General features: G+C 66.5%; 58 protein-coding genes, 4 tRNA genes, 1 pseudogene and 1 riboswitch (2 of these 64 cut by a window edge). Of the genes and pseudogenes, 39 read left to right on the top strand and 24 right to left on the bottom strand.

Features of this window, described 5'->3' with window-relative positions:
- Together LK459_RS22670 and ppgK are read right to left on the bottom strand one after the other, a co-directional pair.
- Window positions 1-1,163: the 5' portion of an RNA polymerase sigma factor gene (locus LK459_RS22670; RefSeq protein WP_322590799.1), read on the bottom strand. Its footprint begins 298 nt before the window's first position; the window shows 1,163 of its 1,461 coding nt (coding positions 1-1,163); the start codon lies at window positions 1,161-1,163; its stop codon lies beyond the left edge, outside the window.
- Window positions 1,164-1,395: 232 nt separating this feature from the next.
- Window positions 1,396-2,181, bottom strand: a complete 786-nt coding sequence (gene ppgK, locus LK459_RS22665) for a polyphosphate--glucose phosphotransferase (RefSeq protein WP_007240440.1) — start codon at window positions 2,179-2,181, stop codon at window positions 1,396-1,398.
- Window positions 2,182-2,363: 182 nt separating this feature from the next.
- Here ppgK and LK459_RS22660 point away from each other — a divergent pair, with 182 nt between their 5' ends.
- Window positions 2,364-3,299, top strand: coding sequence for an inositol monophosphatase family protein (locus tag LK459_RS22660; protein WP_227920920.1), 936 nt, complete (start codon window positions 2,364-2,366; stop codon window positions 3,297-3,299).
- Between the two features lie 22 nt (window positions 3,300-3,321).
- Here the strand turns inward: LK459_RS22660 and cei are convergent, their stop codons facing one another.
- On the bottom strand, window positions 3,322-4,035 hold the full coding sequence (cei, locus tag LK459_RS22655) for an envelope integrity protein Cei (protein ID WP_227920919.1): 714 nt from the start codon (window positions 4,033-4,035) through the stop codon (window positions 3,322-3,324).
- A 404-nt stretch (window positions 4,036-4,439) separates the two neighbouring features.
- Here cei and LK459_RS22650 point away from each other — a divergent pair, with 404 nt between their 5' ends.
- Window positions 4,440-4,739 (top strand): DUF4193 domain-containing protein, encoded by a 300-nt coding sequence (locus tag LK459_RS22650; protein WP_005173015.1) that lies wholly within the window; start codon window positions 4,440-4,442, stop codon window positions 4,737-4,739.
- 95 nt (window positions 4,740-4,834) lie between these two features.
- Here LK459_RS22650 and LK459_RS22645 read toward each other — a convergent pair whose 3' ends face one another.
- Window positions 4,835-5,398, bottom strand: a complete 564-nt coding sequence (locus LK459_RS22645; RefSeq protein ID WP_039994438.1) for a DUF3093 domain-containing protein — start codon at window positions 5,396-5,398, stop codon at window positions 4,835-4,837.
- 23 nt (window positions 5,399-5,421) lie between these two features.
- Here LK459_RS22645 and dut point away from each other — a divergent pair, with 23 nt between their 5' ends.
- Window positions 5,422-5,976 (top strand): dUTP diphosphatase, encoded by a 555-nt coding sequence (dut, locus tag LK459_RS22640; protein ID WP_007240436.1) that lies wholly within the window; start codon window positions 5,422-5,424, stop codon window positions 5,974-5,976.
- Complete coding sequence (locus LK459_RS22635) at window positions 5,976-6,812, top strand: DUF3710 domain-containing protein (RefSeq protein WP_227920917.1); 837 nt, start codon at window positions 5,976-5,978, stop codon at window positions 6,810-6,812. Before dut ends, LK459_RS22635 begins: the two co-directional genes overlap by 1 nt.
- A gap of 45 nt (window positions 6,813-6,857) precedes the next feature.
- Here LK459_RS22635 and LK459_RS22630 read toward each other — a convergent pair whose 3' ends face one another.
- The gene (locus tag LK459_RS22630; RefSeq protein WP_227920915.1) at window positions 6,858-7,610 is read right to left on the bottom strand and encodes an alpha/beta hydrolase; all 753 of its coding nucleotides are present in this window, start codon (window positions 7,608-7,610) and stop codon (window positions 6,858-6,860) included.
- A gap of 106 nt (window positions 7,611-7,716) precedes the next feature.
- On the opposite strand from LK459_RS22630, the gene LK459_RS22625 reads away from it, so the two are divergent.
- Complete coding sequence (locus LK459_RS22625) at window positions 7,717-8,094, top strand: OB-fold nucleic acid binding domain-containing protein (RefSeq protein ID WP_227920913.1); 378 nt, start codon at window positions 7,717-7,719, stop codon at window positions 8,092-8,094.
- A complete protein-coding gene (locus LK459_RS22620) occupies window positions 8,075-8,758 on the top strand; it encodes a DUF3159 domain-containing protein (RefSeq protein WP_227920911.1) in 684 nt (227 codons plus the stop codon). Before LK459_RS22625 ends, LK459_RS22620 begins: the two co-directional genes overlap by 20 nt.
- Before the next feature lie 19 nt (window positions 8,759-8,777).
- Here LK459_RS22620 and LK459_RS22615 read toward each other — a convergent pair whose 3' ends face one another.
- Together LK459_RS22615 and LK459_RS22610 are read right to left on the bottom strand one after the other, a co-directional pair.
- Window positions 8,778-9,437, bottom strand: a complete 660-nt coding sequence (locus LK459_RS22615; protein WP_227920908.1) for a potassium channel family protein — start codon at window positions 9,435-9,437, stop codon at window positions 8,778-8,780.
- A 60-nt stretch (window positions 9,438-9,497) separates the two neighbouring features.
- The gene (locus LK459_RS22610; RefSeq protein ID WP_007240430.1) at window positions 9,498-10,163 is read right to left on the bottom strand and encodes a potassium channel family protein; all 666 of its coding nucleotides are present in this window, start codon (window positions 10,161-10,163) and stop codon (window positions 9,498-9,500) included.
- Window positions 10,164-10,389: 226 nt separating this feature from the next.
- On the opposite strand from LK459_RS22610, the gene LK459_RS22605 reads away from it, so the two are divergent.
- The 3 genes from LK459_RS22605 to dxs all read left to right on the top strand — a co-directional run bounded on the left by LK459_RS22605 (window position 10,390) and on the right by dxs (window position 15,857).
- Window positions 10,390-12,393, top strand: coding sequence for an APC family permease (locus tag LK459_RS22605; RefSeq protein ID WP_174299162.1), 2,004 nt, complete (start codon window positions 10,390-10,392; stop codon window positions 12,391-12,393).
- Window positions 12,394-12,419: 26 nt separating this feature from the next.
- Window positions 12,420-13,742 (top strand): class I SAM-dependent RNA methyltransferase, encoded by a 1,323-nt coding sequence (locus LK459_RS22600; protein ID WP_227923976.1) that lies wholly within the window; start codon window positions 12,420-12,422, stop codon window positions 13,740-13,742.
- Between the two features lie 105 nt (window positions 13,743-13,847).
- On the top strand, window positions 13,848-15,857 hold the full coding sequence (dxs, locus tag LK459_RS22595; RefSeq protein WP_227920907.1) for a 1-deoxy-D-xylulose-5-phosphate synthase: 2,010 nt from the start codon (window positions 13,848-13,850) through the stop codon (window positions 15,855-15,857).
- A 7-nt stretch (window positions 15,858-15,864) separates the two neighbouring features.
- On the opposite strand, the gene LK459_RS22590 is transcribed toward dxs, so the two are convergent.
- Together LK459_RS22590 and LK459_RS22585 are read right to left on the bottom strand one after the other, a co-directional pair.
- On the bottom strand, window positions 15,865-17,175 hold the full coding sequence (locus LK459_RS22590; RefSeq protein ID WP_227920905.1) for a ribonuclease D: 1,311 nt from the start codon (window positions 17,173-17,175) through the stop codon (window positions 15,865-15,867).
- Complete coding sequence (locus tag LK459_RS22585; protein WP_007240425.1) at window positions 17,172-17,810, bottom strand: DUF3000 domain-containing protein; 639 nt, start codon at window positions 17,808-17,810, stop codon at window positions 17,172-17,174. The genes LK459_RS22590 and LK459_RS22585 overlap by 4 nt, the downstream gene beginning before the upstream one ends.
- Before the next feature lie 142 nt (window positions 17,811-17,952).
- Here LK459_RS22585 and hemE point away from each other — a divergent pair, with 142 nt between their 5' ends.
- The 4 genes from hemE to LK459_RS22565 all read left to right on the top strand — a co-directional run bounded on the left by hemE (window position 17,953) and on the right by LK459_RS22565 (window position 21,920).
- The gene (gene hemE / locus LK459_RS22580) at window positions 17,953-18,978 is read left to right on the top strand and encodes a uroporphyrinogen decarboxylase (protein ID WP_227923975.1); all 1,026 of its coding nucleotides are present in this window, start codon (window positions 17,953-17,955) and stop codon (window positions 18,976-18,978) included.
- 19 nt (window positions 18,979-18,997) lie between these two features.
- The gene (gene hemG, locus LK459_RS22575; RefSeq protein WP_227920903.1) at window positions 18,998-20,413 is read left to right on the top strand and encodes a protoporphyrinogen oxidase; all 1,416 of its coding nucleotides are present in this window, start codon (window positions 18,998-19,000) and stop codon (window positions 20,411-20,413) included.
- 76 nt (window positions 20,414-20,489) lie between these two features.
- Entirely contained in the window at window positions 20,490-21,185 is a 696-nt protein-coding gene (gene hemQ, locus LK459_RS22570; protein WP_007240422.1) for a hydrogen peroxide-dependent heme synthase, read from the top strand.
- Window positions 21,186-21,233: 48 nt separating this feature from the next.
- Window positions 21,234-21,920, top strand: a complete 687-nt coding sequence (locus LK459_RS22565) for a haloacid dehalogenase type II (protein WP_227920901.1) — start codon at window positions 21,234-21,236, stop codon at window positions 21,918-21,920.
- Between the two features lie 13 nt (window positions 21,921-21,933).
- Here LK459_RS22565 and msrB read toward each other — a convergent pair whose 3' ends face one another.
- The 4 genes from msrB to LK459_RS22545 form a co-directional block, all read right to left on the bottom strand.
- Window positions 21,934-22,389, bottom strand: a complete 456-nt coding sequence (gene msrB / locus LK459_RS22560; RefSeq protein ID WP_007240420.1) for a peptide-methionine (R)-S-oxide reductase MsrB — start codon at window positions 22,387-22,389, stop codon at window positions 21,934-21,936.
- A 51-nt stretch (window positions 22,390-22,440) separates the two neighbouring features.
- Window positions 22,441-23,694: a glycosyltransferase family 87 protein gene (locus tag LK459_RS22555; RefSeq protein WP_227920899.1), complete on the bottom strand. Its 1,254-nt coding sequence runs from the start codon at window positions 23,692-23,694 to the stop codon at window positions 22,441-22,443.
- A 91-nt stretch (window positions 23,695-23,785) separates the two neighbouring features.
- Window positions 23,786-25,399 carry an alpha/beta hydrolase gene (locus LK459_RS22550; protein ID WP_227920898.1) on the bottom strand — a complete coding sequence of 538 codons (1,614 nt, stop codon included), beginning with the start codon at window positions 25,397-25,399 and terminating at the stop codon, window positions 23,786-23,788.
- 14 nt (window positions 25,400-25,413) lie between these two features.
- Window positions 25,414-26,166 carry a pyrimidine reductase family protein gene (locus LK459_RS22545; protein ID WP_227920896.1) on the bottom strand — a complete coding sequence of 251 codons (753 nt, stop codon included), beginning with the start codon at window positions 26,164-26,166 and terminating at the stop codon, window positions 25,414-25,416.
- Window positions 26,167-26,201: 35 nt separating this feature from the next.
- Between LK459_RS22545 and zapE the strand changes: the two genes are divergently transcribed.
- Window positions 26,202-27,218 carry a cell division protein ZapE gene (gene zapE / locus LK459_RS22540; protein ID WP_007240416.1) on the top strand — a complete coding sequence of 339 codons (1,017 nt, stop codon included), beginning with the start codon at window positions 26,202-26,204 and terminating at the stop codon, window positions 27,216-27,218.
- A 127-nt stretch (window positions 27,219-27,345) separates the two neighbouring features.
- Window positions 27,346-27,441 (top strand): annotated as a pseudogene (locus LK459_RS22535) (alpha/beta hydrolase); the annotation flags it as partial.
- Window positions 27,442-27,496: 55 nt separating this feature from the next.
- On the opposite strand, the gene LK459_RS22530 reads toward LK459_RS22535, so the two are convergent.
- The 3 genes from LK459_RS22530 to LK459_RS22520 form a co-directional block, all read right to left on the bottom strand.
- Window positions 27,497-28,039, bottom strand: coding sequence for a GNAT family N-acetyltransferase (locus LK459_RS22530; RefSeq protein WP_227923973.1), 543 nt, complete (start codon window positions 28,037-28,039; stop codon window positions 27,497-27,499).
- A gap of 249 nt (window positions 28,040-28,288) precedes the next feature.
- On the bottom strand, window positions 28,289-28,501 hold the full coding sequence (locus tag LK459_RS22525) for a hypothetical protein (RefSeq protein ID WP_007240413.1): 213 nt from the start codon (window positions 28,499-28,501) through the stop codon (window positions 28,289-28,291).
- 23 nt (window positions 28,502-28,524) lie between these two features.
- A complete protein-coding gene (locus tag LK459_RS22520; protein WP_227920894.1) occupies window positions 28,525-29,298 on the bottom strand; it encodes a 3-oxoacyl-ACP reductase in 774 nt (257 codons plus the stop codon).
- Window positions 29,292-29,388, bottom strand: a riboswitch (TPP riboswitch). It overlaps the preceding gene by 7 nt.
- Before the next feature lie 71 nt (window positions 29,389-29,459).
- On the opposite strand from LK459_RS22520, the gene LK459_RS22515 reads away from it, so the two are divergent.
- Window positions 29,460-30,326, top strand: a complete 867-nt coding sequence (locus LK459_RS22515) for a Gfo/Idh/MocA family oxidoreductase (RefSeq protein ID WP_227920893.1) — start codon at window positions 29,460-29,462, stop codon at window positions 30,324-30,326.
- Window positions 30,327-30,433: 107 nt separating this feature from the next.
- Here the strand turns inward: LK459_RS22515 and LK459_RS22510 are convergent.
- The 3 genes from LK459_RS22510 to LK459_RS22500 all read right to left on the bottom strand — a co-directional run bounded on the left by LK459_RS22510 (window position 30,434) and on the right by LK459_RS22500 (window position 30,696).
- Window positions 30,434-30,508 (bottom strand) — tRNA-Val (locus LK459_RS22510).
- A gap of 19 nt (window positions 30,509-30,527) precedes the next feature.
- Window positions 30,528-30,601: transfer RNA gene (locus LK459_RS22505), tRNA-Cys, on the bottom strand.
- Between the two features lie 22 nt (window positions 30,602-30,623).
- Window positions 30,624-30,696 (bottom strand) — tRNA-Gly (locus LK459_RS22500).
- Between the two features lie 233 nt (window positions 30,697-30,929).
- On the opposite strand from LK459_RS22500, the gene LK459_RS22495 reads away from it, so the two are divergent.
- Window positions 30,930-31,001 (top strand) — tRNA-Val (locus LK459_RS22495).
- An 11-nt stretch (window positions 31,002-31,012) separates the two neighbouring features.
- Here LK459_RS22495 and LK459_RS22490 read toward each other — a convergent pair.
- The 4 genes from LK459_RS22490 to LK459_RS22475 all read right to left on the bottom strand — a co-directional run bounded on the left by LK459_RS22490 (window position 31,013) and on the right by LK459_RS22475 (window position 33,487).
- Window positions 31,013-31,606 (bottom strand): mycothiol transferase, encoded by a 594-nt coding sequence (locus LK459_RS22490; RefSeq protein WP_227920889.1) that lies wholly within the window; start codon window positions 31,604-31,606, stop codon window positions 31,013-31,015.
- 405 nt (window positions 31,607-32,011) lie between these two features.
- Window positions 32,012-32,575 carry an NADPH-dependent FMN reductase gene (locus LK459_RS22485; protein WP_227920887.1) on the bottom strand — a complete coding sequence of 188 codons (564 nt, stop codon included), beginning with the start codon at window positions 32,573-32,575 and terminating at the stop codon, window positions 32,012-32,014.
- A gap of 55 nt (window positions 32,576-32,630) precedes the next feature.
- Complete coding sequence (locus LK459_RS22480; protein WP_007236900.1) at window positions 32,631-32,885, bottom strand: hypothetical protein; 255 nt, start codon at window positions 32,883-32,885, stop codon at window positions 32,631-32,633.
- The gene (locus LK459_RS22475; RefSeq protein WP_227920886.1) at window positions 32,882-33,487 is read right to left on the bottom strand and encodes a recombinase family protein; all 606 of its coding nucleotides are present in this window, start codon (window positions 33,485-33,487) and stop codon (window positions 32,882-32,884) included. Before LK459_RS22475 ends, LK459_RS22480 begins: the two co-directional genes overlap by 4 nt.
- A 302-nt stretch (window positions 33,488-33,789) precedes the next feature.
- On the opposite strand from LK459_RS22475, the gene LK459_RS22470 reads away from it, so the two are divergent.
- The 16 genes from LK459_RS22470 (at window position 33,790) to LK459_RS22395 (ending at window position 49,355) form a co-directional block, all read left to right on the top strand.
- Window positions 33,790-35,214: a carboxylesterase/lipase family protein gene (locus tag LK459_RS22470; protein WP_227920884.1), complete on the top strand. Its 1,425-nt coding sequence runs from the start codon at window positions 33,790-33,792 to the stop codon at window positions 35,212-35,214.
- Between the two features lie 94 nt (window positions 35,215-35,308).
- Window positions 35,309-36,871: a glycosyltransferase 87 family protein gene (locus LK459_RS22465; protein WP_227920882.1), complete on the top strand. Its 1,563-nt coding sequence runs from the start codon at window positions 35,309-35,311 to the stop codon at window positions 36,869-36,871.
- Window positions 36,810-37,223 (top strand): TIGR02611 family protein, encoded by a 414-nt coding sequence (locus tag LK459_RS22460; RefSeq protein ID WP_039993162.1) that lies wholly within the window; start codon window positions 36,810-36,812, stop codon window positions 37,221-37,223. The genes LK459_RS22465 and LK459_RS22460 overlap by 62 nt, the downstream gene beginning before the upstream one ends.
- Window positions 37,224-37,349: 126 nt before the next feature.
- On the top strand, window positions 37,350-39,407 hold the full coding sequence (gene thrS / locus LK459_RS22455) for a threonine--tRNA ligase (protein WP_227920880.1): 2,058 nt from the start codon (window positions 37,350-37,352) through the stop codon (window positions 39,405-39,407).
- A complete protein-coding gene (locus tag LK459_RS22450; RefSeq protein ID WP_039994127.1) occupies window positions 39,400-39,987 on the top strand; it encodes an HIT family protein in 588 nt (195 codons plus the stop codon). The genes thrS and LK459_RS22450 overlap by 8 nt, the downstream gene beginning before the upstream one ends.
- Window positions 39,988-40,069: 82 nt before the next feature.
- Window positions 40,070-40,756, top strand: coding sequence for a phosphatidylinositol phosphate synthase (pgsA, locus tag LK459_RS22445; protein WP_007239277.1), 687 nt, complete (start codon window positions 40,070-40,072; stop codon window positions 40,754-40,756).
- Window positions 40,753-41,673, top strand: a complete 921-nt coding sequence (locus tag LK459_RS22440) for a phosphatidylinositol mannoside acyltransferase (RefSeq protein WP_407648670.1) — start codon at window positions 40,753-40,755, stop codon at window positions 41,671-41,673. The genes pgsA and LK459_RS22440 overlap by 4 nt, the downstream gene beginning before the upstream one ends.
- On the top strand, window positions 41,670-42,794 hold the full coding sequence (locus LK459_RS22435) for a glycosyltransferase family 4 protein (protein ID WP_227920878.1): 1,125 nt from the start codon (window positions 41,670-41,672) through the stop codon (window positions 42,792-42,794). The genes LK459_RS22440 and LK459_RS22435 overlap by 4 nt, the downstream gene beginning before the upstream one ends.
- Window positions 42,795-42,892: 98 nt before the next feature.
- A complete protein-coding gene (locus LK459_RS22430; RefSeq protein ID WP_039994129.1) occupies window positions 42,893-43,411 on the top strand; it encodes a LemA family protein in 519 nt (172 codons plus the stop codon).
- Between the two features lie 184 nt (window positions 43,412-43,595).
- The gene (pdxS, locus tag LK459_RS22425) at window positions 43,596-44,558 is read left to right on the top strand and encodes a pyridoxal 5'-phosphate synthase lyase subunit PdxS (RefSeq protein ID WP_007239281.1); all 963 of its coding nucleotides are present in this window, start codon (window positions 43,596-43,598) and stop codon (window positions 44,556-44,558) included.
- Between the two features lie 85 nt (window positions 44,559-44,643).
- Window positions 44,644-45,549: a PP2C family protein-serine/threonine phosphatase gene (locus tag LK459_RS22420; RefSeq protein ID WP_007239282.1), complete on the top strand. Its 906-nt coding sequence runs from the start codon at window positions 44,644-44,646 to the stop codon at window positions 45,547-45,549.
- A 22-nt stretch (window positions 45,550-45,571) separates the two neighbouring features.
- A complete protein-coding gene (locus tag LK459_RS22415; protein ID WP_007239283.1) occupies window positions 45,572-46,309 on the top strand; it encodes a hypothetical protein in 738 nt (245 codons plus the stop codon).
- A 190-nt stretch (window positions 46,310-46,499) separates the two neighbouring features.
- Window positions 46,500-47,021, top strand: a complete 522-nt coding sequence (locus tag LK459_RS22410) for a helix-turn-helix transcriptional regulator (protein ID WP_227920876.1) — start codon at window positions 46,500-46,502, stop codon at window positions 47,019-47,021.
- A 48-nt stretch (window positions 47,022-47,069) separates the two neighbouring features.
- Window positions 47,070-47,924, top strand: coding sequence for an acyl-CoA thioesterase (locus LK459_RS22405; RefSeq protein ID WP_007239285.1), 855 nt, complete (start codon window positions 47,070-47,072; stop codon window positions 47,922-47,924).
- Window positions 47,921-48,544: a pyridoxal 5'-phosphate synthase glutaminase subunit PdxT gene (gene pdxT, locus LK459_RS22400; protein WP_227920875.1), complete on the top strand. Its 624-nt coding sequence runs from the start codon at window positions 47,921-47,923 to the stop codon at window positions 48,542-48,544. The genes LK459_RS22405 and pdxT overlap by 4 nt, the downstream gene beginning before the upstream one ends.
- Window positions 48,545-48,602: 58 nt before the next feature.
- Window positions 48,603-49,355, top strand: coding sequence for a YebC/PmpR family DNA-binding transcriptional regulator (locus tag LK459_RS22395; RefSeq protein ID WP_005173114.1), 753 nt, complete (start codon window positions 48,603-48,605; stop codon window positions 49,353-49,355).
- Between the two features lie 67 nt (window positions 49,356-49,422).
- On the opposite strand, the gene LK459_RS22390 is transcribed toward LK459_RS22395, so the two are convergent.
- Window positions 49,423-50,031: a nucleoside/nucleotide kinase family protein gene (locus tag LK459_RS22390; RefSeq protein ID WP_227920873.1), complete on the bottom strand. Its 609-nt coding sequence runs from the start codon at window positions 50,029-50,031 to the stop codon at window positions 49,423-49,425.
- Window positions 50,032-50,158: 127 nt separating this feature from the next.
- Here LK459_RS22390 and ruvC point away from each other — a divergent pair, with 127 nt between their 5' ends.
- The 6 genes from ruvC to secF form a co-directional block, all read left to right on the top strand.
- Window positions 50,159-50,776, top strand: coding sequence for a crossover junction endodeoxyribonuclease RuvC (gene ruvC / locus LK459_RS22385; protein ID WP_227923970.1), 618 nt, complete (start codon window positions 50,159-50,161; stop codon window positions 50,774-50,776).
- On the top strand, window positions 50,773-51,366 hold the full coding sequence (gene ruvA / locus LK459_RS22380; protein WP_007239355.1) for a Holliday junction branch migration protein RuvA: 594 nt from the start codon (window positions 50,773-50,775) through the stop codon (window positions 51,364-51,366). The genes ruvC and ruvA overlap by 4 nt, the downstream gene beginning before the upstream one ends.
- On the top strand, window positions 51,366-52,448 hold the full coding sequence (gene ruvB, locus LK459_RS22375; protein WP_007239356.1) for a Holliday junction branch migration DNA helicase RuvB: 1,083 nt from the start codon (window positions 51,366-51,368) through the stop codon (window positions 52,446-52,448). The genes ruvA and ruvB overlap by 1 nt, the downstream gene beginning before the upstream one ends.
- 170 nt (window positions 52,449-52,618) lie before the next feature.
- Window positions 52,619-53,056, top strand: coding sequence for a preprotein translocase subunit YajC (yajC, locus tag LK459_RS22370; protein ID WP_007239357.1), 438 nt, complete (start codon window positions 52,619-52,621; stop codon window positions 53,054-53,056).
- Between the two features lie 263 nt (window positions 53,057-53,319).
- Window positions 53,320-55,044 carry a protein translocase subunit SecD gene (secD, locus tag LK459_RS22365; RefSeq protein WP_007239358.1) on the top strand — a complete coding sequence of 575 codons (1,725 nt, stop codon included), beginning with the start codon at window positions 53,320-53,322 and terminating at the stop codon, window positions 55,042-55,044.
- Window positions 55,041-55,787, top strand: partial view of a protein translocase subunit SecF gene (secF, locus tag LK459_RS22360; protein ID WP_227920871.1) — the 5' portion only. It continues 444 nt past the right edge of the window; only the first 747 of its 1,191 coding nucleotides appear in the window; it begins with the start codon at window positions 55,041-55,043; its stop codon lies beyond the right edge, outside the window. The genes secD and secF overlap by 4 nt, the downstream gene beginning before the upstream one ends.

Here is a 55,787-nt window from a genome sequence, read left to right as displayed (position 1 = left end):
TCGTCACCGATCGTCTGGTCGAGGGAAATGGGCTCACGCGCGTACTGCTGGATCTCCAACACCTTCTCGGGTGTGATGTCCATTTCCTTCGCGAGCTCTTCAGGGGTCGGCTCGCGGCCGAGATCCTGCAGCAGCTCACGCTGGATGCGTCCGAGCTTGTTGATGACCTCCACCATGTGCACGGGGATGCGGATGGTGCGGGCCTGGTCGGCCATGGCGCGCGTGATCGCCTGTCGAATCCACCAGGTGGCGTACGTCGAGAATTTGTAGCCCTTGGTGTAGTCGAACTTCTCGACGGCGCGGATGAGACCGAGGTTGCCCTCCTGGATGAGGTCCAGGAAGGCCATGCCACGGCCGGTGTAGCGCTTGGCCAGCGAGACGACGAGGCGGAGGTTCGCCTCGAGTAGATGGTTCTTGGCGCGGTTTCCGTCGCGCGAGATCCAGTTCAGGTCACGCTTCTGCGCCGTCGAGAGCTTCTCACCGGATTCCATGATCCGGCGGAGACGCTCCGTGGCGTACAGGCCTGCCTCGATGCGCTTGGCGAGTTCGACCTCCTCCTCGGCATTGAGGAGGGCGACCTTGCCGATCTGCTTGAGATAGGCGCGAACCGAGTCCGCGGAGGCGGTGAGCTCGGCATCCTTGCGTGCCTGGCGGAGAGCCTCGGATTCTTCCTCGTCCCAGACGAAGTCGCCTGCGGTCTTCGCGTCGGCGTCCTTCGTGGACTTGTCGGCGGGAGGTGCCACGGGAGGTGTTGCACCGGCGGTGGTCTTCGCCGGAGTCTCGGTCTCCTCGGCGGTGTCCTCGTCGTCTTCGGCGGAATCCTCGACATCGTCGTCGTCGACGTCGAGATCCTCGTCGTCGATCTCGACGTCGTCGAGTTCGGCGTCAGGGCCGTCGATGTCGTCGATCGAGCCGCCGTCGTCGAGATCCTCTGCGCCGTCGGCCTCGTCGACGCCGTCGGCGGGACCTGTCGCCTTCTTGGCCGCCTTCTTCGCGGGGGCGGCCTTCTTCGCGGCCTTCTTGGCGGGAGCCTTACGAGCAGTGGCCTTCTTGGCCGCCTTCTTGGCGGTCTTTCTCGGCGTTGCCTTCTCTGCAGCCGGGGCCGACGTCGCCGTCGAATCCTCGGCTTCGGCGTCGCTCTGGCGGGTCTGGGTGGCTGCCACGTACAACCTTTCCGAACAAAATCTGACACGCTGATTCACAGCGGGGAACCGCTGCGGATCGGGCTGGTTTCTCGGTGCATCGTCACCGGTGGAAACCATTGTAACGACAACATCACTCCGAATGTGACAAATGCCAGGTCAGGCAGGCTGTCGCCCGCACGCGAAAGCGGTCATCGCGGGCGTGTCGGGTATCGGCGTCAGCCCCACGGGAGAGGGACTGACGCCGGTCGGGTCAGGGCCTGAGACCCTGATCGACCGCCATCGCCGCGCCGACGATCCCGGCGGTGTTCTGCAGGGCCGCCGGGACCACCTTGGTGTCGTTGGTCAGCAGGGGAATCCACTTGTCGGCCTTACGGCTGATCCCACCGCCCGCGATGAACAACGTCGGCCAGAACAGTGCTTCGTATTCCTCGAGAACCCTGCTGACCTTCTTCGACCACTTCTTGTACGACCAGCCCTTCTCGTCCTTGATGCGAGACGACGCCTGGTGCTCGGCCTCCTTCTTGCCGACGACGAGGTGTCCGAGCTCGGTGTTCGGCACGAGCGTGCCATTCACCAGGATCGCCGAGCCGATGCCCGTGCCGAACGTCAACAGCATGACCACGCCGTCGACGCCGCTTCCGGCTCCGTGTGCGTCTTCGGCCATGCCTGCGGCGTCGGCGTCATTGACGACGGAGAGCGGCCGCCCGCCGAGATCCTTGCTGAACAGGTCGTAGGTGTTGGTGCCGATCCAGCCCTTGTCGATGTTCGCCGCGGTGCGCATGGTCCCGTCGGTAATGACTCCGGGCAGCGTGATCCCCACAGGCCCTTCCCAGTTGAAGTGGCCGACCACCTCGGCAACACCTTTCGAGACAGCCTCGGGCGTCGCGGGTTGGGGGGTGAGAACCTTGTATCGTTCGCCGACCAGCTGGCCCGTCGTGAGATCGACGATCCCGCCCTTGATCCCCGACCCTCCTACATCGACTCCGAATGCACGGGGTCCGGCGGAGTCCTTCGCGGAGGTGGATGAGTCGGTCATGACGGCTTCCTCTCTCGGGGGATCGCGGTGTCCGCAATCGTGCGCTATTCAGGCTATCCACGCGTGAGGTCAAGCGGGCGGACCTTGCCGGAAATCGTGTCGCATGGTGACGAGTGCGTGACCGCCGAGTGGCCGGCGGGCGCCGACCCGGTCCGGCGACAGGCGGCTGACATGATGGTCTGGTGAACATCCCACGCGAGAAAGTCGAGACGATTCCGACCATCGCCGGTGTCGACGTGGCACAGCTCGGCGCAGTGGCACTCGAGGTCGCCACCGATGCGGCTCGCCACGTACGGCGTCGTCGCCCGGAGTTGTTCGGTCGCACCGGAACTTCGACGGTGACCGGCGACGACTCGAATACGGCGGTGTCCACGAAATCGACGCCCACGGATCCCGTGACGCTTGCCGACACCGAATCCGAGGAACTCATCCGCTCGCGCCTGCACCGACTGCGCCCGGACGACGCCGTCCTCGGGGAGGAGGAGGGCGGCACTGTCGAGGTGCCGTCAGGTGTGCGATGGGTGATCGATCCCATCGACGGCACGGTCAATTTTCTCTACGGTATTCCCGCGTACGCGGTGTCCGTCGCAGCGCAGATCGACGGCAGATCGGTGGCCGGTGCTGTCGTCGATGTCGCGCGCGACGTCGTCTACACGGCCACATCGGGAGGCGGCGCGTACGAGCTACGCGACGGTGAACGTGTCCGGCTCCGGGCCAATCCCATCTCGCGCGCCGACCTGGCGCTCGTCGCGACAGGATTCGGCTACGACGTCGACCGTCGGCGTGTGCAGGGCCAACTCATGGCACGGCTTCTGCCGCGCGTGCGTGATCTCCGACGCGTCGGCGCAGCGGCCCTCGATCTGTGCATGGTCGCGTCCGGGGCTGTGGACGCACATATCGAGCACGGTCTGAGTCCGTGGGACTGGGCCGCCGGAGCGCTCGTCGCCGCCGAGGCGGGCGCGATGGTGCGCACGCCTCCGCCGGAGTCCCGATCGGCCGACGGCGATGCCACCGTGGCGGTCGCGCCGGGAATTGCCGACGAATTCTTCGGACTCCTCGATGAGATCGGTGCGCTGGCACCCCTCACGGCGTCGACCCCAGGCCGACCCCGCACCTGACTGAGCTGAATCTCCCCTCAGATCAACAGGATTGGGCGTGAACTGCCCGCACGACGCCCGGGTCGGCGCCTGTCTTGGGGTTCTGGGGATCGGCCGACCGAAGCGCTTCGAGGGCGGCCTGTGTGTCCTGTGACTGCTCGCGTGCCTTGTAGTACTGGCCGAGTGCGACGTCGACGGAGGTGCCCGTGCGGCCGTCGTCGACGAGTTCGGCACACGGGATCGCAATCCAGACCGACGCCGCGGCCGCCTTGCCCGCGGGACCGAATCGGATCTGCGCCACACAGTCGAGGTCGTGGTTGGGGTAGAGGGCGTCGTCGGCGTACGCGCCGTCGGGAACGGGGTTGAAACCCTGCGCTGTCAGATCGTCGGAGACCGTCTGGGCTTCACCCCGCTCCGTCGACGCGTTCAATACGCGCACCTGGAAGGTCGACAGCGCCGCAGGAGCGACCTCGAGCATGTCGTCACGACTGACGACGGTCAGTTTCGGTGTCTTCGCCGACGGTGCAGCGGGACCGTTCGCCGCGGGCGGTGCTGCGACGGACGAGCTGGCGGGGGTCGGTTGATTGCAACTGGTGGGGGTGGCATCTGCCGTCGACTTCGACAGCGCGACAGCCCACGCGATCACGCCGACGACGAGCAGGAGGACCGCGACGATGACGGCGGGTCTCGCGTGCCGACGTCGATAAGGCCGTCCCTTGTCGTCGGTGGGGTAACCAACCGTAATCCTCGAGACCACCGGTGACCTGCTCCTTCTCTCGTCGACGCACGCCCGCGCTCAGAGCGCGGCGAGCGGCATGAGCTTCACTGTAGAGCGTCGACACGTGCGTGTGGGCAAGGTGCCGCCTGCGCGAGTCGAGCGTTTCATCGAAGTCGGGGAATGAATCGGCGTACACGTGATGTTGACCGCGGACAAGCGATGCACTACAGTTCGGGCGCCCCGTCCTCGACAGAGGTCGGACAAGCCACGGCTTATGTGACGCACATCACATAAATCTGTTCGGTCGCGGGTAACGAATTGCAGGCGCCACGAGTTGTTGTGACGTCGGCGAAAACAGTCCCCCGGCAAGGCATCGTGCTCATTGGTCGACCGGCCACAAGCCAGTCCACCTCGGCTCCCACTCCAACCAAGTAAGGCACACAATGGCTACTGATTACGACGCGCCACGGCGTACGGAGACCGAAGATCTGAACGAGGACTCGCTCGAAGAGCTGAAGGCTCGCCGCAGTGAGGCCCAGTCGTCCGCGGTGGATGTCGACGAAACCGACACCGCGGAATCGTTCGAGCTCCCGGGTGCCGACCTCTCCGGTGAGGAGCTGTCGGTCCGTGTGATCCCCAAGCAGGCCGACGAGTTCACCTGCAGCAGCTGCTTCCTCGTGTACCACCGCAGTCGTCTCGCCCGCGAGAACGGCAGTTCGCTCATCTGCGTCGACTGCGCCTGAGGGCTCTACGTCGTGCCGGACACCGGCACGTGCACTGAGCGGTACCCGGAGAGACCTCGTCTGAGGTCTCTCCGTGCAGCTCGGACGTTCCAGGCTCAGCCCTGTTCGTGGTCCGAGCGCTGTGGGTTCACGGCGTCGGTCGCGCTGGCATCAGGGATGCCGAGTGCGGCCAGAACCTGCTCGGGATGACGCGTCGACACGAGCCAGTACGGCGTGGGATCGTCGGGATCGTCCAACACCAGTAACACCATCGTCTTGATCCACGCGTGGTGGACCAGATACGCCGCCGGGTCGAGCTGGCGGCCGAGAGCCGCGCTCTTCGCCGATGCGGGGATACTCGCGCCGCGCGCGATCACCGAGTTGGGCAGTTGTGCCTTTCCGGCGTGCAGCACGCCGTCGGCGCTCACCCTGACCTGGGTCCGGCCCATCGACCACAGCAGTAATGCGCACAGCAGGCCCACGGCGATATAGCCGACGAAACTCCACGACGAGCGATGCGCCGAGAGTTGGATCTCGTATCCGGCCACGGCGGTCACCACAGCGGCGGCCGGCCACCACCACAGGGGCACCCACAGACGTTCGCTGTAGCGATCTGCTGCCGGATCGGCCGGTCCTGAAGAAAGGTTCCCGGTGTCCTCGGGTGGTTCGGATGAGCTCACACCGGTCAGCGTAGTCTGCGTGCGTGACCGCAGAATCCACCCCTGGCGCTGCAGCGATCGGTCCCATCCCGGTGAAGCGACTCGATCCCGACATTCCGCTGCCCACACGCGCACACGCCGGTGACGCGGGCGTCGACCTGTGTTCGACGATAGATCTCGAACTACCCCCCGGACGCCGACAGCTCGTCGGTACGGGCATAGCCGTTGCCCTGCCGTTCGGGATGGTCGGGCTGATCCACCCCAGGTCCGGACTCGCCGCACGTGCGGGTTTGTCCATCGTCAACACACCGGGGACCATCGACGCCGGGTACCGCGGCGAGATCAAGGTGTGTCTGATCAACCTCGACCCGTCGGAGACGATCAGCATCGCGCGCGGCGATCGGATCGCACAGCTGCTGATCCAACGGGTCGAGCTCGCCGACTTCGCGGAGGTCGACGCACTCGACGAGACGGCACGCGGCGATGGTGGCTACGGATCGAGCGGTGGACACGCCATACTGACGAGCGGGGGACCCGTCGACCCGGGCGCTGGCTCGGAGTCCGCAGATGACAACGCGAGCGAGGAGAACCCGACGTGATGGCACGAGATCCCGAATCGAAGTCGGCATCGGACGCATCCGATGAGCCGCTGCTCATCGGTCAGGCGCGAGGTCCGTACGACATCACCGAACTCGACACGCCTGCCGACGATCTCGAGAAGTCCCACCTCGATCTCGGCGCCGTCCTCGTGCCTGTCGTAGAGGGCGGGCAGGTAACGGTCGAGATGAGTGCCGACCATCAGCCGGAGGCCGTGTATCTCGTGACCCCGTACGGTCGCATCACCGTCGCGGCGTTCGCGGCGCCCAAATCGCCCGGTCTGTGGCGTGAGGTGGTCGGCGAGCTCGTCGATTCACTGAAGAACGACGGCGCGACCACGAGCATCGAAGACGGTCACTGGGGCCGCGAAATCGTCGCGGAGGTTCCCGGCGGGAGTCATCGCTTCATCGGTGTCGACGGTCCCCGCTGGATGGTCCGACTGGTCGCGAGTGGTCCAGACGAGACCGCGGGCGAATTGGCCCAACTCTCGCGTGCCGTTCTCGCCGAATCCGTTGTCCGGCGTGGCACCGATCCTGCACCACCGCGGGAGATGTTGCCGCTGGTACTTCCGCCGGTTCTCGCCGAGCAGGTCGCGGCTGCACAGCAGCAGATGTTCGAGGGCGCTCAGGGCGGCGAGAGCCCGGCTCAGGTCGGTAAGTCCGACAGCGCGCAGGCGGTCGCGGGCGACGATCAGCAGCACCCCGGTGGTGTCCCCGATCCCGTCGCGGACGCGCCCGCCGTCGAGTCGACACACACCGCCGACGAGGACGGTTCGTTCCCGGACGAAGAGCCGCGTTCGGCCGGATCGGCCATGCAGCGCTTCCGTCGGCGTCGCTGAATCGACGGCCGGCTGGCATGACGCCCGGCTGGCACGGCGGCCGGCTCACTCGGCCGTCTCGCTGTGACGCAATCGCAGCCAGGTGCGTGCGCATGACGTGCCGAGCACAGCGGGGTCGGTGCCCCAACGGGACAGTTCAACGCCGACGACCGCTGCGCAACCCGCAGCGGAAGCCCACTGCTGTGCCACTTCCCAGGGATGAAGTGGATCGTCGATGGAGGCGGTGATCGCCAGGGGCACAGCCAATTTCGAGATTTCTGCAGCCGTCGGCGCGACGCAGTCCGCCGCCGCGCGCAGTTGTTCGACCAGATGGTCGGCCTGCGCGCGCCAGGAGCGGCTCAATTCGACGCCGAGCCAATCGGGACTCGTCGACACCATTGCGGCGATCGTCGTATCGAGACCGTCGCGGTCGACAGCATCAGCGGTCAGGCGAGCGCTCGCGGCGGCCACGGCCCCTGTCGGCTCGCCGCTCCACGGCGGCAGTGCCGCGAGAACACCCGAGCACGTTCCGGGGGAACGATGCGCGGACTGCTGCTGCAGCGCCCATCGCAGCGCTGCTACCGCGCCGATCGACACACCTCCGACCAGGATCGCGCCGTGCTCACGCACCGCGGCGTCCATGTCGCGCAGATACCCGTCGATCAGGTCGGCAGATGGCGCCGGCGTGATCAGTTCGACGCCGAGGAGCTCCGCGGCGACGCCGAATGCCCGCCGCGCGTAGTCGTCGTCCGAGCCGGTTCCCGGCATCACGACCAGCCCCGTCGGTGCTGGTGGGGACGCGGCGTCGGCTGAGGGCATGAACTGATGATGCCGTGCGTTGTCCAGAAGGAACGCAGGGGTCTACGCTGGCCGGAAGTGGCTCGGTTGGCCGGGCCCGCAAGACAACGTCTACCTGGAGGTTGTGATGCCCACAGCCGGTTACCTCAAGCGGCTGACGAAGCGGCTCACCGAAGACCTCGGCGAGGCCGATGCGGAGAAGATCGCCGCAGAATCCGCCGCCACCGGCGCCCAGCGCGCGGTGGAGTGTTCCCGCGGCGACGAGGTCACGATGCACGGCGAGTTGCGCGCAGTCGAGACCTGTTCGCGAACCGCCAAGAGCGGGGTCAAGGCCGAGTTCTTCGACGGCAGCGACGTGGTGTTCCTCAAGTGGCTCGGCCGCAACCGAATCCCCGGCATCGAGCCCGGCCGCAAGATCACGGTGAGCGGACGTGTCGGAGAGCACAACGGGACCAAGGTGATCTACAACCCCGACTACGAGCTGCATGGCGACGGAGAAGACTGACAGCTCCGACGCTCCGCCGCACACCGGCGCAGCCGCGCCGGGCGATCATCCGGCGCCGACGGTCCTCGACCAACTCGGCGGCGTGTCCGGCCTCATCTCGTCGACCATTCCGGTCGTGGTGTTCGTTCCCGCCAATGCGCTGTCGGGTCTGACGGCGGCGACGATCGCCGCTCTCGTCGCGGCGGCGGTGATCACTGGTGTCCGTCTGCTCCGACACGAGGGGCTCGCCCCCGCCCTCTCCGGTTTCCTCGGCGTGGCGATCTGCGTCTTCATCGCCCACCGCGTGGGTGACGCCAAGGGCTATTTTCTCTTCGGTATCTGGACCTCGCTCGCGTATGCGGGCGTCCTGCTCGCCTCGATTCTGGTGCGCTGGCCGCTGATCGGCGTGGTGTGGAACTACGCCACCGGCGCGGGTGTCGCGTGGCGGCGCAACCGCAGGACGCTGATCGCCTACGACGTGGCGACGGCGTTCTGGACGCTGGTGTTCGCGGGTCGGTACCTCGCACAGTCGTCGCTCTACGACAGCGGCGACACCGGCTGGCTTGCTCTGGCCCGGATCGCGATGGGCTGGCCTTTGACTGTGCTCGCGGTCGTCGTGACGGTCCTGCTCGTCCGACGGGCTGCACGCGAATCCGTCGAGCGCGTCACGCGCACGGCGGAGTAGGAGACGCCGCGCGCGACGCTCAGCTGACGTGGATCGCCGCGTGGAGGTCGGGTTCGACCTCGACGGCGGCAACGAAGACGAGTTCGTCGCCGCCCTCGAGTGGGTCGTCGCGTTCGGGCACGATCACTCGGCCTCCTCGCAGGATGGCCACCAGGGCGGCGTCGCGGGGCAGGTCGATCTTGCGTACGGGTTTGCCCGCGAGCGGGGTATCGGGCGGGAGTGTGAGCTCGACGAGGTTGGCCTGCCCCTGGCGGAACGTCATGAGCCGAACGAGGTCACCGACCGATACGGCTTCCTCGACGAGCGAGGCCAGCAGGCGGGGGGTGGACACGGCGACGTCGACGCCCCAGTCCTCGCCGAACAACCACTCGTTGCGCGGATCGTTCACCCGGGCGACGACCCTGCTGACGGCGAATTCGGTCTTCGCGAGCAGACTGACGACGAGGTTCGCCTTGTCGTCACCGGTGGCGGCGATCATCACGTCGAACGACTGCAGGTTGGCCCGTTCGAGGTTGGCCAGTTCGCAGGCGTCGGCCAACAGCCATGTGGCTCCGCGCACGGCGTCGACGTCGATGTGACTCGCGAGCCGTTCGAACAGGGTCACCTCGTGACCGGCTGCGATGAGTTCACGGGCGATCGAACGGCCGACGGCGCCCGCACCGGCGATGGCGACTTTCATGTCTCTCCTCTGATCGGCATGGGCTGTGGGCCCGCTGGTCGACGTCGACGCTCAGGGCCGCTAATCGGCATGTGCCAGCGGGGCGGCGACGAGTGCTCGTACCGCAGCGAGATCGTCGAGGCGGACCGACGCGAAGACGATGTCGTCCTGCTGCAGAACCGTTTTCGCTTCGGGCAGGATCGGTTTGCCGTGTCGGTTGAGGAATGCCAGGCGAGCCCCGCTGAGCTCCTGGAATTTCCCCGAGCTGATACCGATCCACGATTCGTGCACGTCGAGTTGGGCGATCGCGATGGTCCCCGACGGATCGCGCCACTCGGTCGTCGTCGACGTCTCGCCGAGTGCCGAGACGAAACGCTCGGTCGTCCATGGCACCGTCGCCACGGTCGGGATACCCAATCGCTCGTAGACCTGTGCCCGCTTGGCGTCGTAGATCCTGGCGACGACGCGGGGAACGTCGAAGGTCTCGCGGGCCACCCGTGCGGCGATGATGTTGGAGTTGTCGCCGGACGAGACCGCGGCGAACGCATCCGCCTCCTCGATTCCCGCCCGTCCGAGGACGTCACGATCGAACCCGACACCGACGATCTGCTCGCCGGCGAAGTCGTCGGGAAGTCGCGTGAAGGCAGTCGGATCGCGATCGATGATGGCCACCTGATGGCCACGCTTCTGCATGGCCATCGCCAGGGACGACCCGACGCGTCCGCACCCCATGATGACTACGCGCACATCGATCCTTTCGTGGGGACACCGGCTCCGGACGCGCGGAGGACGTCGAAACCGGCAGCTGTGGCCGATCCTCCGCGCGACTTGAACCTACCCGCCCGATCACCTCGGCGACATCCGGCCGCTCGAACTCGTCCGAGACGCGCGGAGACGAGCCCGCCGTGGCGCGAAACAGGGGACCTCGGGACCGTAGTGGCCGCAGACCAGCGCGAGGTCTTAGTGTTGCGTGGTGTCCACCGTGTCAAAGGCGTCTGTCGCGACGAAACGGCTGCTTCTCGGCAGACCCTTCCGAAGCGACACATTGGGCCACACGCTGCTGCCCAAGCGGATCGCGCTACCCGTCTTCGCTTCTGACGCCATGTCGTCGGTCGCCTACGCGCCCCAGGAGATCTTCCTGGTGCTCTCGGTCGCGGGCCTGTCAGCCATGACGCTTGCCCCGTGGATCGCTCTCGCGGTCGCGGTCGTGATGGCCGTCGTTGTCGCCAGCTATCGACAGAACGTGCACGCATATCCGTCCGGGGGCGGTGATTACGAGGTCGCGACGGTCAATCTCGGCTCCAACGCCGGGCTGGTCGTCGGCAGCGCACTGTTGGTCGACTACGTGCTCACCGTCGCCGTGTCGATCTCCTCCGCCGCGGAGAACATCGGGTCGGCGCTGCCGTTCGTGCACGAACACCGGGTGTGGTTCTGCGTCGCCGCGATCGTCGTGCTCGCCGCGGTCAATCTGCGCGGCATCAAGGAATCCGGTTCGGTGCTGGCGATCCCGACCTACGCGTTCATCTTCGGCGTGATCGCAATGCTGTTGTGGGGGGTCATCGAGATCTTCGTTCTCGGCGAGGACGTGCGTGCCGAGACCGCCGATTTCGAAATCCGCGCCGAGAACACACATCTCGCCGGCATCGCATTCATCTTCCTGGTCGCGCGGGCCTTCTCGTCCGGTTCCGCGGCGCTGACCGGTGTCGAGGCCATCAGCAACGGCGTACCGGCGTTCCGGAAACCCAAGTCTCGCAACGCGGCGACGACGCTGCTCATGCTCGGGACCATCGCGATCATCCTGCTGCTGGGCATCGTGATGCTCGCCGAGCGGGTGGGCGCGAAGTACGTGTCCGATCCCGCGCGGGATCTGATCGGGGCACCGCCGGGATATCAGCAGGAAGCGCTCATCGCGCAATTGGCGCAGGCGGTGTTCGAGAGTTTCCCGTTCGGGTTCTATTTCGTGGCGGTGGCCACGGCGCTCATCCTGATGCTGGCCGCGAACACGGCGTTCAACGGGTTCCCCGTCCTGGGCTCCGTCCTTGCCCAGGACCGGTTTCTGCCCCGTCAGCTGCACACCCGCGGTGACCGGCTCGCCTTCAGTAACGGGATCATCTTCCTCGCCGTCGCCGCCATCGCGTTCGTGGTGGCTTTCGGCGGTGAGGTGACAGCGCTCATCCAGCTCTACATCGTCGGTGTGTTCGTGTCGTTCACGCTCAGCCAGGCGGGGATGGTGCGACATTGGACGCGCCTGCTGCGCACCGAGACCGACCCGCGTGCGCGGCGTCGGATGAAGCAGTCCCGGATCATCAACTCGGTCGGCCTCGTGATGACGGCGACCGTGCTCGTGGTGGTCCTCATCACCAAGTTCACCGCGGGCGCCTGGATCGCGATCCTGGCAATGGTCATCCTCTTCGTGCTGATGAAGCTGATCCACCATCATTACGCGTCGGTGCAGCGTGAACTCGAGCGAGTCGAAGCCGAGGACGAGCAGGTACTGCCGAGTCGCACGCACTCGATCGTCTTGGTGTCGACGCTGCACATGGCCACCAAGCGTGCGCTGCTCTACGCCCGCGCGACACGACCGGACGTGCTCGAGGCCATCACGGTCAACGTCGACGACCGCGACACACGCATCCTCGTGTCGCAGTGGGAGGAAAGCGACATCAAGGTGCCGCTGAAAGTGATCGCATCGCCCTACCGAGAGATCACCCGACCTGTCATCGAATACGTCCGCCGCGTCCGGCGCGAGCATCCGCGGGACGTGATCACGGTCTTCATCCCCGAGTACGTGGTCGGACACTGGTGGGAGCAGATCCTGCACAATCAGTCGGCGCTGCGGCTCAAGACCCGGCTGCTGTTCGAGCCCGGCGTCATGGTCACCTCCGTGCCCTGGCAGCTCACCTCGTCGGATCGTCGACGCGACGATCTCGAATACAACGCACCGGGAGACACCCGACGTGCTCTCGGCGGCCAGTGAGTTCCCCGTCGCAGCGGCCCGGGTCGATGCCCGTGGTCACCGTGCGGGTCGACCGTCCGGCCAACGGGGGGGACGCGGTCGGACGGCTCGAGGACGGCCGCGTGGTCTTCGTCCGCGGCGCCATCCCCGGCGAGCTGGTCGAGGCGCGGGTGGTCGACACCCGCTCCGACTCCTTCTGGCGAGCGGAGGCGATCGACATCCTCGACCCGTCGCCGCACCGCGTCGACGTCATCTGCCCGGCAGCGGCGCACGGTGCGGGGTGTTGTGATCTGGCGTTCATCGAGCCGGGTCACGCACGCACGCTGAAGGCGCAGGCACTCGAGGACGTGCTCGTGCGCGTGGGACACTTCGCCGCCGACCGCGTGCACGACTGGTGCGCGGCCGATGCCGATCCGGACGCGCCGCCGGCCATCGGCATTCGTTCGCTGTCCGACGACGCCACGGGCTGGCGCGTGCGCACCCGACTGGCGGTCGACGACGCGGGTCGCTGCGGGCAGCATCGCTTCCACAGCGGCGAACTCGTCGTCGGCGTCGACTGTGTGCAACCCGTGACCGGGCTGCTCGACGGACTCGACGAGCGACGTTTCACCCCCGGTGGTGAGTTGGCGATCGTCGCCGACGACGAAGGTCGCAGGCACATCACCGAACTCGCGCCCGTCGAGCCGACCCGCCGCGGCGCACGCCGTGACCGCGGCAGGAGTGCAGCGCAACGACGACGTCGACGTGTCGAATCACGCAGGGCGACAACAGTCCTCGAGGGAGACGAGGCTGCACGTCAGCGCGTGGGTCACCGCGAGTGGACGATCCCCGTGACGGGATTCTGGCAGGCGCACAGCGCTGCTCCGACCGTCTATGCCGCCACGGTGGCCGAGTTCGTGAGCTCGACGTCGACCACGCGGTCGGCGACGTGCTGGGATCTCTACGGCGGCGCCGGGATCTTCGCGGGCGCGCTCCTCGACACCATCGCCCCTCGCGCGGTGCACATCGTCGACTCCGACGCGGCGGCCCTGCACGCGGCCGACGAGGTGTTCGCCGCGGAGGGTTCGCCCGTCACCACACATCGCGCCGAGGTCGCCGAGGTCATCGAGGCGTTGCCGTCCCCGGACGTGGTGGTCCTCGACCCGCCGCGAACCGGTGCTGGCACCCGGGTCGTCGACCGGATCGTCGCCGCATCGCCGGGGGCCGTCGTCTACGTCGGGTGCGACGCGGCACGGTTCGCGCGCGATCTGGCACTGTTCGGCGAGCGCGGCTACGCGGTGACCAGGATGCGCGCATTCGACGCGTTCCCGCTCACGCACCACGTCGAGGCGATCGCACTGCTCGTGCCCATCGCGTCGGCCGATGTGTGAGGAACTCCCCGTTGTGGTGACACAGGGCACTGCCCCGAGATCCGTAGACTGTGCGACACGACCGCGACAAGCCCGCGCGGCCGGTGCGCGTAGTAGGAGGACTCGATGAGTGTGCTCGAGCGGATCTCGTCTCCGGCCGACCTGAAGGCGTTGTCGCCCGAGGAGGTCGTTGTTCTCGCCGAGGAGATCCGTGAGTTCCTCGTCGAGAAGGTGTCGGCGACCGGTGGTCACCTCGGCCCGAACCTCGGCGTGGTCGAACTCACGCTCGCGCTGCACCGCGTCTTCGATTCGCCCGTCGACCCGGTGATCTTCGACACCGGTCACCAGTCGTACGTGCACAAGATCGTCACCGGCCGGGCGGCGGGCTTCGACGTGTTGCGCCAACGCGATGGGCTCACCGGGTATCAGGATCGCGCCGAGAGCGAACACGACTGGATCGAGTCGTCGCACGCGTCCGCCGCGCTCAGTTACGCCGACGGGCTGGCGAAGTCGTTCGCGCTGACCGGTCAGGACCGCACCGTGGTCGCCGTCGTCGGCGACGGAGCGCTCACCGGCGGCATGTGCTGGGAGGCGATCAACAACATCGCCGACTCCGACCGTCCCGTCGTGATCGTCGTCAACGACAACGGCCGCTCCTATGCACCGACCATCGGCGGCGTCGCCAAGCACCTGTCGGGTCTGCGGCTGCAGCCCGGATACGAGCGATTGCTCGACGAGGGTCGGCGCGTGATGCAGATGCTGCCCGTCGTGGGAGGCCCCGCGTACGCGGTTCTGCACGGTATGAAGAGCGGTATCAAAGATCTCCTCGCGCCGCAGCAGATGTTCACCGATCTCGGACTCAAGTACGTCGGCCCGGTCGACGGACACGACGTCGAAGCGCTCGAGGCCGCATTCACCCACGCGCGGTCGTTCGGGGGTCCGGTGATCGTGCACACCGTCACGCGCAAGGGCAACGGCTATGTGCACGCGGAGAATCACGTGGCGGATCAGATGCACTCGACCGGTGTGATCGACCCCAAGACGGGCCGCGCGAAGTCGGTGTCGGCGCAGGACTGGACATCGGTGTTCTCCGCAGCTTTGCTCGAAGCCGGCGCGACCCGTCCGGACGTGGTCGCCATCACCGCCGCGATGCCCGGCCCCACGGGCCTCGCACCGTTCGGCGAGAAGTTCCCCGACCGGATGTTCGACGTCGGGATCGCCGAACAACATGCGTTGACCTCCGCGGCAGGACTCGCACTCGGTGGCATGCACCCCGTCGTCGCGATCTACTCGACGTTCCTCAACCGCGCCTTCGACCAACTCCTGATGGACGTTGCTCTGTTACGGCAACCGGTGACGCTCGTGCTCGACCGCGCGGGAATCACCGGGCCCGACGGCCCCAGCCACCACGGTATGTGGGATCTCTCGCTCATGGCCATGGTCCCCGGCCTGCGGGTGGCCACTCCGCGCGACGCCGTGCGACTGCGCGAGGAATTCGACGAGGCACTCGCCGTCGACGACGGTCCGACCGCGCTGCGCTTCTCGAAAGGCGCTGTGCCCGAAGACATCCGAGCCGTCGAGCGACTCGACGACGGGGTGGACGTGCTCCGACGTTCGTCCCCGGGAGTAGGCGCGGCCACCGGTGACGTCCTCATCGTCGCGGTCGGCGCGTTCTGCGGCCTCGCCGTCGACGCCGCCGACCGGTTGGCCAAGCAGGGCATCGAGGCAACGGTCGTCGATCCGCGGTGGGTGCTGCCCGTGCCGTCGTCGATCATCGATCTCGCCCGCAGGCACCGGCTGGTGGTGACTCTCGAGGACGGCGGTGTCAGCGGTGGTGTCGGTGCCGCGGTGAGCGCACTGCTCGCCGACGCCGACGTCCATGTGCCGGTCCAGGTCCGCGGGGTCCCGCAGCGGTTCGTCGCCCATTCGTCACGCGGCGAGATCCTCACCGATCTCGGGCTCACCGCCCAGGACGTCGCCCGTTCGATCACGGCGACGGTGTCGGGCATGGAGACGGTGCCCGAACTCGAGCACGCCGACGAGCCCGTCAGTGCTCGCGACTCGGGGCGCGAGATCCTCGACGACAGCGATGCGCCGAAACAAGAGGTCGAGACCACCGAGGGCGACCGCAGCTGACTGCGATCTAGCTCGTCGAATCGCGCTGTGGCGCCGCGGGTGCCTCTGCGGTGTTGAGTGCGTCCGCCAGCGCCTCGTCGACGAGTTCGCGCTGCCAGGGCCTGGCACCGCCGGTGGCGAGATGGGCATCGACGATGTCCGGGGTCGCGGGCAGCTCGACTCCGTCCCACGCCAGTTGACGCATCAGGTCGGGTGCGAGCAGGTTCTCGACGGGCACCGCGTTGGCCTCCGCGATGTCCTTGACTGTCGGCCGTACCCGTGCGATGCGTCTGGCCGCCTCAGGGTTGCGCTGTTCCCACCTGCTGATCGGCGGAAGTCCGGTGGTCTGGCCGCGTTTCGATGGCAACTGCGACTCCGGCAGCGCTCGCGCCCGTTCGATCGCACCGAACCAGACGTGCGCTTGACGCCGCTGGCGGGGCCCGCCGAACACCGGCAGTCGGGTCAGGTCGGCGATCGATGTCGGCATGGCGTTGGCGGCCGTGACGATGGCCGAGTCGGGGAGGACCCGGCCGGGTGCGACATCCCTTCGCTGTGCGAGTTCCTCACGCGCGGTCCACAGTTCGCGAACCGCGGCCAACGAACGAGGGCTTTTCACAGTGTGCACATTGGCCGTCCGTCGCCACCGGTCGGTACGCGGTGCAGGTGCCGGGCGATCCAGGACATAGCGGAATTCCTCTCGCGCCCACTCGTCCTTACCCGCCTCCAGCAGTGCCTGCTGCACGGCATCACGCAGTTCGACGAGAACCTCGACGTCGAGCGCGGCATAGTTGAGCCAGTCGTCGGGAAGGGGGCGTCGCGACCAGTCGGCGGCGCCGTGGCCCTTCTGAAGGCCAAGGCCGAGGAAAGTCGACACCATCGCCGCCAGATTGACTTTGGGAACGCCGAGTAGCCGTCCCGCGAGTTCTGTGTCGAACACCGTCTCGCATCGGAAGCCCAGTTCGCGCAGACAGGGGAGGTCCTGGTCGGCGGCATGCAGAACCCATTCCGGTCCGTCGAGGGCCTCGATCACCGGGGCCAGCGCGTCGGGTTCGCTGATCGGATCGAGCAGAAAGCTTCCCGATCCGGCGCGACGTAGTTGCACCAGGTAGGCCCGCTGTGAGTATCGGTAACCCGACGCGCGTTCGGTGTCGACGGCGATCGGTCCGGTTCCGGCGGCCAGGCGTTCGGCGACCTCGGCGAATTCCGTTGCGTGCGACAACACCGGCGGCACTCCGTCCACCGGTGTGAGCAGTGGCTCGACAACGGCCTCGGCCTCGGTCTCAACCGCCGAGGGTTGCTCCGCGTCGATCTGTTCGCGGGGGTCGTCCGGCGCGCTCATACCGAGCCGAGCTCGGTGACCCCGACCGGTGGCAGGCCCGCCGCTGAGGAGAGCACGTCGCAAAACGCCTCGAGATGACCGCCGAGGCCATCGGAGGTCGGCGCGGTCCAGGACGCGCGCAGTTCGAGTTGGTGAGCGCGCGGCGGGCCCGCGATGTCGCCGTAGCGCACCGACGTCGTCGACGTGACGGTACCGCCGAGCGCGGTGACGACGATCAGTTCGCCGGTACGCGAGGTCTGGGTGCCGTCGGTCGACGTCGCGCCCACCTCGACGCCGAGCGCGTCGGCCAACCAACTCCACGCCACCTCGGGGAGCAGTGGATCCATGGCGAGTGCCGCCTCGACCTCCGCCTGGATGTACGCCACGAGCCTCATCGTGCCGTTCCACGCGTCCTGTCCGTCCGGGTCGTACAGCAGGACCAATCGACCGAATGCGCTTCCCGACGAGTCGACCGGCACGTCGTCGTCGACGTCGGGGACGCGAACTTCGGCACCGACCGCGTAGCTGTAGGGGGCAAGGCGCTGCGGCGGACGGATCGGGCCGACCTCGATATCGCGCCGGATCTGGGCGGTGTGCAGCGACTCGACCGCGGTGCGGAAGTCAGCAGGCTCCGTCGGAGCTCCAGAGGAGGTCACACCTCGACGGTAAGGGCAGGTCGGCGACACCGACAGGAGGCGCGCCGGGCAAGGTCGACCTCATCGGCCTGCGGCTTCGTCCTGCATGGCAGAGTGAGCGGTGATGTCACACACCGCCCGCACCCGACGCAGTCATGCCACGATGCCGCTGATCACCGCAGCGACCGGTGGCCGGCCCACCCGCCGCCCGGTGTGGTTCATGCGGCAGGCGGGGCGCTCACTGCCGGAGTACCGGGCGATCCGCGCCGACCACGGCATGCTCGAGTCGTGTTTCGACCCCGCGATGGTCTGTGAGATCACGATGCAACCGGTACGCCGGCACGACGTCGACGCGGCCATCCTGTTCTCCGACATCGTCGTGCCACTCAAGGCCGCGGGTGTCGATCTCGACATCGTCGCAGGCACCGGCCCGGTCATCGCGCACCCGGTACGCACCGCCGACGACGTCGCGAACGTTCCGGCTCTCGACCCGCAGTCGGTGGGCGCGATCGCACATGCGGTGGAGCTGATCCTCGGCGAACTCGACGACGAGACCGCGCTCATCGGATTCGCAGGCGCGCCCTTCACCCTTGCCTCCTATCTCATCGAGGGTGGGCCGAGCCGCAACTACACGATCACCAAGGCGATGATGTACTCCGCCCCGGAGCTCTGGCACGCGCTGATGGGACGCCTCGCCGACATCACGATCACCTTCCTGCGCACGCAACTCGACGCCGGAGTCGACGCCATCCAGCTCTTCGACTCGTGGGCGGGAGCACTGTCGGATGCCGACTATCGGACGTTCGTCGCGCCGCACAGCGCCCGCGTGCTCGCCGAGGTCTCCGACTTCGGGGTCCCGTGCATCCACTTCGGCGTCGGAACCGGGGAACTGCTCTCCTCGATGACCAAGGTCGGGGCCGACGTCATCGGCGTCGATTGGCGGTTGCCGCTCGACGAGGCCGCGCGTCGGGTGGGTGGGGGAGTCGCCGTCCAGGGAAACCTCGATCCCACAGTGCTTTTCGCGGGCGATGCCGCTGTCGACGAGCATGTGCGACGCATCGTCGCCGAGGGTGAGCGCGCGATCGTGCACGGCGCGACAGGACACATCTTCAACCTCGGACACGGTGTGCTCCCGGGAACCGATCCCGACGTGATCACGCGGACCGTCGAACTGGTCCACTCGATCTGAACGCTCGGGAGGCGAGGACATGACCATCGACGTCGCCGTTGTCGGTGCGGGCATTTCGGGCCTCACCGCGGCATATCGGTTGCGGCAGCGACTCGGTCCCGATTCGCGCATCGACGTCTACGAGGCGGGCGAGCGGATGGGTGGGATCCTCAAGACCGTCGACGCCGTTGGTGCGGGCGTGGATTCGGTGGGCGTCGACGTCGGGGCGGAGGCGTTCATCGTGCGACGCCCGGAGGCGCTGGGTCTGGTGACCGAACTCGGTCTGGCCGACCGGATGGTGTCGCCGACTGGACGCCGTCCCGCGCTCTGGGTTCGCGGCGGCCTGCACGACATGCCGCGCCCGGCGCTGATGGGAATCCCCGCCACCCCCGACGCGGTCGCTGACCTGGTCGATCCGGCCGATCTCGCGCGGATGGCGGCCGAACCCGAGCGCCCGTTCGACTGGGTGCCGGGCACAGACGTCTCGGTGGGAGACCTCGTCGCCGATCGGTTCGGACCGACGGTCGTGTCGCGCAGTGTCGATCCGATGCTCGGTGGTGTGTACTCGAGCCTCGCCGCCGACATCGGGCTGCGCGAGGCGCTTCCCGCGCTGGCGGCACGGCTCGACGCGGGGGCACCGAGCCTGACCGCAGCCGTGCGCGCACTCCTCGACAACCCGACTGCGTCGGGACCGGTGTTCGGCACTCTCGTCGGCGGCTACCGTGTGCTCGTCGATGCACTGTCCGACGCCGCACGCCCCGATGTGCGCTTCTCCACCGCAGTCACCGACATCCGACGCGACGGCGGGCGGTGGGCTCTGTTCACCGGTGATCGACCGGCAGCCGCCGACGCGACCTACGACGGTGTCGTTCTCGCCGCGCCCGCCTGGGCCACGGGACACATGTTGCGGCATGCGGCGTCGACGGTCGCCCCGACGCTGCTTGCCGTCGAGCAGGCGAAGTCGGTGGTCGTGTCCATCACGCTCGCACCGCACACCGCGCTCCCCGACAACTCCGGCGTGCTCGTCGCGACGGGAGAAGATCTGCGCGCCAAGGCATTCACTCTCAGCTCACGCAAATGGGCGCACCTCGGCGAGCCCGGCGCGCCGGTGTCGGTTCGTGCCTCGTTCGGGCGGTACGGGCAACCGATTCCCGACGAGGATCGGCAGCCCGGCATCAACGGGCGGCTGCGCGAGTGGGCGATGGCCGATCTCGACCGCGTGTGCGTGGCCGCGGGCATCGAGCCGGTGGCAGGACACGTCGTCGACTCGGTGGTGCAACGGTGGACGCTCCCGCGGTACGCACCGGGCCATCTCGCCGCGATGGCCGAGGCCGAAGAGGCACTCCCCGCCGGGCTGGTCCTCGCGGGCAACGCGGTGCGGGGCGTCGGAGTGCCCGCGTGCATCGGTCAGGCGGGCCGCTCCGTCGAACGTCTCGTCGCCGAACTCGGAACGTAGAGGCCCCACTGGTCGAGCTCGTCGAGACCGCCACCTGACTGTCGCCGATCAGCACCGCGGTGGCACGATTGACCGTATGAGCCGCCTCGATTACTCCGCACTGAACTCGACGATTCGTTACCTGATGTTCTCGGTCTTCGCTGTGCGCCCCGGTGAGCTCGGCGACGACCGCGACCAGGCGAAGTCCGACGCCACCGACTTCTTCAAGTCGCTGGAGGACGAGGGGGTGGTGGTGCGCGGCGTGTACGACGTGTCCGGACTGCGTGCCGATGCCGACTTCATGATCTGGTGGCACGCCGAGACCATCGAACAGTTGCAGGCCGCTTACAGCCGATTCCGCCGCGAGACCCTGCTCGGTCAGGCATGTGACCCGGTGTGGAGTGCCGCCGCTCTGCACCGTCCCGCCGAATTCAACAAGAGCCACGTCCCCGCGTTCCTGGCGGGCGAGGAGGCTGGCAAGTACATCTGCGTCTACCCCTTCGTGCGGTCGTACGACTGGTACCTGCTGCCCGACGACGAGCGGCGCACGATCCTCGCCGAGCACGGCATGGCCGCGCGCGGCTACAAGGACGTGCGCGCCAACACCGTCGCGTCGTTCGCGCTCGGCGACTACGAGTGGCTGCTCGCCTTCGAGGCGCCCGAACTCCACCGCATCGTCGACCTCATGCGTGACCTGCGTGCCACCGAGGCGCGCCGTCACGTGCGCGAGGAGGTCCCGTTCTTCACGGGGCCACGCACCGAGGTCACCGACCTCGTCGACGCACTGCCCTAGGCCAAAGACCCTCAGCTCAAGAACTCCTCAGGTCAAGAAGGAGGGCACGTGGTCACGGTCCTGGCCGTCGACACCTTCGGTACCGTCACCGATTGGCATTCCGGTGTGAGCGCCGTTCTGGCCGAACAGTTTCCGACTGTCGACAGCGCGCAGCTCGCACGCGACTGGCGAGGCACCTACGCGCCGGCGCTGGGGGAGGTGGAATCAGGTGCCAGACAGTGGACACTGCTCGACGATCTGCACCGCGAATCACTGGACGAATTGCTGCGGGACTCATACGGCATCACGGCGACTCCGAAGCAGTTGAACACCGCCGTCCACGCCTGGCACGTCATCCCGGGGTGGCCCGACTCGGCAGACGGAATTCGCAGACTGACGTCGAAGTTCGTCGTCTCCGCGTTGAGCAACGGCAACGTGGCACTGCTCTCCGAGATGGCCAAGCACAACGGATTCGACTGGGATTTTCTCGGTGGGGCTGACCTGTGGCGGCACTACAAACCGTCGCCGGCGGTATATCTCGGGATCGCGCGCCTCATGCAGGTGGAGCCGTCAGATGTCCTGATGGTCGCCACGCACGCGTCGGACCTCGACGCGGCTCGAGCGTGCGGGCTGCGCACCGCCTACATCGAACGCCCCCGGGAGTGGGGAGCGGTACACAAGGATGAAACCCCGAATCCTCTCGACGACTTCCGCGCCACGGGCTTTGACGACCTGGCCGATCAACTCCGCTGCTGATCGGCCGGGCTGCTCAGTCCTCGTCCGGCTCCAAGGTCAGGCTGATCGAGTTGATGCAGTAGCGCAGATCGGTGGGCGTGTCGTATCCCTCGCCGGCGAACACGTGGCCGAGGTGGCTTCCGCAGTTCGCGCACAGCACCTCGGTGCGTGTCATTCCCAACGAATCATCGGTGCGTTCGATGATCGCGTCACCAGCCAACGGTGAGAAGAACGACGGCCAGCCGCAGTGCGAGTCGAACTTCTGATCGCTGCGGAACAGTTCGGCGCCGCATGCCCGGCAGCGATAGACGCCGGTGGTCTTGGTGTCGGTGTACTCGCCGACGAACGGGGCTTCTGTACCCGCCTGCCGCAGGACGCGGTACTCCTGTGGGGAGAGGCGTTCGCGCCATTGTTCATCGGTGAGGTCGGACAGCTGGTCGGGCGTCTGCGGATCCGACGTCGACGGGTTTCCGGAAAGCTCAGAGGTCATACCCCAACGGTACGAGTGGAGGGGTGGCTCCGCCACCACCGGCAAGCCGAGTCACGGTGTGGCCGCGGCCGACTCCTTCGGCGTTGACGTGGCTGCGGACACCTCGGGCCTGCGCTGCACCACTGAGTGGCCCTGGCCGCGGATGTCGAGGTAGCGGAACAACAGTGAACAGAACACGGCGATCATCAACAACGACCAGCCGTAGGTGACCTTGTTGTACTCGAGCATCCAGCCGAAGGCCGTCCACTTCTGCGAATAGAAGGAGTCGAACGTCATGCATCCGTACACGCCGAGCCAGGCTGGCCAGTTCCGCATCGTCGACCCGGGGATCAGGACGGTCATCAGTAGCGGGAACAGCAGCATCGAGTAGTAGCCCTGGCCGAGAGCCCCCACCAGGAACGTCGTCGTCAGTAGCACCCCGGACGACGTCGTCAGCCACAGCAGTTCGTTGGTGGTCCGGTAGTACCGATACAGGAACCAGAGGGCGAACACTGCCATCAGGACGAACGCGACGCGCAGGACGAGCACGAGCCACGGTGCGACGCCGAAGTAGGCGCCGTTGCCCGCGATCGAGCTGTTGTAGTAGTCGCGGGCCTCACCGAGGTATGGAAGTGTTCTGTGGATGAAGGCGTCCGGATCGGCCGACAACGGCCATGCGATGATCGTCAGGATCAGCGGCACACCGATTCCGGTGACGAGAATGCGCCACTGACGATTGAGCAGCGGAAGTAGTAGCAGCGGCGCAAGGACCGGCTTGACCGCGATGGTCAGGCCGATCGGCACCCCGGCCCAGAGGTCCTGGCGCTTCATCATCAGCAGCATGAATGCCGACATGCCGAGCAGCACAAAGGCATTGAAGTTTGTGAAGATCAGAGTGTGTGCCGTCGACTCCGTCATGAAGAAGAAGAAGAGGATGGTCGGCAACACCCACGACTTGATCGAGTAGCCGAACAGCTTGGTCAGCAGAATCGCCGAAATCACCAGCGCCAGCACGCTGACCCCGATGAAGACCCAGCGTGACGTCTGCGGGTCGATCACGGAGATGGGCGCCATCAACAGCGTCCCCGACGGCGGATACAGATAGTGGGGATCGACGGTGTTGAGGTTCTCGTTGTAGACCGGTTGGTTGTTCATGAACCGCAGCGCCGCCTGATAGACGGGCGTGAAGTCGTCGGTGCGGTCGCCGTTGACGGCGAGGATCACCGACCGGTGGATCGCCGTCATGATCGTGAGCGGCCACAGCACCAGTGGGATGATCCGCTGGACGTTCATCTGTGGGTAGAGAATCCGGTCGAGAGAGGCCACCCGCGAACCGTACTACGAGTGGCCCCCGACACCGAGGCGGCCCCGCCGAGTGATCACCGTGCAATTCGCCCGTCTGCGCAGCGGAGGGCGGTCACGCCGGACAGCCGCGCTCCGACGGTCCGCTCAGCGGCGCCTGCCTGACGTAGTCGGCCACCGCGTCGGCCGCGCAGTCGCTGCGGGCGAGCACCGAGTAGCCGAGGCCGTCCCACGTCACGCTGACCGACTCTGCGCCGGCCTTGGTCAGCACAGTGGTGACGGTCGCGATGCCGTCGCCACCGTTGATCGGGTCGCCGGAGCCGTTGAGCAGCAGCGGTGGAACGGGGTAGGAGTTCGGTGGATTGACCGTGGGCGTCGACGCCCAGCCGAGACACCGACCGAGTGACAGAGCCGTGTTGGTTCCGGTGAGCGGGTTCTGCTTGCTCCACGTCGTGGCGAGTCCGGGTATCTCGTTCTGGCCGATCGGACCGGAGACGTCGTTGCACGCGGCCACGATCTGTCCGTCGGAGGTGCGCAACGAGGTCGCGTCTGCGGCGAACCCGGCGAGTGCGCGGGTATCGCCGTTGTCAGCGGATTCGATGGCTGAGGCCACCGAATCGATGCCGTCCGCGTCGTTGGGGGCCAGGGCCAGGGCGGTGGTGATCGCGGCGAGCGCGTCGGTGTCCGACAGCGCCCCCAATCTGCCGTCGCGACCCTTGTCGAGCACGCTCTGCATGGTTTGGGTTCCGTTCGCGCCGAAAGCACACGACGGCAGCGAGGCGCAGCGCTGTGCAAAGGTCCGCAGTGCCGCTTGGACCCCGGTCGCCTTGCTGGCGCCCGTGTCGCGAGCATTCGCGCCGAACGGCGTCGGAGTGTCGAGGATCATGCGCCCGGTGCGCCCCCCGTACTGGGCGGCATAGGCGATCACCACGTCGGAGCCTTCGCCCACGCCGATCAGCCCGAGCCTGTCGACGCCCCATCGCTTACGCAACGATTCGAGATCGGATGCGGCGTAGGAGATGCCGAAGTGGAGTTGGTTGGGTGTCAGTGTCTCGGTGCAGCCGTCCGAAGCGGTCGACGCCGCTGCCGACAGCCGCGTCAGCCGCGCAGGCGTCTCCGGCGAGCCGCTGGTCAGCCCGTTGTTCTGGATCGTCTGGCGTTCGTCGCGCGTCAGGCAGTCAAGGGCGCCGCTCTGTTGGATTCCGCGCCTGTCGACCGCCACCATTGGGTTGCTTGCGAGCAGTTTCTTGCCCGCGCCGCCCGCGAGAAGCAGGAGGGTGCGCGACGACGGGAGGTCGGAACCCGACGTCAGCACCAGGGGAGGGGCGTCGGCGGGGGTGGATGAGATCCGCGCGCGCGTGAGGGCGACGTCGATGGTGTCTCCCGGACGGTCGGGGTCGATCGGTGAGGGCAGACTCGCGCACTCGATCGTGACCCCACCGGGCGCCGACGTCGCGTAGTCGGCGGCGACGCGAGTGCCGCAGTCCTTCCAGTCGAGGTCGTTGCGCGGTGTCTGCAGCGCCGGGATCTGCGGTGCGGCACTCGACGGTGGCGCCGACTGTCCGCCGCCACCCTCGCCGGCAGGCACCAGCCCGGGCCCGGTGTCGGGTCCGACCGCACACGACGACGTCACGAGACCGATGATGACTGCGCAGATGCCGACGGCAGCGGACGTCCACGGGTGGCGGAATCGTCCGGACCGTCGGTGTCCGCCTCGCGCAGATCGCATGGGGGCGAGCGTAGTCAACGGCTCCACCGGCTGAAGACATAGCCGTCGGTGTCGGTGAGGAGATGCACGGGGCGCAGACGGTGCAGTGCCGCGTCGTCGTTGTCGCTGTGGGCGATACGCGGCGCGTCGCCGGACACCAGGTTCGGGCTGATCGTGAGGCAGAGTTCGTCGACCAGATCGGCGTCGACGAACGAGCCGAGCAGGCTCGGGCCTCCCTCGCACAGGATTCGCGGGGACCCGCTGGCGGCCAGGTAGTTCGTGACGACGTGGGGATCGAGCGAGTCGTCGCCGCAATCGACGAGCGTGGCGCCGGCGTCGACGAGGCGTGCCCGACGCTCGGGGTCGGCTCCGGCGGTGGTGATGACGACTGTGCCGGGATCGCGCAGTGGCGCGAAGTCGGGGTCGATCGTCAGCGACCGCGTTGTCAGGGCCAGGCGGGGTGCGGGTCGCTGACCCGCCGCCGACCTCCGTTCGGTGAAGGCGGTGTCGGGTTCAGGCTGACCGTATCCCTCGGCGGTCGCGGTGCGCGCGCCGACGAGTACGACGTCGCACAGACCGCGGAGAACCCGGAAGATCGCCTTGTCTCCCGCACGCCCGAGGCCGCCCGACTTGTTCTGGAACGCCGACGCGCCGTCGAGCGTCGACACCATGTTGACCCGCAACCACGAGCCATCCAGATCGGATGGATAGGCGTACAGATCAGCCAGACCGTCGAGGTCGTTGTCCGGCGAGAATGTGACCTGGGTCGCTTTCTGCAGGTAGAGCATCCCGTCCTTCCGACAGCTATCGCTAGGCTCCGGTTATGGTGGCCAGTCTTGTCGACCGCAATCCGGTCGTGTCTCCCGACGCTCTCATCGATGAGATGGTGCCGCCGCCGACCTTTGACGAGGTCAGCTTCGACTCCTACATCCCTGACCCGAACGAGCCTACGCAGTCGGAGGCGGTCGCCGCGGCACGTGACTTCGTGACGCGCGCACGCAAGGTCCGCAGCGGCAAACGCGGGCTGTTCTCCCGCAACAAACAGCAGCAGGGCATCGGCCTCTACCTCGACGGCGGGTTCGGCGTCGGCAAGACGCACCTGTTGGCGTCGATCTACCACGCGATGCCCGAGCCGAAGTCGTTCGCGACGTTCGTCGAGGTGACCCATCTCGTTGGCGCGCTCGGATTCATGCAGGCCGTGGAGCGGCTCTCCGATCACTCGGTGTTGTGTATCGACGAATTCGAACTCGACGATCCCGGCGACACCATGCTCATCTCGCGGTTGCTCGCCGAACTCACCGCACAGGGCGTCTCGATCGCGGCGACGTCGAACACGCTCCCCGGACAACTCGGTGAGGGCCGTTTCGCGGCGCAGGACTTCCTGCGCGAGATCCGCAAACTCGCGTCAGTGTTCGAAACCGTCCGTGTCGACGGTCCCGACTACCGGCATCGTGACCTGCCGCCCGCCCCGGATCCGCGCAGCGAGACCGATCTGGTCGCTCTGGCGGAGTCGACGCCGGGCGCGACACTTGACGACTTCGACGCGCTCTGCGAGCACCTGAGCACGCTGCATCCGTCGAAGTACAAGGCGCTGGTCGACGGCGTCTCGCTGGTCTGCATCAGTGGTGTGCACCCCGCGAAGGACCAGTCCGTGGCGCTGCGTCTCGTCGTACTCGCCGACCGACTCTACGACGCCGACATCCCGGTGACTGTCTCCGGCGGGAAGCTCGACGAGATCTTCACCGACGAGATGCTCGCAGGCGGATATCGCAAGAAGTATCTGCGCGCGACGTCGCGTCTCCTCGCTCTGTCGCGATCGTCTGAATCAGCCATCGGCTGACCGTTTTTCGCGGTCGTTGGACCGAATCCACCCGACTCGCATCCCGTTGCTGGCGTCGCCAGTGCGTGGGCTGACGTCGATTGTCGACGCCGCATGGGCGCGGAGGCGCTGGATCGTCGGCGCCAACTTTCGGCGGGGACTGCACTCGTGGGGCTACTGGAACGAGGACTTACACCGTGCGTGGCCGACTCTCGCGAGGGCGCTCGACGTTCCGGTGCGCTGACCGTCGCCGATCACCACAGAGCGATCCCCACCGAGTGATCATCACAGACGAGCGGTCACAGGGGCCGGGTCAGGATGTAGTCGTGTTCGATGCTGCCGTTGAGGTCGAAGGTCTTCACGCCTGCGCGCTGAAATCCCATCTTGGCGTAGAACCGTTGTGCGCGAGTGTTTTCCTGGTTCACCCCGAGCCAGGCCAGTACGCTGCCACGCGCGCGGGCGGCGTCGAGCGCGGCGCCCATCAGCGCTTGCGACGGTGAGGTGCTCCGCCCGCGGGCGTGGTGATCGGGAAGCACGTACATCTTCGAGATCTCCGAGGACTGCCGCTCGTGGATCACAGCAGCCACCTCCGGCGAGGAGGGGGGTCGATGGTGCACCAGCGAGTAGCCGACGATCGTGCCTTCTCCGGTGCGCGCCACGAGGACGTCACTCTGGTCGCTGGCGATGTAGTCGGCGAAGGACTGTGCGTCGAGGCTGGTTCGGATGAACTCGGCGATGTCGCCGGGTGCCGAATGCGGGGGACAGGCGAGCGGAAAGGTCGCTGCCGCAACGGTGGCCACGTCGGGAGCCTCTGAGGGATCGGAGACGAGTTCGACGACCACCTGTCGTGCTCCGCTATCCGCGTCTGACCTGTCGGTGTTCCCGACGGATCCGACCTCGACCGAACGGTTCGACGAGATCGGCGTTACTTCTTGCCGCACGTGCAGTTGTCCCCGCACTGGCACTCGGGACCACAGGTGCAGTCGGGGTTGTCACACGCGGGCGCAGTCATATGAGCATCCATGCATATCAGTGTAGTTCTCGCCCGCTGCGTCGAACCGTCGTTTGCCCGGCACTCCTGCTGTGTGCCGTCATTCGATCTGCAGGCGCCACGATCCCGCGAACACCTCACGGAGTTCGGTGACTTCGTAGGCCATCGCACCGGTGTCGCCGGTGGTCGTCGTGGAGTTGACGATCAACATGCCGTCGGTGATCTCCCACTTGTGGCTGTCGCCGTCGAATCTCGTGCCGTTGCCTGCGGCGTCGAAGACGGTGAAACTTCCCGCGCGGTAGTCGATGTTCATGGTCGCAGTATGCCTGCGATCGGTCAGTCCTTGACGAGACCGCCGTCGACCACCAGGTTCTGGCCGGTCACGGACCTCGACCACGGCGAAAGGAAGAACAGTGTCGCGTCGGCGAATTCCTCGGGAGTCGTGACCGACCGCCGCGGGGTCGACGCCGCGATCGCGTCGAAGATCTCCGGCGGTGTGGCGGAGCTCGCGTCCGTGGTGCGCAGCAGCCCGCCCGAGACCATGTTGACGGTGATGTTGTCGGGCCCGAGGTCGGCGGCCAGGGTGCGTGTCAGCGCCAGGAGTGCGGCCTTGGCCGCGGTGTAGTCGTGGTAGGGGACGACCGGGTTCTGCACGAGATTCGTCCCGATGTTGACGATGCGTCCGATGCCGGCTTCCCGCATGCCGGGGAGAACGGACTGCGTGACGGTGAGCGCGCCGCCGACGATCCCACGGAACTGTGCGTCGAGTTCAGTGGTCGTGAGGGTGTCGGCGGTGGACCGGGCGTCACCGTTGAACGAGTAATCGGGCAGCGCGTTGTTGACGACCGCGGTGATCGGTGCGCCGAAGTACGCGCTCGCCTCGTCGACCATGGTGCGTACGGCTGCGGGATCGGTGACATCTGCGCGCACGGCGAGGGCACGATCCCCGAGTTCGTCGGCGAGTGCCAGCGCCGCGTCGGCGCTGTTCCGGTAATTGATCACCACTCGGGAGCCCTCGGCGGAGGCGGCACGTGCGATGGCGGCACCCAGACCCCGCCCGGCTCCGGTGATGATCACGACATGCTCGGAAAGTGGTAGCGCCACAGGCATTTCCAGACCATCCCTTCGCCAGTGTTAGCTGGAGCAGGTTCGACGGGTGTGATCTCAGCCGACCTCGTGTCGGCACCCCGTGTCAGTCGGTCATCAGATCGCACTCGGGCGGCGAACGCAAGCACGACGCACGCACCGCACAGAACTCGTAGCGTGAAGACGTGCGAGTTCTTTTGTGGGGTGGAACCCACGTCCACGTCAGCGACCATCTCGCTGCTCTCGACGCACATCCTGCCGTAGGGATGGTCGATGTCATCCCCGCGGACCAGACACCTCACTGTCTCGCCTCCGTCGACGCAGTGATCCTGAACGGAAACACCACTGCTCACCTGCGCCAGGCGCGCGAGGTGGCGAGTGCGCACGTCGCATGCTTCGTCGAAAAGCCGTTGGGCCGCACCGAGGACGAGGCTCTGGTCGCTGCGGCAACGCTGCGTGACGTGCCGACGGCGACAGGCTTCTTCTTACACCACGTGCCTGCCGTGGCGCGCTTCCTGGAGCTCCTTGCAGCGCCCCCAGTGAGTGCGTCGTTCACCTTCGGACACGACGGCAGACGTCGTGGCGTGTTCGACGGCGACGCGTCGTGGATGGTCGATCCCCGCAGCGGAGGATCGGGATCGTTTGTCGATCTCGGGATACACCTGACTCACCTCATTGATCTCATCTGGCCGAATACGGAAGTGGAGGTGATCGACACTGAGTTCTATTCAGCCACTGATGGATTGAGTGACAGCGGTGGGCGCGCCTTGCTGCATGTCGGAGCGGCGGAGGTCCATGTCGAGGTGTTCGCAGAAGTCGCATTCGGATTCCATGTGGCGGCGCGTGACGATGTCGGTCGCCTCTATCGGGTCGACGACGGGACTCTGCGGGTGGACGACGACCTCGTCGTCGAGGCGTCCGGCCCGGACGCCAGAACGGCATTGCTCAGTTTCCTTGATCAGCTCGTGGGCCGGCCGAATGGTGTGCGCCCCGCGTCTCTGGATGAGGCCGTCATTGCGCAACGCAGTGTCGAAGCCATCCGGAGGGGGTAGATCCGGTGTTGCGTGGGATCCTCGGGGGCATTTTTGTACCCCTGCATCCCACACAACTGGAACCTGGCGCGAATCAAAAAGATCCCGCTGCGAACAGCGGGATCTCATGGTGCGCGATACTGGGATTGAACCAGTGACCTCTTCCGTGTCAGGGAAGCGCTCTCCCACTGAGCTAATCGCGCGGGTATGAAATTGGTGGTTTGGAGGTGGCGACGGGAATCGAACCCGTGTACACGGCTTTGCAGGCCGTTGCCTCACCACTCGGCCACACCACCAGATGCGAGTCGACTCGCGCCGAGCGGATGACGGGATTCGAACCCGCGACCCTCACCTTGGCAAGGTGATGCGCTACCAGCTGCGCTACATCCGCATGCTTCGCGAGCAGATCTTGTGGACCGTTTGTTGCTCGCGATGCGATCCAGAACATTATCCGACCAACCCCTGGTTACCAAATCGCCTGGTCAGCGGCCTGCAAAAGTGAACACTGCGCGACACGCCACGCTCTGGCACGGGTCGGCGCGCGGTGGCGAGCCGATTTGGGTTCCCGACGCGGGGCCGTGTAGTCTTTCCCCTCGTGCACCGACGTCTCGCGGCGTCGCGCGCGGTCCCGTGGCTCAGTGGAAGAGCGTCCCGTTCACACCGGGGAGGTCGCTGGTTCGATCCCAGCCGGGACCACCGTGAGTCGTTCAGGCCCCGATCGTCCCCGGCGTGGGCTCGTAGGGCGTGAAGAACTGGTTGGCAGGCGCACCCTCGATGGTCATCACGAGCGCTGGAACCGACATCCCGTCGATCTGCTCCCTGATGATGTCCGCGTGCCCCGCGTGGCGGGCGTACTCCTCGATGAGGTGGACGAGGAAGTAGCGCAGTCGAATCGGCTGGGCGTCGAACTGCCCGTACCACGGCGATGGCGGGGCAACGACGTCGCTGTCCGGATCACTGGCCAGGATCGCGGTCCGTAGCTGTACGCGCGCGGCGTCGAAGTCGCGGAGCAGATCGTCGACGGACTCGTCCTGACCGACCACGAATGCGGCGAGGTATCGGGCGATTCCCGCCTCGTCGACGACGGGTGCGTCGACCGTGCCGGCGAGGCGCGCGACTGCCCCGTGCATGCCGTCGAGCACGTGTTTGATCACTCCGCCGACCGAAAGCGCACTCCTGCAGGGGGTTTCGCGTAGCTGTGTCTCGGTCAGCCCGAACGCCGCCGCTCGAATCGCATCGAGTTGCTGGTCGACGTAGTTGGCGATCCCGGTCACTTCGTCGTCGCGCTGTGGTGAATACATCGAGAGGCTCCCATCAAGTTGTTCGAACTTCTGATGAGAGCCTCTCAACGATTGCGGTCAGTTTCGGTCCGCCATCGATGCCGGTTTCCGCTACGGTTTTTCGCGTCTACCTGCTGGATGTCCGCGAGCGGCTCCGGTGAACCGTGCGTGAACTCGAGTGAATGCGCGGCGTCGCGCATCGTGATGGTGGCGGTGGTCGTGTCGGCGGGACGGCTATGCGGGCCTCAGGAAGCAGGCACGGCTTTTCCGCGGGTTGTGCACGCTTCCGCGGGTTGTTGCGCGGGGAAGAACCGAAAACTGGGGGAAGATTCCTTCCCCTAGTTTCAGCCACGCGCGCCGTCGGCCAGTCCGTCGGCGCGTCGACGGACCGCAAGGAGGTTTACTCCGCCCCGACGACGCCTCACATCATCCGCGCAACGGTGCCAGCGCAGCCGACAGCTTCACGATCTCGTCGAGCTGGGCCTTCACCACGGCGCTCTGCTGCTCGCTGGGTTCGAAGACCCCGTCGTCGGTCAGTTGCTTCTGCGGGAAGTTGATCTCGACGTTGCCCTTGGTCATCACCATGCCCAGGGCCGACACGACGATCCGTAGTGCCACCTGGGCACGGGTACCCGGCGAATTGCCACCCCAGTTGACGAACCCCACCGGCTTGCGGTCCCACTCGCTGTGCAGATAGTCCAGGGCGTTCTTGATCGCGGGGGAGTAGCTGTAGTTGTACTCGGGGAAGACGAAGAGAAACCCATCTGCTGCCTCGACGCGCGCGCTCCAGGCCTTGGTGTGATCCTTCACGTAGTTCTTGAGTCGTGGGTGATTCGGCTCGTCCATGAACGGGAGATCGAGCTCGGCCAGATCGACGAAGTCGACCTCGTAGCGATCGTCGGCGTCGGCGGCGGCCTTGACCCATTCGGCGATCGGACCACCGATTCGGCCCTCGCGGACACTACCGAGAATGATCATGAGCTTGGTCATGTGAGTCTCTTCCCTGTTCAGATGTTGTGCGCGGCGTGTGCGCCATCGATCGTAGTCAGCGCCGCGACTGCCGTACGAAGCCGTAGAGCGCAGCTCGGTAGCCGCGTTCGTAGCTCTGCGTGATGTCGGGTACGTCGCCGGATGCGAGTGCCGACGACGCGTGGTGACGAGCCCACGCGGCCGGCATGGTGGCGAGATACGTTGTCGCATCGTCGAATCCGCGTTGGAAAACCTCTTCGTCGAGAGTGTCGTCGACGAGCGGCGGCTGAGGTGGTGTCGTCGGGAACGCGACGATTCGGCCACTGGTCATCTCGTGGGTCTCTTTTCTGCGAGGGTGCGATAGAGGGTGGCGCGACTGACGCCGAGTGCTGTGGCGATGGTGGGGACCGGTTCGCCGTCGGCGCGCATCTGACGTGCGAGTGCGACCTGCTCGTCGGTGAGGGCGCGTGGTCGTCCGAGGTGACCTGCTCGGTGGCGATCACCGGTGGAACGCACGCGAAGTCGGGATTCCGCTGCTTCGTCATTGGCCACGGCGAGCGAGGCGAGCACCCCGACGAGGGTCGAGCCCGCGTCGTCGTAGGTGCTCAGACCTTCGCGGACAGCCTGTATCCCCACGTCGTGGTCTGTGAGCATGCGGACGGTCGCGAGCACCTCGGCGGCAGTCCGCCCCAGGCGATCGATGCTCACGACGACGACGGCGTCGCCGGGTCTGGCGTAGTCGAGCAGTGCGTCGAGGCCGGGGCGTGGTCCGATGACGACTCCGGTGGCGCTCTCGTCCCGGTAGATCCGACGAGGCTCGACGCCCCGTGTGGTGAGGGTGTCCACCTGCGAGGCGAGCGGCGGTGCGCCGACGCTCGCACGCGCATACCCCAGCACCATGCGCGGCGAGGTCGACGGAACTGTCACGACCATGTTGAACAACCTATCTCATAAGTCGACTGCCGATGAGATTTAAGGACGGTGTTTTGAGAGCGCGCGCCATATCGCCGTGCTTCACGAAAGTCGGCGTACATGACTAGAAGACGTCTTTACTCACCATCTCCCACTGCGGCCCAGGCTGTCATTATGAGACAGATGTCAGAACATAGCGAGAGTTATGAGACGGTTTCGTCGGGACTCGCTCGCGGCCCCTCGGACGGGCGGCTCGTCTGAGCGGCGATGGGTCTTGCTGATCGCGGCGTGATCATCCTCATCGCGGCGTACTGTCCGCGTGCATGACGCGATCACATCTCGACGCTCCTGTTGTCACGACCGGCGCGGGACGAGTCTCGGGGCGAACACACGACGGCGTGGCGGCCTTCCTGGGGATTCCCTACGCGGCTGCGCCGGTCGGACCGGTGGCGTTCGACGCGCCGGGTCGCCCGCCCGCCTGGGAGGGTGTGCGCGAGGCGGATGGCTACGGACCCACAGCTCCGCAGGTGGCCTACCCCGCGCCGATTGCGGCCTTGCTCGACAACGTGATCGAACTCGGCGACGACTACCTCAACCTCAACGTATGGACCCCCGACCCGGGCGCGGGCGGGCTGCCGGTGATGGTGTGGATCCACGGTGGCGCGTTCACCCGTGGATCCAACAGGCTGGCCATCTATGCAGGCGATACGTTCGCTCGCGACGGTGTGGTCTGCGTCGGCATCAACTATCGACTGGGCACGGCCGGGTTCGCCTCGGTGCGTGGGGGCGTCGAGAACAGAGGACTGCGCGATCAGATCGCGGCGCTCGAGTGGGTGCAGGCCAACATCGAGAGCTTCGGCGGCGACCCCGGCAACGTGACGGTCTTCGGCGAATCCGCGGGGGCGATGAGCGTTGCGGCACTGATGTCGTCTCCGTTGACGCGGGGGCTGTTCGGACGCGCGATCATGCAGAGCGGCAACGGTTCCGTTGCGGCGACCATCGACGATGCGCGAAGAGTGAGCGCACGCCTGGCCGAGATCCTCGGGGTCGATGCCGACGCGGAAGCGTTCGCGGCGGTGGATGCCGACGCGCTGCTCGCCGCACAATCGCAGCTGGCCCTCGAATGCATGCTTGATCCCGACCCCGCCGTGTGGGGCGAGTCGACGGTGCGGCAGGGGATGGGCATCATGAGCCAGATTCCCGTCGTCGACGGCGAGGTGCTCACGGCCGTACCGCACGAGGCGATCGCATCGGGTGCAGGCGCCGACATTCCGTTGCTCGCCGGATGGAATGCCGACGAGTTCCGGTTCTTCCTGGCTGCCACCGGCGGTGCGGAGGCGGTCACCGAGCAGGCCGCCGCCGCGATCCTCGGCCGGGTCGACGGCGGCCTCGACCACCTGCGCGCCAGGCTCGACGTCGGTGAGCGCGCGGGCGATGTGCTCGCCGCGGCTCTCACCGCTCGCGCGTTCGCCGACCCGACGGAGGCGCTCGCGGCCTCACGCGCTCCGGATTCCACCCACTTGTACGAGTTCGGATACAGCAGTCCCCATGCCGACATCCGGGCAGGCCACGCAGTGGAGATCCCGTTCGTGTTCGATCACGTCGACCAGGCGCACGCGCTGGTGGGCCCCGAACCGGACCAACGCATCGCCGACGAGATGCACCGCGCGTGGGTCGATTTCGCGACCACCGGAGATCCGGGATGGATGCCCGGTCGGAGCAGGCATCACGTGCGACGCTTCGACTGACGCATGAGACGAACCCACCGAAGGGAAAGCCGACATTCGTCCCGTTCGGCGATTCGGTTTCTGACCTGCGACGAGAGTTGGCTACGGTGTCTGCATGTCGGAGAGTGCCACAGTCATGCGACGGCCGTCGCCGCTGGTGCTCGGCCGGAAGCCTGTCGCTGCCGTCGGAGTGCTCGCGATCCTGGCGATCGCGTTCCACATATTCGTGATACCGATCGACGCGCGCTTCTACGGACTGTTCGACAACGTCACCGATCTGTTCGTCTATCGGGCGGGTGGCCAGGTCGTTCTCGACGGTAAGCCGCTCTACGAATTCCCGGTCTCCGGTCGACTGAGCTTCACCTATCCGCCGTTCTCGGCGGTGGTGTTCACAGTCTTTGCGCTGATGAGTGCGATGGTTGCGAAGATCGTCTGGTGGGTCGCGATCTTCGTCGCACTCGTGCTGACCGTGTATCTGGGCATGCGCACGCTCGGCTACCAAGGCGACCGCAGACTCGCGGTGTTCGCCGTGTGCGGCGCGGTGTGCACGACAGTGCTCGAACCGGTGCGCACGACCATCTGGCTCGGTCAGATCAATGTCTTCTTGATGTTCATCATCCTGCTCGACCTCGTCTTCCTCGATCTGCTGCATCCGCGTTCGAGGCTGCGCGGTATCGGCGTCGGGATCGCGGCAGGGCTGAAACTGACTCCGGCGTTCTTCGTCCTGTATCTACTCGTTCTGCGTCGGTGGCGTGCCGCGGCGATGGCGGTCGTGGCCTTCGGAGTCACTGTCGCGGTCGGCTATATCGTCATCGGCGCCGACGCGCATCAGTACTGGACCACGTATGTGACCGGCGAGTCGCGCATCGGACGTGTCGACTCGCCTGCGAACCAGTCGGTGAACGGCTTCATGGCGCAGATGTTGGCCTACTTCGATATTCGACGGTTCTCGCATCCGGCACCCGGCGGTCCGCTGTTCTCTGCGCCTGATTGGCTGTGGGTGCCGGTGGCGCTCGTCGCGGCGATACTCGGTCTCTGGGCGGCAGTGGTGTCCTATCGCCGTGGTCGGAGACTGCTTTCGGTCAGCATCGCGGGAATGACAGCCGCGACGGTCTCCCCGTTCTCGTGGGGACACCACTGGGTGTGGGTGGTGCCGCTGTTGGTCGTCGCGTTCGACTTCGCCTATCGTGGCAGCCTCGACGGGCGCCGACGCTGGTGGCGATGGCTCGCGCCGCTGGCGATCTGCGCACTCTCGTTCTCGTACTGGTGGAACTACTTCGGCAGCGGCCCGCACTATCGAGCCGACCACATCATCGCGATCGGCTTGTTCATGATGCCGCGCTACCCCGACCCGGGTGTGCTCGATCGCCTGTCGGTGGTTCTCTACTCGGGGTGCTATCCACTGATCCTGCTGCTGACGATCATCGTCACGCTCGTGGTCGAGTTTCGGGAGCGCAGAGCCGAGAAACAAGGGCAGGCAGCCGATCCGGCGATCTCCTCTTCGGCGGACGCGGGCGCACCCGAGTCGTCTACGTACCCTGGAACCATCGAATCGTCGTCCGGCGTGGAGTCCCGCTCCGTCCCGGGCACAGCACCTGCGGAGAGTGGAGCACGGCGTGCCGACCTGGCAACGAGTACGGATCTGGAGTCGTCAGCGCAGATTCGTCATCCGGCGTGATGCACGGCTGAACCTCACCTACCGGATCGTCGTCGGCGTCGTGGGTGCGCTCGTACTCGCCGGCGGCATCGTGGCGATCCCGTATCCGGGTCCCGGCTGGCTGATCGTCTTCCTCGGCTTGGGGATTCTGGCGTCGGAGTTCTCCTGGGCGCAACGGCTCCTCCGGTTCGCGCGGAGCAAGTACGACGCCTGGCTCGACTGGATGAAGCAGCGCCACTGGTCGGTGCAGGGCGTCTTCGGGCTCGCCACCTGTGTGGTCGTGCTCGCCTCGCTGTGGGTCCTGGGCGTGTTCGGCACGGTCGGCGGATGGTTCGGAGTCGACGCGGACTGGGCGCAGAGCCCGATTCTCTAGGTGCAGGTCAGGAGGCGGGGACGCGGTGCCCACGGCGTTCTCGTCCGCGGATACGATTCAAGAGGCAACCTACGCTGCAGCCCCACGTCCGAGAGGCTGCAGATCATTCACATGAGGAGCGATGACGTGCCCGACAACGCAATGGTGACCAGCCCAGCCACGATCCGTGTGCCGGCCGGGACCACCGCGGGCACGGCGCTGCGGGAGCATGACCTGCCCAACAAGGGGCCCGAGGCCGTCGTCGTCGTTCGCGATGCCGCGGGTCAGTTGCGCGACCTGTCGTGGGCTCCCGATCTCGACACCGACGTCGAACCGGTCGCGGCGAACACCGAAGCCGGGCGCAGTGTCATCCGACACTCCACCGCGCACGTGCTGGCCCAAGCCGTTCAAGACCTGTTCCCCGACGCCAAGCTCGGCATCGGCCCCCCGATCAAGGACGGCTTCTACTACGACTTCGACGTCGCCGAGCCCTTCACCCCCGAGAACCTGGCCGCACTCGAGAAGAAGATGAAGCAGATCATCAAGTCGGGCCAGAAATTCTCCCGACGCGTGTATGCGTCCAAGGACGAGGCACGGATGCAACTCGCGAAGGAGCCGTACAAGCTCGAGCTCATCGACGACAAGGGCGCGGCCGACGACAGTGAGGTCATGGAGGTCGGGGGCGCCGAACTGACCGCCTACGACAACCTCAATCCGCGTACCGGCGAGGTGATCTGGTGCGATCTCTGTCGCGGACCGCACGTGCCGACCACCAAGTACATCGCGGCGTTCAAACTCACCCGCAGTTCGGCAGCGTATTGGCGAGGTGATCAGGACAACGCCGACCTCCAGCGCATCTACGGCACGGCGTGGGAGTCGTCGGAAGCCCAGGACACCTACCTCGAGATGCTCGCGGAGGCTGAGAAGCGCGACCATCGACGTCTGGGTGCGGAGCTGGACCTGTTCAGCTTTCCCGACGAGATCGGCTCGGGACTGCCCGTGTTCCATCCCAAGGGCGGCATCATCCGCACCGAGATGGAGGACTACTCGCGCAAGCGACACATCGCCGCGGGCTACCAGTTCGTCAACACCCCGCACATCACCAAGAGCAATCTGTTCGAAGTGTCGGGGCACCTCGATTGGTACGCCGACGGTATGTACCCGCCGATGCAACTCGACGCCGAGTTCAACGACGACGGCTCGGTGCGCAAGCCGGCACAGGACTACTACCTGAAGCCGATGAACTGCCCGATGCACAACCTCATCTTCGACTCCCGCGGTCGCTCCTACCGTGAACTCCCGTTGCGTCTGTTCGAGTTCGGCACCGTCTACCGCTACGAGAAGTCGGGCGTCATCCACGGACTGACACGCGCGAGGGGCTTCACCCAGGACGACGCGCACATCTACTGCACCCGTGAGCAGATGCGCGACGAGCTCCGCTCGCTGCTGACCTTCGTGCTCGACCTGCTGCGTGACTACGGTCTCGACGACTTCTACCTCGAGTTGTCGACGAGGGACCCGAAGAAGTCGGTCGGCGACGACGAGAGCTGGGAGATCGCAACCAACACGCTCGCAGAGGTGGCGGGCGAATCCGGGCTCGACCTGGTCCCGGATCCCGGCGGAGCCGCGTTCTACGGTCCCAAGATCTCGGTGCAGGTCAAGGACGCCCTGGGGCGGACCTGGCAGATGTCGACGATCCAGCTCGACTTCAACCTTCCCGAGCGTTTCAACCTCGAGTACACGGGCCCCGATGGCGCCAAGCATCGGCCCGTGATGATCCATCGTGCGCTGTTCGGCTCGATCGAACGGTTCTTCGGCGTGCTCACCGAGCATTACGCGGGCGCGTTCCCAGCATGGCTGTCGCCGGTGCAGGTCGTCGGAATCCCGGTGGCCGAGGCGTTCGTCGATCACCTCCAGGGTGTCGTCGATCAGCTCAAGTCGAAGGCGATCCGCGCCGAGGTCGACTACTCCGATGACCGGATGCAGAAGAAGATCCGCACGCACACGACGGGCAAGGTGCCGTTCATGCTGCTCGCGGGCGAACGTGATGTCGAGGCCGGCGCGGTCAGTTTCCGTTTCCGCGACGGCACGCAGGTCAACGGTGTGCCCGTCGACGACGCGGTGAGGGTGATCGACGACTGGATATCTGCACGCCGCAACGAATCCCCGACCAAGGAGCTGATCGAGGGTGCCGGAGATGCCTGACGCCGACGACCTGTCGTCCGGCGAGATCCGTGATTGCGGTACCGGCGATCCCGATCGTCTGCAGCGACTGTGGAGCCCGCATCGCATGACCTACATCACGGCCGACCCTCCGGTCGCGAAGAAGCCTGCCGACGGTTCCGCGTCGACCGGTCACCCGTTCCTCGACATTCCGACGATGACCGACGAGGACGGGCTGATCGTCGCCCGCGGTGAGCATGTCTACGCGGTGCTCAACCTGTATCCGTACAACCCCGGGCACACGATGATCGTGCCGTATCGGCAGGTCGCAGACCTCGAGGCGCTCGACTCGGGCGAATCGGCCGAGTTGATGGCCTTCACGCAGCGCATGATCCGCACCATCAAGGCGGTGTCGCATCCGAATGCGTTCAACGTGGGTCTGAACCTCGGGTACGCGGCAGGTGGCTCGCTGTCCGAACACATCCATCAGCACATCGTGCCGCGGTGGATCGGCGACGCGAACTTCATCACGGTTGTCGGCGAGACGAAGGTCATGCCACAGTTGCTGCGCGATACCCGCGCGTTGCTGTCGGATGCGTGGAAACAGCTCGACACGCCATGAGTGCACGCCGACGCCCTGCGGGTGTGCGACCGTACGTCATGAGTGCACGTAGCGATCTGGATGGTCGGGAAGGAGCGGTACGGTGCTGAGCATTCGAGGCCGGGCGTCGGTGTCGAAGGTGACCCTGCCGCTCGGACGCGCGCTGCTGCGCACCGGGCTGACACCGGACGCGATGACGGTCATCGGCACCGTCGCCACGGTCGCCGCGGCGGTCACCCTGTTCCCGATGGGCTATCTGTTCTGGGGCACGATGGTCATCTGGCTGTTCGTGATGTTCGACATGCTCGACGGTGCGATGGCGCGGGCGCGTGGGGGAGGCACCCGGTTCGGAGCCGTACTCGACGCCACCTGCGACCGCATCGCCGACGGCGCGATCTTCGCGGGACTCGCATGGTGGTGCGCGTGGACGGTGCCGCACCAGTGGTTGTTCGTCGCCACGATGATCTGTCTGGTGACCTCGCAGGTGATCTCGTATGCGAAGGCGCGCGCCGAAGCTGCGGGGCTCTACGGCGACGGCGGCCTCATCGAGCGTCCGGACCGGTTGATCATCGTGCTCGTCGGCGCCGGATTCACCGGACTGGGACTGCCGTGGGCAATCCATGTGGCCATGTGGATCCTCGCGGTGGGCAGCGTGATCACCGTCGGGCAACGCATGTGGTCGATCTCGCGCTCTCCCGGCGCTCGTGACCTCATCCCGCTCGCCGCACCCGCAGAGCCGGAGTCTGCCGAGACCGAATCCGGGCCCGACGCCAGCAGCGGACGACGGTGAGCCGCCTCGGCGGTTACATGCCCGACCTGGGCTACCGGGCCGGATGGGCAGGCGTGCGCCTCATCCCGGATCGCTGGGGGAGAGCGGCATTCGAGGGTGCAGGCGGGCTGGTCGGGCGTCGCAACGGTGGTCCGCAGCAGCTGCGACGCAATCTCGCCCGGGTGATCGGAGTCCCAGGACCCCAGGACGTACCCGACGACCTCGTCGCCGACGCGATGCGGTCCTACGCCCGGTACTGGTACGAGGCTTTTCGTCTACCCGCAATGGATTTCTCGGCAGCCGCCGCCTCGGTGCATCTCGACCAAGCCGACGTCGAACGATTCGACGCGCTGCACCGCAAGGGCAAAGGTCTGTTGTTCGCGCTGCCGCACAGCGGAAACTGGGACATGGCGGGCGTGTGGCTCATCAATCATCTCGGGCAACGGTTTTCGACCGTCGCCGAACGACTCGAGCCGGAATCGCTGTTCGACCAGTTCGTCGCCTACCGCGAGAGTCTCGGGTTCGAGATCTTCCCGCTGACGGGCGGCGAGCAGCCCCCGTTCGGTTTACTGGCGGATCGTCTCCGGCAGGGCTCGGTGGTCTGTCTGCTCGCCGAACGTGACCTCAGCCGTCACGGGGTACCCGTGACATTCTTCGGCGAACCGACGCGCATGCCCGCCGGCCCGGCGCGTCTGGCCATCGAGACCGGCGCGGCGCTGCTGCCGGTCCATCATTCCTTTCTTCCCGAGGGTCGCTCGAAGATCATCGTCGGTGAGGAGATCGACGTATCGGGCGGCGTCGAGGCGGCTACACAGGCGATGGCCGACGACTTCGCGGTCAACATCGCGGCCCATCCCGCCGATTGGCACATGCTGCAGCCGCTGTGGGAGGCCGACTGGTCCGCGGATCGCCGCGCACGGATCGAGAGCGTCGAATGAAGATCGGCATGGTCTGCCCGTACTCGTTCGATGTTCCGGGCGGAGTGCAGGCGCACGTGGTCGAACTCGCAGAGGTGTTCATCGACCGCGGTCACACGGTGAGTGTCCTCGCGCCTGCCGCCGACGACACCGTCCTGCCCGACTACGTGGTGTCCGCTGGCCCGTCGGTGGCGTTGCCGTACAACGGCTCGGTGTCGCGGGTGTGCTTCAGTCCGCGCGGTTATCTCACCTTGCGCCGCTGGATCGCCGAGAGCGAATTCGACGTGTTGCACGTCCACGAACCCAATTCGCCGAGCCTGTCGATGTTGGCGTTGATGGTCGCGCTCGGACCGATCGTCACGACGTTCCACACATCGACGTCCAAATCGTTGTGGTTGAAGACGTTTCAAGGCATCCTGCGCCCGTATCACGAACGCATCGCGGGCAAGATCGCTGTCTCGGAACTCGCACGCCGCTGGCAGATGGAATCGCTGGGTTCCGACGCCGTCGAGATCCCCAACGGCATCAACTGTGCAGGATTCGCCGATTCCCCGCCGTTGCCCGGCTACCCCCATCCCGGTCGGTCGGTGCTGTTCCTCGGTCGCTTCGACGAGCCGCGCAAGGGCATCGACATCCTGATGCGCGCATTGCCCACGATCGTCGAGAGTTTTCCCGACGTACGTGTGCTCGTCGTCGGCGGCGGGAACGAGCGCGCACTGCGACGTCGTGCGGGTGCGCTGGCCGATCACCTGGTGCTGCTCGGTCAAGCCGACGACGAGACCAAGGCGCGGGCGCTGGCGTCCGCGGACGTCTACGTCGCCCCCAACCTCGGTGGTGAGAGTTTCGGCATCGTGCTGGTGGAGGCCATGGCCGCGGGCGCCGCCGTGGTGGCGAGCAAACTCGACGCCTTCCGCCGGGTTCTCGACGACGGGCGCGCAGGCGAATTGGTGGCCATCGGGTCGGCTGACGAACTGGCCGATTCGGTGATCGCGCTCCTGTCCGACGACGATGCGCGCGCCGACCTCGTGGAGGCGGGGCGGGCGCGTGCCGCGAAGTATGACTGGTCGCGTGTGGCCGATCAGATTCTGCGGGTGTACGAGACGGTCACCGTCGATGCCGGTCTGGTCGTGGTGTCGGACTGAGTTGTGGTCGCATGAATCCTGTTCCACATCAACCTGTCTCGGCGGCGATCACGCTGGCCGACGCCGTGCGGTTCTCCGGGATCACGGTCTCGGGAACCGTGCTGAGCGTTGTGTTCGTCGTGGTGGTCGTCGTGATCGTCGCGGCGGCGTGGGCGTACAAGACAGCCAACCGGCTCGACCGGCTCAATGTGCGAGTCGATCTCGCCCGACGATCGCTCGAGGCCGCACTCGAGCGTCGCAGCGTGGTGGCACGTGCGATCGCGACCTGGATGGAGACATCGACCGACGAGCGTGACAGGCAGGTCGCCACACAGTTGACGGCCGTCGCCGACCGTGCGGAGCGAGCGACACCCGACCAGCGGGAGGACGCCGAGAACGACGTGTCGGCGGCACTGGCCCGCACCGACAACGGCACCCGTCCGGCGTCTCTGTCGATCGAACTCGCCGACGCCGAGACCCGCGTGATGATGGCGCGACGGTTCTACAACGACGCCGTCCGAGACACCAGGGCGCTGGCCACCCGCAGACCGGTCCGGTGGTTGCGACTGGGCGGTACGGCCGCGCCTCCTGCGTACTTCGAGATCTCCGAGCGCGTCACCGCGGACGAATCGGCGTGACGTGCGAGTGCGTCGGCCGCTGATCGCCCGCGTCGGCGAGTCGGATTCGACGTGAATCCGCCGCTGAGCGAATCACCTCACAGGCGGCGGACCTGCGGTTAGGGCGCGATCTGTCGTCGCCTATCCTGAACTGCAGAGCCCAGGGATCGCCGTCGGGCCATGAACGCGACATCAGGAGACATCAGTGAGTCAATTCCGGTCAGGGGAGACGTCTGCGACGGAGACGACACCGTCGGTCAACGGACACGCCGCTGCCGACTCGCAGGCAGGTCAGGGCACTGCGCGCGTCAAGCGCGGTATGGCCGAAATGCTGAAGGGCGGCGTGATCATGGATGTCGTCACGCCCGAGCAGGCCAAGATCGCCGAGGACGCCGGGGCGGTTGCCGTCATGGCGCTCGAACGTGTGCCCGCCGACATCCGCGCACAGGGCGGCGTGTCGCGTATGAGCGACCCCGACATGATCGACGGCATCATCAACACCGTCAGCATCCCCGTGATGGCCAAGGCCCGCATCGGTCACTTCGTCGAGGCGCAGATCCTGCAGAGCCTCGGCGTCGACTACGTCGACGAGTCCGAGGTGCTCACGCCCGCCGACTACTCCAACCACATCGACAAGTTCGCGTTCACCGTGCCGTTCGTCTGCGGCGCGACCAACCTCGGCGAGGCGCTGCGACGTATCACCGAGGGGGCGGCGATGATCCGCTCGAAGGGCGAAGCAGGCACCGGCGACGTCTCCAACGCGACAACCCACATGCGCAGCATCCGCGACCAGATCCGGCGCCTCACCTCGCTGCCGAAGGACGAGTTGTACGTCGCGGCAAAGGAATTGCAGGCGCCGTATGACCTGGTCGTCGAGGTGGCGAACGCAGGGAAGCTGCCCGTGACCTTGTTCACCGCGGGCGGGATCGCCACCCCGGCCGATGCCGCGATGATGATGCAACTCGGCGCGGAGGGCGTGTTCGTCGGTTCGGGCATCTTCAAGTCGGGGAACCCGGCGCAGCGCGCCGCGGCGATCGTGCAGGCCACGACGTTCTACGACGACCCGGACGTGCTCGCGAAGGTGTCGCGCGGACTCGGCGAGGCGATGGTCGGCATCAACGTCGACGACATCCCGCAGCCGCACCGTCTCGCCGAGCGCGGCTGGTAGTCGCCATCGACCACGTGGACACGTTCACGCACCCGGTGAGTTCGTCACCCGAACGAGACGAACGCGCCGGTAGGATCTGCTGATCATGGACTCGGTGAGCATCGTCCGTGATTCGTCGCTGACCGGCAGCGACATCGTCGGAGATCTGCAACTCGACTGGTCGGTCTACAGCGACGTCGGACGCGTCCGCGATGCCAACGAAGACGCGGCGCTGGTGCTGCCGGGACGGTATCTGATCGCCGACGGTATGGGTGGCCACGAGAGCGGTGAACTGGCCAGCGAAGCCGCTCTCCAGACGCTCGCCGAGGTGGAGCCGGGCGCCGACCTCGCCGATACCCGGGCCACACTCGACCATCTGCTCGATCTGGCTCAGCAGCGTATCGGCAGCATCGACGGCTTCTCGGAGCGACGCGCGGGTACCACCGTGACGGGTGCGGTGCTCGTCACCGACGACGACGCCCCGCACTGGCTGATCCTCAACATCGGCGATTCACGCACCTACCGGTACCAGAACGGCACGCTGCAGCAGTTGACGCGCGACCACTCGCAGGTTCAGGAGTTCGTCGATGCGGGGGTCATCACCGCCGAGCAGGCGCGGATCGATCCGCGTCGTAACGTGATCACCCGGGCGCTGGGCGCTGGGATGGCCGAACCCGATGCCGACTACTTCAGCACGGCAGCCCTGCCCGGCGACGTGCTCCTCATCTGCTCCGACGGTCTGACCGGTGAGCTCCCCGATCCCGAGATGGCCGACATCCTCGCCGGCTCGGACTCCGTGGAGGAGGCTGCGGCGAGCCTTGTCGACGCCGCGCTGTTCGTCGGAGCGCACGACAACGTGACCGTCGTGGTCGTTGCGGTCAGTACCGATGACGGCGTGCAGTCCGATGGCGACATGCAGTCCGACGAGACCATGCAGTCCGACGAGCACGAGTCCGATGACGGGGAGCTCGAGTCGTCGGAGCAGAGCACAGCCGCCGAGACGTCGACGTGACAGTGGCGGGGTGCGCGCACCGATGACGTCCGGACAGGCTCTCGAGACGCAATCCGAACGCGCCTTCGTCGATTACTGCGGTGAGCGTTACGGCATTCTGGCCGGTCGGCGGTTCTGGATCGGGCGGGAGGCAGACCTGTCGGTCGATGACAATCCATACCTTCACCGCCGATTCCTGTTGCTGCACAATGTGAACGGCCTGTGGTGGTTGAGCAACCGCGGCGCACATCTCTCCGCGAGTGTCTCGGCGGGCGATGTCGGGTTTTCCGCCGTGCTCGGACCGGGGGCACGTATGCCGCTGGTGTTCGGGCACAGCACGATCGTGTTCACCGCGGGTCCGACGACCTACGAGGTCGACGTCCACACGGTGACGCCGCACGTCGACGCCGTGACACAGCCGGAAGTCGTCGGTGGTCAGGTCACGCAGGGCGTGCCCATGCTGACCGAGAGTCAGAAGTTGTTGATCGTCGTGCTCGCCGAGGAGATCCTGCGCCGCGACGGCACGGGAGCCAGTGCGATCCCCACGTCGGCGCAGGCGGCAGCGCGGCTGGGCTGGTCGTTGACGAAGTTCAACCGCAAGCTCGACAACGTCTGCGACAAACTCGACCAACTCGGTGTCAGCGGGATGCGCGCGGGCGGCGGGAAGTTGGCGACCAATCGGCGGGCAAAACTCGTCGAGTACGCGGTCGCGTCCCGCATCGTCACACGCACCGACCTACCCCTCATCGACGAAGAGGCTGCCCGCAACGGCGCACGCTGAGTCGCGCCGTGGTCGTTGACCTGCGCTGACGTCGGATGGGGAGTTCTCCCCATGAGAGGGGAGTTCTCCCCATCGACGGGAGAGTCGAGCGCTCATAACGTCATCTGCACGCGGTGATGAGAACCGCGAAAGACCGAGCCGGCACGGCGTTGACCGATGCGGCACCAGCGATGACCGAGGAGATGCCGACATGACTGCACCTACCGCACCCCGCATTCCCGCTGTGCAACTCGACACCTACGCCGCCCGACGTCGCGTGGAGGCGGTGGCACGCCGTCAGGAAGCACTGGCACGCCTTGCTGCACGTCGGATGCCGTTGCCCGCGCCCGCGGGAGCGGTCGCCGTCGGTGCGGGTCCACTACCAGGGACGTCGGCGCCCGGTGGCCGCAGCGGACGGCACATGCATCTGTTGCCGGGGTTCGATTCGGCGCCCGACGAGATGCAGACGTCGGAGGCCGAAACCCGCAGGGGCCGAAGCGACCTGCCGAAACCTCAACTGACGCCGCGCGAGATCGAGGTGCTGCGCACCTGGCTGATGGTCGACACGAAGCCCGCCACCGCGGAAGCGCTGTACATCTCGCTGGGTACCGTCAACACCCACCTCACGCGTATCCGCGCCAAGTACGCCGAGATCGGACGTCCGGCCCCGACCAAGGCCGGGCTCGTCGCGCGAGCGGTTCAGGACGGGATCGTCGAGCTCGACGAACTCTGACCCGGCCGTGCGTCGGCCACTGTCCGACCATGCGGGATACTGTCTGCTGTGGCAGACATCGAAGAGATCCTCCAGGTCGAGCGCATCGAGAAGGACATCTACCGTGGCGGTGCGTTCGAGAGTTTCCTGCAACGCACCTTCGGCGGACAGGTCGCGGGCCAGGCTCTTGTCTCGGCCACTCGAACCGTCGACGACGCGTACACGGTGCATTCTCTGCACGGCTACTTCCTGCGGCCCGGCAATCCGGACATTCCGGCGGTCTTCCTCGTCGATCGCATCCGCGACGGGCGGTCTTTCTGCACGCGCCGTGTGACCGGAATCCAGAACGGCGAGGCGATCTTCACCATGTCGGCGTCGTTCCACGTACACGGCGACGAGGGGATCGAACACCAGGACCGGATGCCGCCTGCCCCCGACCCCGAGTCGTTGCCTGACCGTTCGGAGAATCTCTCCGACGACGACCACGCGGTGTTCAAGGAGTGGCAGAACTTCGATCTGCGTGTCGTACCGCGCGACGAGATGGTGACCAACGAGTACTTCGCCGCGCAGCAGCGCGTGTGGTTCCGTTACCGGCACCGACTGCCCGACGATCAGACCATCCACGTGTGCACGCTGGCGTACATGAGCGATATGACGCTGCTCGGGTCGTCGAAGGTGCCTCACCCGGGCATCGAGCCCCAGGCGGCCTCACTCGACCACGCCATGTGGTTCATGCGGCCTTTTCGCGCCGACGAGTGGCTCCTCTACGACCAGACCTCTCCGTCCGCGGGCGCCGGGCGTGCGCTGACGCAGGGTCGGATCTTCGACCGCGACGGACGTCTGGTCGCCGCCGTCACACAGGAGGGTCTGAGTCGCACCGGTCGTCCGATGCCCACCGATCAGCACGCGCGGCACGACAAGTGAGCCGACGATCGACATCCCCGCGCATCGGTGTTCTGGCACTGCAGGGCGATGTGCGCGAACATCTGGCCGCACTGGCCGGCGCGGGCGCCACGCCGGTCGCTGTCCGACGTCGCGCGGAGCTCGAGGAGGTCGACGGGCTGATCATCCCCGGTGGCGAGTCGACGACGATGAGCCGCCTGCTCGGCGTGTTCGATCTCTACGAACCGCTGCGAGCACGATTGGCCGAGGGGATGCCCGCCTACGGGTCGTGTGCGGGCATGATCATGCTCGCCTCGGAGATCCTCGACACCAGGCCGGACGCCCGACACCTCGATGCACTAGACATCACGGTGCGGCGCAACGCATTCGGTCGACAGGTCGAGTCGTTCGAGACCGACGTGGAGATCGAGGGCATCACCGGCGGGCATCCGATGCGCGCGGTGTTCATCCGAGCTCCCTGGGTCGAAGGAGCAGGTGATGGTGTGCAGGTGCTCGCTCGGGTTCCGGAGGGGCCGGCGGAGGGCAGGATCATCGCGGTACGGCAGGGAGACGTCCTTGCGACGTCGTTTCATCCCGAGGTGACCGGCGATCGACGAGTCCACGAATACTTCGTGGACATGGTCGCCGCTAAGATCGAATGACGAACGAGACGGTGCGCGGCAACGACGCCGCAGGCACGCGAAAGGATCGGAAGAGCGTATGAGCGGCCATTCCAAATGGGCGACCACCAAGCACAAGAAGGCGGTCATCGACGCCAAGCGCGGCAAGATGTTCGCCAAACTGATCAAGAACATCGAGGTCGCGGCACGTACCGGCGGCGGCGACCCCGCCGGTAACCCGACCCTGTACGACGCGATCCAGAAGGCCAAGAAGAGCTCGGTCCCCAACGACAACATCGAGCGCGCCCGTAAGCGTGGCGGCGGTGAAGAAGCCGGTGGAGCCGACTGGCAGACCATCACCTACGAGGGTTACGGGCCCAATGGAGTCGCCATTCTCATCGAGTGCCTCACCGACAACCGCAACCGCGCCGCCGGCGAGGTGCGCACTGCGATGACCCGCAACGGCGGAAACATGGCCGATCCCGGTTCGGTGGCGTACCTCTTCACCCGCCGCGGCGTCGTGACACTGGAGAAGAACGGCCAGTCCGAGGACGACGTCCTGATGGCGGTGCTCGACGCGGGTGCCGAGGAGGTCAACGACCTCGGCGACTCGTTCGAGGTCGTCAGCGAACCGACCGACCTCGTCGCGGTCCGTACCGCGCTGGTCGACGCCGGGATCGACTACGACTCCGCCGAGGCGGACTTCCGGGCTTCCGTCGAGGTGCCGGTAGACGCCGAGGGCGCCCGCAAGGTATTCAAACTGATCGATGCGCTCGAGGATTGCGACGACGTGCAGAACGTCTACAGCAACGTCGACGTGAGCGACGACGTGCTCGCCGAGCTGGACGCCTGACCTGCACCGAGTCTCGGAGCCTCAGTTGGGCTTCTCGTCGCACGGGCAATGTCGGCGTCTGGCGTCGTCAGGGTCGTCGTGCGATCGCCGGGCGGTCGGGGTGGTCATAACGGACCTCGATGTCTGCGGGAGTGGCTTCCTTCTCGTCGAGTAGCGGCGCTATGGTCCAGTGCTCGTCATGCGGTGTCCGACGTCGCAGAGCCCCCTCCGACATCGCGAGGTGGATCGTGAGATCGAGGTCGAGTCCATGTGTGCGCAGCATGGGACCTGCGAGGACGAGGATCTGGTGGTCGGTCGCGGCCTCGCGGTGGTCGCGATAGGACCGGTCGCGTACGGGATCCCAGAGGCGCGGTAGCCACCGGCGGTGCTCCCGGACGGCATCGATGACCTCTCGCTCGATGGCGGCGAAGTCGTACCAGTTCTCCCGGTACGACCCGGGATCAGACCTGCCCCACTCCAGACGCAGCGACGCCGGACGCATGAAGTCGGCCGTACTGACCACGGCCGCCGCTCGACCACCGGTCTGCAGACCGTCGACGATCTCGCCCGCGAACACGTCGGGCGAACTGGCCGTCGCGCCGTCGACGCCCACCACTGCGATTGCGGGCAGCTCAGCGCAGCGTTGCACACACTCCTGCACCAACAGGCGCGGGGTGATCGGGTCGAATCGCGTCATCGACTCCACTTCTACGCGATGCGTCCGGCACTTCGGTCGGCACCGCCTTCGTGCCGTGTCGGTCCCGCGCTCTGTCGGAGCGAATCGGTAACATCTCGAACAACTGTTCGCTGTGATGGGAGTGTCTGTGCGAGTGATGGGCGTCGACCCCGGGCTGACCCGGTGTGGCATCGCACTGGTCGAGTCGGGTGCTGGCCGTCAGGTGACAGCTCTCGATGTCGACGTGGTGCGCACACCGACCGACATGGAGTTGGCCCAGCGGTTGCTCGCGGTCTACACGGCGGCATCGCACTGGCTCGATACGCACAAGCCCGACGTCGTCGCCATCGAGCGGGTCTTCGCGCAGAACCAGGTCTCCACGGCGATGGGCACAGCCCAGGCGGGCGGCGTCATCGCGCTGGCGGCAGGTCAGCGCGAGATCCCGGTGCGTTTCCACACGCCCTCCGAGGTCAAGGCTGCGGTCACCGGTAGCGGGCGAGCCGACAAAGCTCAGGTCACCGCGATGGTCACACGGATACTCGGTATGCAGACCAAACCACGCCCCGCCGACGCCGCAGACGCGCTGGCTCTCGCCATCTGCCACTGTTGGCGCGGCCCCATGGCCGAACGGATGATGCAGGCGCAACGGCAGGCGGAGGCGGCAGCCGCGCGCCACCGCGAGAAGATCGACGCCGCGCGTGCGCGCACCAGCGCTGACACTGCGCGAACCGGTGTCGACACCGCACGGCAGAGGAGGGGTGCATGATCGCCTCGGTGCGCGGGCCCGTGGTCGATGTCGCGCTCGACCACGTCGTGATCGATTGCGCAGGCGTCGGTTATCGCGTTCTCGCGACACCGTCGACCTTGTCCCTGATGCGTCGCGGCGAGGAGTCGACGCTGCTCACCTCGATGATCGTGCGCGAGGACTCCATGACGCTCTACGGCTTCACCGAGCCGGATGCGCGCGCGTTGTTCTCGTTGCTGCAGACAGTCACCGGCGTCGGGCCACGACTGGCGATGGCGACGCTCGCAGTTCTCGAGCCCGAGTCGTTGCGGCGTGCGCTCGCCGACTCCGACGTGAAGGCGCTCACTACCGTGCCCGGCATCGGCAAGAGGGTGGCCGAGCGGCTCGTCGTCGAACTTCGTGACAAGGTCGAGCGTCCGACGGTCGACGGTCCGGCCGCAGTCGGTGTCGCAGGTGGGGGAGTGCGCGATCAGGTCACCGAGGCGCTCGTCGGTCTCGGCTTCACCGCGGCGCCCGCGGAGAAGGCGGTGATCGCCGTGCTGTCGGAGACGCCTGACGCCGACGCGTCCACCGCTTTGCGGAAATCGCTTGCGCTGCTGGGGAAGTCGTAATGAATTCTGACGAACCGATTGAGCGCGAGGTCAACGCGACCCCGGTGCGCTCCGATGGCGACCTCGACGCAGGTCTGCGCCCGCGGTCGCTGGCCGACTTCATCGGACAGCCGCGCGTGTGCGAACAGCTCGAACTCGTGCTGCACGGTGCCCGGGGCCGTGGCGGCACGCCCGATCACATATTGCTGTCGGGTCCGCCAGGTCTGGGTAAGACGTCGCTGGCCATGATCATCGCCGCCGAGATGGGGGCTGCCATCAGGGTGACCTCGGGTCCGGCGCTCGAGCGCGCCGGCGACCTCGCGGCGATGCTCTCGAATCTTGTCGAGGGCGACGTGTTGTTCATCGACGAGATCCACCGCATCGCGCGGCCTGCGGAGGAGATGCTCTATCTGGCCATGGAGGACTTCCGTGTCGACGTCGTTGTAGGCAAGGGGCCGGGTGCGACGTCGATCCCGCTCGACGTCGCACCGTTCACACTCGTCGGGGCGACGACGCGCTCGGGCTCGCTGACCGGTCCGCTGCGAGACAGGTTCGGGTTCACCGCGCACATGGAGTTCTACGAGACGGACGAGCTCGTCCGGGTGCTGCGCCGTTCGGCCGGGATTCTCGGCATCGACCTCGGCGGCGACGCCGCGTCCGAGATCGCGAGTCGTTCGCGAGGTACCCCACGTATCGCGAACCGACTGCTGCGGCGTGTACGTGACTACGCGGAGGTGCGGGGCGACGGCGTCGTCACCGTCGACATCGCCCGGGCAGCGCTTGCCGTGTACGACGTCGACGAACTCGGCTTCGACCGACTCGATCGCGCGGTACTCAACGCGCTGATCAAGGCGTTCGGGGGCGGTCCCGTCGGCGTGTCGACGCTGGCCGTCGCCGTCGGAGAGGAACCGGCCACCGTCGAAGAGGTGTGTGAGCCGTTCCTCGTGCGGGCCGGGATGATCGCCAGAACCCCACGCGGGCGCGTTGCGACAGCGGCCGCGTGGCATCACCTCGGACTCACCCCGCCCGCTGGTGCGCTCAACGCAACTTTCGGCGTTCGTCCGCGTGACACAGACGCCGAAACACTGTTCGACGATCTCTGAGTCGTCCGCCCCGTCGTCCGATGCTGTCGGTTTAGGGCGCCACGGCCGAGCACCGCGCGGGCACGGCCGAGCACAGGCCAAAATGTCCGAATTCCCGGCATGGCACACTAGAGGGAGTGCGCGCTGCGACGCGCGACCTCCACATTCGACCAAGGACTGATCGCTTTCTCATGGAATCTCTGCTCTTCCCGCTTCTGCTCGTGCTCCTCGCCGGCTTCATGTTCTTCTCGATGCGCAAGCAGAAGAAGCGTGCGGCCGAGATGCAGGACATGCAGAACTCGATCCAGACCGGCACCCGTATCCAACTGACGTCCGGTCTGTTCGGCACCGTGATCGACTCGTCGTCATCGGACTACATCGACGTCGAGATCGCGACGGGCGTGGTGACACGCTGGAACCGCCTCGCCATCATGAAGGTGGTGCACACCGAGGATGCCGCAGCGACCTATCCCGGGTACGTGCCGCCGAGCGCACCGCTCACCGCTGATGGAGACGAGTTCACCACCATCGAGGGCTCCGTCGACTACGACGACGACCTCGGCGGCGGCGATTCGGATGCGACGCTGCGCAAGGACCAGGGCGGCAGCACTCCCGACGCGGAGAAGTAGCCCCGAACGCAGGACGAGGCTGTCGGCGCGATCACTGCGCCCGTTGACGGCACCGCCCGGCTCTGGGCACCGCCCCGCCCCGCTCACGGCGCTGCCTGATACACCGCACTGCACGCGGCCACGACGTTGCCCGATTCACACGACCCCGGGTGGGGCCGTGTGAATGCGTCGGCGCTGATCAGTAGAGTGGCGTGCGGCCGTCTGGCCGATCAGTACAGTGGCCGGCGGCCATCTGACGCGCGCTGAAGGAGATCGAGAACAACGTGACCACCCCTCGCCGGGCGACAGAGTTGTCGACCAAGAATCGAGGGTCGTCGACCACCAAACGAGGGTCGTCGACCACAAAGCCAGCGAAGAAGCGGCGGTCGCCATCGCGTGAGATCCCACCGTGGCGTCCGTTGACGCTGTTCTTCGTCCTGCTTGCGGTGATTTACGCGCTCATCTTCTTCACCGGCGGCGGTTCACCGGAGCCGAAGCTCGGCATCGATCTCCAGGGCGGCACCCGCGTCACCCTGACCGCGCGCACCGAGTCGGGTAACCCACCCACTCGTGAGCAGCTCGACCAGGCCAAGCAGATCATCGAGCAGCGCGTCAACGGTCTCGGCGTGTCCGGTTCCGAGGTGGTCGTCAACGGCAACAACCTGATCATCACGGTTCCCGGTCAGGACGGCGCACAGGCCAAGACGCTGGGACAGACCGCGCGGCTGTTCGTCCGCCCGGTCGTCGAGGTGCAGGCGGCGACTCCGCAGCCGAAGCAGAACACCGCCCAGGAGCCTACCGACGAGCAGCCTGCTGATCAGGCGGCCAGGGCAATCGAGGAGCAGCGCAAGCTCCGGCAGGTTCCCGCAGGTGCCAACACCGACGGCCTGAAGGCCTACATGTCGAAGATGGACTGTTCGACCGGCGCCAATGATCCGCTGCTGGGCAACGACCGTTCCGACGAATACCTCGTCGCGTGTTCCGAGGACGGCAAGCAGGTCTACCTGCTCGCGCCGCAGATCATCGACGGTCGTGACATCAGTTCTGCAAGTTCGGGATCGGACCAGCAGACCGGTGCGTGGACGGTGTATCTCGACTTCAAACCGAATGCCGCGCAGACCTGGAGCGACTTCACCGCCAAGAACATCGGCAACACCACAGCATTCGTTCTCGACAGCCGGGTGGTGTCCGCAGCGACGATCAATTCGCAGATCTCCGGCGGCAAGACGCAGATCACGGGATCGTTCAACGAGTCCGAGGCCAGTGACCTCGCCAACGTCCTGAAGTACGGTTCACTACCGCTCTCGTTCAAGACGTCCGACGCAGAAACCGTGTCGGCCACCCTCGGCCTCCAGTCGCTGCGCGCAGGTCTGATCGCAGGTCTCATCGGTCTGATCGCCGTGTTCATCTACGCGTTGCTGTACTACCGCGCGCTGGGCTTCCTGACGATCCTCTCGCTGATTCTCGCCGGGGCGGCGGTCTACGGAATCATCGTGCTCCTCGGCCGTTGGATCGGATTCACCCTCGACCTCGCGGGCATCGCCGGTTTGATCATCGGTATCGGCATGACCGCCGACTCGTTCGTCGTCTACTTCGAACGCATCAAGGACGAGATGCGTGAGGGACGAAGTTTCCGTTCGGCGGTGCCTCGCGGCTGGGCGAGCGCCAGGCGCACCATCTGGTCGGGCAATGCCGTCAGTTTCATCGCAGCCGCCGTCATCTACATCCTCGCGATCGGCGAGGTGCGCGGCTTCGCGTTCACGCTCGGTCTGACCACCATTCTCGACGTCGTCGTCGTGTTCCTGGTCACCCATCCGCTGGTCGTCCTCGCGAGCAGAAACGACTTCCTCTCACGACCGAAGGTCAACGGACTCGGGGCGGTGAGCGAGGTCGCACGTCAGCGACGCCAGCGGGCCGCCCGGACGGACAGAGCCGCTACCGAGAACAAGCAGGCCGTCGGACAAGGATCGTCCGCAGACGGATCGTCTGCAGAAGGATCGTCGAAATGACCACCACCAACGACACGCGCGACTCCTCGGCCCCGACTCCGGCCACCGGCAGCGACGCCGACTTCGTCGCCGACACCAACAGGTCGTTCCTGTCCCGGCTCTACACGGGCACGGGCGCCTTTGAGATCGTCGGACGCAGACGCATGTGGTACCTCGTGAGTCTGGTGATCGTCATCATCTGCGTTGCGTCGATCGCGATCCGCGGATTCTCCTTCGGCATCGAGTTCGAGGGCGGAACACAGATCTCCATCCCGGTGACGCAGGGCGTGACCAGTCAGTCCGTCGAAGACGTCACCACCAAGGCGCTCGGCAGCGCTCCGGAAGCGGTGCAAACCGCAGGCTCGGGAGCCAGCGAGACCGTTCAGGTGCGGACTGACACGTTGACGCCGCAGCAGGCATCGGCGGTCACCGCGGCACTCACCGATCGTTTCGGCCCTGAACTCACCAACCAGGATGTGAGCATCTCGGAGGTGAGCTCGACCTGGGGCAAAGAGATCACCGAGAAGATGCTGATCGCCTTGGCGGTGTTCCTGGTGATCGTGTTCGTCTACATCGCCATCCGCTTCGACAGGGAGATGTCTGTCGCGGCACTCGCGTCGCTGCTGTTCGACATCGTCTGCACCGCGGGTATCTACTCCCTTGTCGGCTTCGAGGTCACCCCCGCAACCGTCATCGGCTTGCTCACCATCCTGGGATTCTCCCTGTACGACACGGTCGTGGTGTTCGACAAGGTCGGCGAGAAC

Origin of the sequence: Gordonia otitidis, assembly GCF_020735545.1 — a bacterium.
GTDB classification, from domain to species: Bacteria; Actinomycetota; Actinomycetes; order Mycobacteriales; family Mycobacteriaceae; genus Gordonia; species Gordonia otitidis.
The sequence above is the reverse complement of the archived record's forward strand: the minus strand, read 5'-3'. Positions and strand labels throughout refer to the sequence as shown.

What these genes read in the sequence shown, in the direction of transcription:
- ppgK (WP_007240440.1), bottom strand. Translation starts at nt 2,181, where the DNA reads ATGACCGACTCATCCACCTCCGCGAAGGACTCCGCCGGACCCCGTGCA.
- LK459_RS22650 (WP_005173015.1), top strand. Translation starts at nt 4,440, where the DNA reads ATGGCTACTGATTACGACGCGCCACGGCGTACGGAGACCGAAGATCTG.
- LK459_RS22635 (WP_227920917.1), top strand. Translation starts at nt 5,976, where the DNA reads ATGGCACGAGATCCCGAATCGAAGTCGGCATCGGACGCATCCGATGAG.
- LK459_RS22630 (WP_227920915.1), bottom strand. Translation starts at nt 7,610, where the DNA reads ATGCCCTCAGCCGACGCCGCGTCCCCACCAGCACCGACGGGGCTGGTC.
- LK459_RS22625 (WP_227920913.1), top strand. Translation starts at nt 7,717, where the DNA reads ATGCCCACAGCCGGTTACCTCAAGCGGCTGACGAAGCGGCTCACCGAA.
- LK459_RS22620 (WP_227920911.1), top strand. Translation starts at nt 8,075, where the DNA reads ATGGCGACGGAGAAGACTGACAGCTCCGACGCTCCGCCGCACACCGGC.
- LK459_RS22615 (WP_227920908.1), bottom strand. Translation starts at nt 9,437, where the DNA reads ATGAAAGTCGCCATCGCCGGTGCGGGCGCCGTCGGCCGTTCGATCGCC.
- LK459_RS22600 (WP_227923976.1), top strand. Translation starts at nt 12,420, where the DNA reads ATGCCCGTGGTCACCGTGCGGGTCGACCGTCCGGCCAACGGGGGGGAC.
- dxs (WP_227920907.1), top strand. Translation starts at nt 13,848, where the DNA reads ATGAGTGTGCTCGAGCGGATCTCGTCTCCGGCCGACCTGAAGGCGTTG.
- LK459_RS22590 (WP_227920905.1), bottom strand. Translation starts at nt 17,175, where the DNA reads ATGAGCGCGCCGGACGACCCCCGCGAACAGATCGACGCGGAGCAACCC.
- hemE (WP_227923975.1), top strand. Translation starts at nt 17,953, where the DNA reads ATGCCGCTGATCACCGCAGCGACCGGTGGCCGGCCCACCCGCCGCCCG.
- hemG (WP_227920903.1), top strand. Translation starts at nt 18,998, where the DNA reads ATGACCATCGACGTCGCCGTTGTCGGTGCGGGCATTTCGGGCCTCACC.
- hemQ (WP_007240422.1), top strand. Translation starts at nt 20,490, where the DNA reads ATGAGCCGCCTCGATTACTCCGCACTGAACTCGACGATTCGTTACCTG.
- msrB (WP_007240420.1), bottom strand. Translation starts at nt 22,389, where the DNA reads ATGACCTCTGAGCTTTCCGGAAACCCGTCGACGTCGGATCCGCAGACG.
- LK459_RS22550 (WP_227920898.1), bottom strand. Translation starts at nt 25,399, where the DNA reads ATGCGATCTGCGCGAGGCGGACACCGACGGTCCGGACGATTCCGCCAC.
- LK459_RS22545 (WP_227920896.1), bottom strand. Translation starts at nt 26,166, where the DNA reads ATGCTCTACCTGCAGAAAGCGACCCAGGTCACATTCTCGCCGGACAAC.
- zapE (WP_007240416.1), top strand. Translation starts at nt 26,202, where the DNA reads ATGGTGGCCAGTCTTGTCGACCGCAATCCGGTCGTGTCTCCCGACGCT.
- LK459_RS22525 (WP_007240413.1), bottom strand. Translation starts at nt 28,501, where the DNA reads ATGAACATCGACTACCGCGCGGGAAGTTTCACCGTCTTCGACGCCGCA.
- LK459_RS22520 (WP_227920894.1), bottom strand. Translation starts at nt 29,298, where the DNA reads ATGCCTGTGGCGCTACCACTTTCCGAGCATGTCGTGATCATCACCGGA.
- LK459_RS22490 (WP_227920889.1), bottom strand. Translation starts at nt 31,606, where the DNA reads ATGTATTCACCACAGCGCGACGACGAAGTGACCGGGATCGCCAACTAC.
- LK459_RS22485 (WP_227920887.1), bottom strand. Translation starts at nt 32,575, where the DNA reads ATGACCAAGCTCATGATCATTCTCGGTAGTGTCCGCGAGGGCCGAATC.
- LK459_RS22480 (WP_007236900.1), bottom strand. Translation starts at nt 32,885, where the DNA reads ATGACCAGTGGCCGAATCGTCGCGTTCCCGACGACACCACCTCAGCCG.
- LK459_RS22475 (WP_227920886.1), bottom strand. Translation starts at nt 33,487, where the DNA reads ATGGTCGTGACAGTTCCGTCGACCTCGCCGCGCATGGTGCTGGGGTAT.
- LK459_RS22470 (WP_227920884.1), top strand. Translation starts at nt 33,790, where the DNA reads ATGACGCGATCACATCTCGACGCTCCTGTTGTCACGACCGGCGCGGGA.
- LK459_RS22465 (WP_227920882.1), top strand. Translation starts at nt 35,309, where the DNA reads ATGTCGGAGAGTGCCACAGTCATGCGACGGCCGTCGCCGCTGGTGCTC.
- LK459_RS22450 (WP_039994127.1), top strand. Translation starts at nt 39,400, where the DNA reads ATGCCTGACGCCGACGACCTGTCGTCCGGCGAGATCCGTGATTGCGGT.
- LK459_RS22435 (WP_227920878.1), top strand. Translation starts at nt 41,670, where the DNA reads ATGAAGATCGGCATGGTCTGCCCGTACTCGTTCGATGTTCCGGGCGGA.
- LK459_RS22420 (WP_007239282.1), top strand. Translation starts at nt 44,644, where the DNA reads ATGGACTCGGTGAGCATCGTCCGTGATTCGTCGCTGACCGGCAGCGAC.
- LK459_RS22415 (WP_007239283.1), top strand. Translation starts at nt 45,572, where the DNA reads ATGACGTCCGGACAGGCTCTCGAGACGCAATCCGAACGCGCCTTCGTC.
- LK459_RS22410 (WP_227920876.1), top strand. Translation starts at nt 46,500, where the DNA reads ATGACTGCACCTACCGCACCCCGCATTCCCGCTGTGCAACTCGACACC.
- LK459_RS22395 (WP_005173114.1), top strand. Translation starts at nt 48,603, where the DNA reads ATGAGCGGCCATTCCAAATGGGCGACCACCAAGCACAAGAAGGCGGTC.
- LK459_RS22390 (WP_227920873.1), bottom strand. Translation starts at nt 50,031, where the DNA reads ATGACGCGATTCGACCCGATCACCCCGCGCCTGTTGGTGCAGGAGTGT.
- ruvA (WP_007239355.1), top strand. Translation starts at nt 50,773, where the DNA reads ATGATCGCCTCGGTGCGCGGGCCCGTGGTCGATGTCGCGCTCGACCAC.
- ruvB (WP_007239356.1), top strand. Translation starts at nt 51,366, where the DNA reads ATGAATTCTGACGAACCGATTGAGCGCGAGGTCAACGCGACCCCGGTG.
- yajC (WP_007239357.1), top strand. Translation starts at nt 52,619, where the DNA reads ATGGAATCTCTGCTCTTCCCGCTTCTGCTCGTGCTCCTCGCCGGCTTC.